Annotated in this window: 49 protein-coding genes (2 of these 49 only partly in view); 23 read left to right on the forward strand and 26 right to left on the reverse strand. The window is 70.3% G+C overall.

Annotated features, from left to right (window positions below):
* Positions 1–222, forward strand: partial view of a DHA2 family efflux MFS transporter permease subunit gene (locus OO69_RS36650; protein WP_051801472.1) — the 3' end only. 1,356 nt of this gene lie to the left of the window's left edge; 222 of the gene's 1,578 nt are visible here — the last part of the coding sequence; its start codon lies beyond the left edge, outside the window; its stop codon occupies positions 220–222.
* The gene (locus tag OO69_RS36655; RefSeq protein WP_033285229.1) at positions 219–851 is read left to right on the forward strand and encodes a TetR/AcrR family transcriptional regulator; all 633 of its coding nucleotides are present in this window, start codon (positions 219–221) and stop codon (positions 849–851) included. Before OO69_RS36650 ends, OO69_RS36655 begins: the two co-directional genes overlap by 4 nt.
* Positions 852–1,086: 235 nt before the next feature.
* Here OO69_RS36655 and OO69_RS36660 read toward each other — a convergent pair whose 3' ends face one another.
* The 5 genes from OO69_RS36660 to OO69_RS36680 all read right to left on the reverse strand — a co-directional run bounded on the left by OO69_RS36660 (position 1,087) and on the right by OO69_RS36680 (position 9,826).
* Positions 1,087–3,504 carry a galactose oxidase early set domain-containing protein gene (locus OO69_RS36660; RefSeq protein WP_033285230.1) on the reverse strand — a complete coding sequence of 806 codons (2,418 nt, stop codon included), beginning with the start codon at positions 3,502–3,504 and terminating at the stop codon, positions 1,087–1,089.
* Positions 3,501–4,691: a glycosyltransferase gene (locus OO69_RS36665; RefSeq protein WP_033285231.1), complete on the reverse strand. Its 1,191-nt coding sequence runs from the start codon at positions 4,689–4,691 to the stop codon at positions 3,501–3,503. Before OO69_RS36665 ends, OO69_RS36660 begins: the two co-directional genes overlap by 4 nt.
* Entirely contained in the window at positions 4,691–6,337 is a 1,647-nt protein-coding gene (locus OO69_RS36670; RefSeq protein ID WP_033285232.1) for an ArnT family glycosyltransferase, read from the reverse strand. Before OO69_RS36670 ends, OO69_RS36665 begins: the two co-directional genes overlap by 1 nt.
* Positions 6,334–7,602 (reverse strand): glycosyltransferase, encoded by a 1,269-nt coding sequence (locus OO69_RS36675; protein ID WP_033285233.1) that lies wholly within the window; start codon positions 7,600–7,602, stop codon positions 6,334–6,336. Before OO69_RS36675 ends, OO69_RS36670 begins: the two co-directional genes overlap by 4 nt.
* 193 nt (positions 7,603–7,795) lie before the next feature.
* Complete coding sequence (locus tag OO69_RS36680; protein ID WP_033285234.1) at positions 7,796–9,826, reverse strand: thioredoxin domain-containing protein; 2,031 nt, start codon at positions 9,824–9,826, stop codon at positions 7,796–7,798.
* 159 nt (positions 9,827–9,985) lie between these two features.
* Here OO69_RS36680 and OO69_RS36685 point away from each other — a divergent pair, with 159 nt between their 5' ends.
* On the forward strand, positions 9,986–13,189 hold the full coding sequence (locus OO69_RS36685; protein ID WP_033285235.1) for a tetratricopeptide repeat protein: 3,204 nt from the start codon (positions 9,986–9,988) through the stop codon (positions 13,187–13,189).
* A gap of 24 nt (positions 13,190–13,213) precedes the next feature.
* Here OO69_RS36685 and OO69_RS36690 read toward each other — a convergent pair whose 3' ends face one another.
* Positions 13,214–13,483 carry a hypothetical protein gene (locus tag OO69_RS36690; RefSeq protein ID WP_078652730.1) on the reverse strand — a complete coding sequence of 90 codons (270 nt, stop codon included), beginning with the start codon at positions 13,481–13,483 and terminating at the stop codon, positions 13,214–13,216.
* Positions 13,476–14,336 (reverse strand): mycothiol conjugate amidase Mca, encoded by an 861-nt coding sequence (gene mca / locus OO69_RS36695; protein ID WP_033285237.1) that lies wholly within the window; start codon positions 14,334–14,336, stop codon positions 13,476–13,478. The genes OO69_RS36690 and mca overlap by 8 nt, the downstream gene beginning before the upstream one ends.
* Positions 14,337–14,540: 204 nt before the next feature.
* Here mca and OO69_RS36700 point away from each other — a divergent pair, with 204 nt between their 5' ends.
* Positions 14,541–14,939 (forward strand): DUF4307 domain-containing protein, encoded by a 399-nt coding sequence (locus tag OO69_RS36700; protein ID WP_033285238.1) that lies wholly within the window; start codon positions 14,541–14,543, stop codon positions 14,937–14,939.
* Between the two features lie 168 nt (positions 14,940–15,107).
* Entirely contained in the window at positions 15,108–15,608 is a 501-nt protein-coding gene (gene greA, locus OO69_RS36705) for a transcription elongation factor GreA (RefSeq protein WP_033285239.1), read from the forward strand.
* Between the two features lie 68 nt (positions 15,609–15,676).
* Here the strand turns inward: greA and OO69_RS36710 are convergent, their stop codons facing one another.
* The 3 genes from OO69_RS36710 to ilvA all read right to left on the reverse strand — a co-directional run bounded on the left by OO69_RS36710 (position 15,677) and on the right by ilvA (position 18,970).
* Positions 15,677–16,534, reverse strand: a complete 858-nt coding sequence (locus tag OO69_RS36710) for an ABC transporter permease (RefSeq protein ID WP_033285240.1) — start codon at positions 16,532–16,534, stop codon at positions 15,677–15,679.
* A complete protein-coding gene (locus OO69_RS36715) occupies positions 16,531–17,547 on the reverse strand; it encodes a daunorubicin resistance protein DrrA family ABC transporter ATP-binding protein (protein WP_033285241.1) in 1,017 nt (338 codons plus the stop codon). Before OO69_RS36715 ends, OO69_RS36710 begins: the two co-directional genes overlap by 4 nt.
* 193 nt (positions 17,548–17,740) lie before the next feature.
* On the reverse strand, positions 17,741–18,970 hold the full coding sequence (ilvA, locus tag OO69_RS36720) for a threonine ammonia-lyase (RefSeq protein ID WP_033285242.1): 1,230 nt from the start codon (positions 18,968–18,970) through the stop codon (positions 17,741–17,743).
* 163 nt (positions 18,971–19,133) lie between these two features.
* Between ilvA and OO69_RS36725 the strand changes: the two genes are divergently transcribed.
* The 3 genes from OO69_RS36725 to OO69_RS36735 all read left to right on the forward strand — a co-directional run bounded on the left by OO69_RS36725 (position 19,134) and on the right by OO69_RS36735 (position 20,560).
* Complete coding sequence (locus OO69_RS36725) at positions 19,134–19,631, forward strand: MarR family winged helix-turn-helix transcriptional regulator (protein WP_033285243.1); 498 nt, start codon at positions 19,134–19,136, stop codon at positions 19,629–19,631.
* Positions 19,632–19,773: 142 nt separating this feature from the next.
* Positions 19,774–20,277 carry a sigma factor-like helix-turn-helix DNA-binding protein gene (locus OO69_RS36730; RefSeq protein ID WP_033285244.1) on the forward strand — a complete coding sequence of 168 codons (504 nt, stop codon included), beginning with the start codon at positions 19,774–19,776 and terminating at the stop codon, positions 20,275–20,277.
* Positions 20,278–20,311: 34 nt separating this feature from the next.
* The gene (locus OO69_RS36735; RefSeq protein WP_033285276.1) at positions 20,312–20,560 is read left to right on the forward strand and encodes a membrane protein; all 249 of its coding nucleotides are present in this window, start codon (positions 20,312–20,314) and stop codon (positions 20,558–20,560) included.
* A gap of 13 nt (positions 20,561–20,573) precedes the next feature.
* Here OO69_RS36735 and OO69_RS36740 read toward each other — a convergent pair whose 3' ends face one another.
* The gene (locus OO69_RS36740; RefSeq protein ID WP_033285245.1) at positions 20,574–21,728 is read right to left on the reverse strand and encodes a cystathionine gamma-synthase; all 1,155 of its coding nucleotides are present in this window, start codon (positions 21,726–21,728) and stop codon (positions 20,574–20,576) included.
* A gap of 176 nt (positions 21,729–21,904) precedes the next feature.
* Here OO69_RS36740 and OO69_RS36745 point away from each other — a divergent pair, with 176 nt between their 5' ends.
* Positions 21,905–23,023 carry a hypothetical protein gene (locus tag OO69_RS36745; protein WP_033285246.1) on the forward strand — a complete coding sequence of 373 codons (1,119 nt, stop codon included), beginning with the start codon at positions 21,905–21,907 and terminating at the stop codon, positions 23,021–23,023.
* A 154-nt stretch (positions 23,024–23,177) separates the two neighbouring features.
* A complete protein-coding gene (gene msrA, locus OO69_RS36750; RefSeq protein WP_033285247.1) occupies positions 23,178–23,888 on the forward strand; it encodes a peptide-methionine (S)-S-oxide reductase MsrA in 711 nt (236 codons plus the stop codon).
* Positions 23,889–23,954: 66 nt separating this feature from the next.
* On the opposite strand, the gene OO69_RS36755 is transcribed toward msrA (OO69_RS36750), so the two are convergent.
* The 3 genes from OO69_RS36755 to OO69_RS49600 all read right to left on the reverse strand — a co-directional run bounded on the left by OO69_RS36755 (position 23,955) and on the right by OO69_RS49600 (position 28,526).
* Positions 23,955–25,049, reverse strand: a complete 1,095-nt coding sequence (locus OO69_RS36755; RefSeq protein WP_033285248.1) for a hypothetical protein — start codon at positions 25,047–25,049, stop codon at positions 23,955–23,957.
* Positions 25,050–25,180: 131 nt separating this feature from the next.
* Positions 25,181–25,864, reverse strand: coding sequence for a hypothetical protein (locus OO69_RS36760; protein WP_234444624.1), 684 nt, complete (start codon positions 25,862–25,864; stop codon positions 25,181–25,183).
* 199 nt (positions 25,865–26,063) lie between these two features.
* Positions 26,064–28,526 carry a PA14 domain-containing protein gene (locus OO69_RS49600; protein WP_051801473.1) on the reverse strand — a complete coding sequence of 821 codons (2,463 nt, stop codon included), beginning with the start codon at positions 28,524–28,526 and terminating at the stop codon, positions 26,064–26,066.
* A gap of 394 nt (positions 28,527–28,920) precedes the next feature.
* Between OO69_RS49600 and OO69_RS36775 the strand changes: the two genes are divergently transcribed.
* The 6 genes from OO69_RS36775 to OO69_RS36800 all read left to right on the forward strand — a co-directional run bounded on the left by OO69_RS36775 (position 28,921) and on the right by OO69_RS36800 (position 33,276).
* Positions 28,921–29,370 carry a DUF4304 domain-containing protein gene (locus OO69_RS36775; RefSeq protein ID WP_033285249.1) on the forward strand — a complete coding sequence of 150 codons (450 nt, stop codon included), beginning with the start codon at positions 28,921–28,923 and terminating at the stop codon, positions 29,368–29,370.
* Positions 29,371–29,490: 120 nt separating this feature from the next.
* Positions 29,491–30,084, forward strand: a complete 594-nt coding sequence (locus OO69_RS36780; protein WP_033285280.1) for a DUF4291 domain-containing protein — start codon at positions 29,491–29,493, stop codon at positions 30,082–30,084.
* 3 nt (positions 30,085–30,087) lie between these two features.
* On the forward strand, positions 30,088–30,687 hold the full coding sequence (locus OO69_RS36785; RefSeq protein WP_234444625.1) for a DUF3885 domain-containing protein: 600 nt from the start codon (positions 30,088–30,090) through the stop codon (positions 30,685–30,687).
* A 44-nt stretch (positions 30,688–30,731) separates the two neighbouring features.
* Entirely contained in the window at positions 30,732–31,823 is a 1,092-nt protein-coding gene (locus tag OO69_RS36790) for a threonine ammonia-lyase (RefSeq protein WP_033285250.1), read from the forward strand.
* Between the two features lie 99 nt (positions 31,824–31,922).
* Positions 31,923–32,168 carry a hypothetical protein gene (locus OO69_RS36795; protein WP_234444626.1) on the forward strand — a complete coding sequence of 82 codons (246 nt, stop codon included), beginning with the start codon at positions 31,923–31,925 and terminating at the stop codon, positions 32,166–32,168.
* A 175-nt stretch (positions 32,169–32,343) separates the two neighbouring features.
* Positions 32,344–33,276: a DUF5829 family protein gene (locus OO69_RS36800; protein ID WP_033285252.1), complete on the forward strand. Its 933-nt coding sequence runs from the start codon at positions 32,344–32,346 to the stop codon at positions 33,274–33,276.
* Between the two features lie 53 nt (positions 33,277–33,329).
* Here the strand turns inward: OO69_RS36800 and msrA (OO69_RS36805) are convergent, their stop codons facing one another.
* The 4 genes from msrA (OO69_RS36805) to OO69_RS36820 form a co-directional block, all read right to left on the reverse strand.
* The gene (gene msrA / locus OO69_RS36805) at positions 33,330–33,842 is read right to left on the reverse strand and encodes a peptide-methionine (S)-S-oxide reductase MsrA (protein ID WP_033285253.1); all 513 of its coding nucleotides are present in this window, start codon (positions 33,840–33,842) and stop codon (positions 33,330–33,332) included.
* 74 nt (positions 33,843–33,916) lie between these two features.
* Positions 33,917–35,440 carry an amidase gene (locus OO69_RS36810; RefSeq protein ID WP_078652731.1) on the reverse strand — a complete coding sequence of 508 codons (1,524 nt, stop codon included), beginning with the start codon at positions 35,438–35,440 and terminating at the stop codon, positions 33,917–33,919.
* Between the two features lie 79 nt (positions 35,441–35,519).
* Positions 35,520–36,743, reverse strand: a complete 1,224-nt coding sequence (locus OO69_RS36815; RefSeq protein ID WP_234444627.1) for a glycosyltransferase family 4 protein — start codon at positions 36,741–36,743, stop codon at positions 35,520–35,522.
* Positions 36,744–36,774: 31 nt separating this feature from the next.
* Positions 36,775–38,952 carry a glycogen debranching N-terminal domain-containing protein gene (locus OO69_RS36820; protein ID WP_033285254.1) on the reverse strand — a complete coding sequence of 726 codons (2,178 nt, stop codon included), beginning with the start codon at positions 38,950–38,952 and terminating at the stop codon, positions 36,775–36,777.
* Between the two features lie 284 nt (positions 38,953–39,236).
* Here OO69_RS36820 and fxsT point away from each other — a divergent pair, with 284 nt between their 5' ends.
* On the forward strand, positions 39,237–42,221 hold the full coding sequence (gene fxsT, locus OO69_RS36825; protein ID WP_234444628.1) for an FxSxx-COOH system tetratricopeptide repeat protein: 2,985 nt from the start codon (positions 39,237–39,239) through the stop codon (positions 42,219–42,221).
* 37 nt (positions 42,222–42,258) lie between these two features.
* Here fxsT and OO69_RS36830 read toward each other — a convergent pair whose 3' ends face one another.
* A complete protein-coding gene (locus OO69_RS36830) occupies positions 42,259–43,077 on the reverse strand; it encodes a helix-turn-helix transcriptional regulator (RefSeq protein WP_033285256.1) in 819 nt (272 codons plus the stop codon).
* A gap of 128 nt (positions 43,078–43,205) precedes the next feature.
* Between OO69_RS36830 and OO69_RS36835 the strand changes: the two genes are divergently transcribed.
* A complete protein-coding gene (locus OO69_RS36835; protein ID WP_033285284.1) occupies positions 43,206–43,943 on the forward strand; it encodes an SDR family oxidoreductase in 738 nt (245 codons plus the stop codon).
* Positions 43,944–43,969: 26 nt separating this feature from the next.
* On the opposite strand, the gene OO69_RS36840 is transcribed toward OO69_RS36835, so the two are convergent.
* Positions 43,970–45,052: an aldo/keto reductase gene (locus OO69_RS36840; RefSeq protein ID WP_033285257.1), complete on the reverse strand. Its 1,083-nt coding sequence runs from the start codon at positions 45,050–45,052 to the stop codon at positions 43,970–43,972.
* Positions 45,053–45,215: 163 nt separating this feature from the next.
* Here OO69_RS36840 and OO69_RS36845 point away from each other — a divergent pair, with 163 nt between their 5' ends.
* Positions 45,216–46,130, forward strand: a complete 915-nt coding sequence (locus OO69_RS36845) for an AraC family transcriptional regulator (protein WP_051801475.1) — start codon at positions 45,216–45,218, stop codon at positions 46,128–46,130.
* A gap of 15 nt (positions 46,131–46,145) precedes the next feature.
* On the opposite strand, the gene OO69_RS36850 is transcribed toward OO69_RS36845, so the two are convergent.
* Positions 46,146–46,541, reverse strand: a complete 396-nt coding sequence (locus OO69_RS36850; RefSeq protein WP_033285258.1) for a VOC family protein — start codon at positions 46,539–46,541, stop codon at positions 46,146–46,148.
* Positions 46,542–46,661: 120 nt separating this feature from the next.
* Here OO69_RS36850 and OO69_RS36855 point away from each other — a divergent pair, with 120 nt between their 5' ends.
* From OO69_RS36855 to OO69_RS36865, 3 genes are read left to right on the forward strand one after another with little or no spacing between them, the layout of a single operon-like run.
* Entirely contained in the window at positions 46,662–47,684 is a 1,023-nt protein-coding gene (locus OO69_RS36855; RefSeq protein WP_051801478.1) for an iron-siderophore ABC transporter substrate-binding protein, read from the forward strand.
* A 32-nt stretch (positions 47,685–47,716) separates the two neighbouring features.
* A complete protein-coding gene (locus OO69_RS36860; RefSeq protein WP_033285259.1) occupies positions 47,717–48,706 on the forward strand; it encodes a FecCD family ABC transporter permease in 990 nt (329 codons plus the stop codon).
* The gene (locus tag OO69_RS36865) at positions 48,703–49,740 is read left to right on the forward strand and encodes a FecCD family ABC transporter permease (protein WP_033285260.1); all 1,038 of its coding nucleotides are present in this window, start codon (positions 48,703–48,705) and stop codon (positions 49,738–49,740) included. The genes OO69_RS36860 and OO69_RS36865 overlap by 4 nt, the downstream gene beginning before the upstream one ends.
* A gap of 440 nt (positions 49,741–50,180) precedes the next feature.
* Here OO69_RS36865 and OO69_RS36870 read toward each other — a convergent pair whose 3' ends face one another.
* On the reverse strand, positions 50,181–51,221 hold the full coding sequence (locus OO69_RS36870; protein WP_033285261.1) for an NAD(P)-dependent alcohol dehydrogenase: 1,041 nt from the start codon (positions 51,219–51,221) through the stop codon (positions 50,181–50,183).
* Between the two features lie 170 nt (positions 51,222–51,391).
* On the opposite strand from OO69_RS36870, the gene OO69_RS36875 reads away from it, so the two are divergent.
* Positions 51,392–52,324, forward strand: coding sequence for a helix-turn-helix domain-containing protein (locus OO69_RS36875; protein WP_033285262.1), 933 nt, complete (start codon positions 51,392–51,394; stop codon positions 52,322–52,324).
* Here OO69_RS36875 and OO69_RS36880 read toward each other — a convergent pair.
* The 4 genes from OO69_RS36880 to OO69_RS36895 form a co-directional block, all read right to left on the reverse strand.
* Positions 52,314–52,826 carry a hypothetical protein gene (locus OO69_RS36880; RefSeq protein ID WP_033285263.1) on the reverse strand — a complete coding sequence of 171 codons (513 nt, stop codon included), beginning with the start codon at positions 52,824–52,826 and terminating at the stop codon, positions 52,314–52,316. The genes OO69_RS36875 and OO69_RS36880 overlap by 11 nt on opposite strands.
* Positions 52,827–52,908: 82 nt before the next feature.
* Entirely contained in the window at positions 52,909–56,271 is a 3,363-nt protein-coding gene (locus tag OO69_RS36885) for a S8 family peptidase (RefSeq protein ID WP_033285264.1), read from the reverse strand.
* Between the two features lie 278 nt (positions 56,272–56,549).
* The gene (locus tag OO69_RS36890; protein WP_033285265.1) at positions 56,550–57,236 is read right to left on the reverse strand and encodes an ABC transporter ATP-binding protein; all 687 of its coding nucleotides are present in this window, start codon (positions 57,234–57,236) and stop codon (positions 56,550–56,552) included.
* A 156-nt stretch (positions 57,237–57,392) separates the two neighbouring features.
* Positions 57,393–57,671 carry the final stretch of an ABC transporter permease gene (locus OO69_RS36895; protein WP_033285266.1) on the reverse strand. The gene runs 1,188 nt beyond the window's last position, so 279 of the gene's 1,467 nt are visible here — the last part of the coding sequence; its start codon lies beyond the right edge, outside the window; it ends in the stop codon at positions 57,393–57,395.

Genomic DNA, 57,671 nt, shown 5'->3' on the forward strand with positions numbered 1-57,671 from the left:
GTGGCGCAGAAGGCGGGCTCTACGGACCTCATCTCCTCCGCGAACAGCGCCTACGTCCACGGCATGGGCCTGGTCCTGATCGTGTGCGGCGTCGCGGCCCTGGTCACCGCGCTGCTGTCGGCGGCGTTCCTGCCGAACACGCCGGCCGCGCCCTCCAAGGAGGAGGCTGAGGAAGACCCGGCCACAGCCGTGGCCATCGCTCTGGCGGATGCCGGACAATGAACACCATGACGGCGACACCCTCCCCCTTCAGCCCCGCCGACCGCCCTCAACTGGGCCTCCGCGAGCGCAAGAAGATCAAGACCCGCGAGGCGATCCGCACCGCGACGTACGCACTGGTGAAGGAGCAGGGCTACGACGCGACCACGATCGAGCAGATCGCCGAGCGCGCCGAGGTGTCGCCGTCGACCGTCTTCCGCTACTTCCCCACCAAGGAAGACATCGTCATCACGGACGAGTTCGACCCGATCATCATGGAGGAGCTGCGGGCCCGCCCCGCCGACGAGCCGTGGATGGTCACGCTGCGGTATGTGATGCAGAAGGCCATCAAGTACGGCATGAAAGAGGACGAGGAGACCTCCCGGCTCCGCACCCACCTGATGGTCCAGGTCCCGGCGGTGCGCTCACGCATGATGGAGAGCATGTCGGTCACCGGCACCATGCTCTGCGAGGCCATCGCCACCCGCACCGGCCGCGACCCGGAGAGCCTGGAGGTCCGCGTCTACGCCATGTCTCTCGTCGGCGGCCTCATGGAGACGTCCCTGTACTGGGCGGAGAACGGCCACCGGGAGGACTTCGCGGGGCTGGTGGACCGCACGATGGATGTACTGGAGCACGGGCTCACCGACTGAACCCCGGTGCGTGTCCGGCACGTTCGTGACCCGAGCGGGCCGGTGATCGAAAAGGAGGTCGTCGACATCGCTGAAGATTCCCCGGCCCGACGCTCTGCGCATCCTCCACGGCTCACCGAGTCGCAGAGGGCCCTCGACACGAACGACACCTCGGCCCTCGACATCAAAACCTGTGAACCCGGCGCGGGCGCACACCCGAACAGGGTGGCGCCCACGCCCAGTTCGCAGGCGATTGCTACCCCTTCTTCTTCACGGTCTTGACGTCACCCTTCCCGCAAGCCACCCCGTCCCCGTTCGGGTCGAGCCGGAGCGGGTCGTCCTTGCCGTTGACCTTCAGGCGGCCGTAGTCGTTCTGCTGGAGCCATGAACAGCGGGCCGCAGTGGTCGACTTGACCTCCGACGGGAAGACCGTCGGGACGCAGACGTTGATCGTGCCGTAGTGGCGGTCGCAGCCGGAGATGGTCGGGCTGACCTTCTGCGAGGTGCGCTTCTTGCCGGGCTCGGTGACCTTGCCCTGCAGGGAGTCCGCGAAGGAGTGGACATGGGCCGAGGCGGTGTCCGTGGTCAGGGCCGAAGGGCCTTGCAGATGGACCCACTTGGCCACCGACGGGACCCCGTTGGCGTCGACCGCGAAGAGCATGTACCAGCCGGGCGGGGCCAGGTTGGGGTTGCTCGTCACGTTCAGGTCGACCGTGTTGCCGTCCACCGAGAGCGGCAGATCCACGAACCGCTGGTTCGGGTCCGAGGAGTGCGTGACCGCGGCCGGGCGGATCAACTCGGCCTTGGCGATGGGCCGGTCGACGGTGATCGTCTGGGTGTCGCCGTACTCCCACTCGTTGTCGATGACCGAAGTGATCGTCGGCCGCGTGCCCTTGAGGAGATACGGCGGGGTGTAGATCGACACGTTGTGGTTCCAGGTGCCGTTGCCCGGGTTGTCACCGGTCGACATCACCCGGCCGTCCGGCAGCAGGAACGAGGAGGAGTGGTAGCCCCGGGCCTCCGGGTCGGCGGCCACCGGATCGAACGTCGTGGTCGCCGGGTCGAAGATCGACGCCTCGTACACCGGGTTCGCGCGGTTGTGCAGCGCACCGCCCGTCTCCAGCACCGTGCCGTCCGGCAGCACTACGGCCGACACGTACATCTTGCCCTGAGCACCCGTCTCGGCCACCGGACCGTTCCCCAAGTCGACCGTTCCCTGCGGGATCTGGGGACCGACCGTGTACGTCGGGTTCGCGGCCTTGAGGTCGATGATGTCGGTCAGCCGGTTCGCGTCCGGGTTGGAGTCGATGTTGCCGCCGCCGATGGTGAGGACCTTCTGGTCCTGCGCCGGAGGCAGCAACACGCTTGCGGACTGGTCGCGTTCGTCCTTGTTCTGCAGCCCGGACACCGACGTGATCGTGTTGGCGGAGTAGTCGTAGATCGCGCTGCCCGTCCCCGGGATGTTGTTCCCGAAGACATGGCTGCCCGTGTAGAACAGCCGCCCGTCCTGCATCAGGACCATCGACGGGTACAGCCCCCAGTACGACCACGTCTGGTTGACCTGCGACAACGGCAGCCACTTCTGCTGGGCGTCCGACCAGTACTCGGCGGTCACCGAACCCGTCGAGTCCTCGCGCAGCCCGCCGAACGAGATGACGTCACCGTTGCCCAGCTCGGTCGCCGACGGGTACCAGTGACCGTCGTTGAGGTCGTTCGTCTTGCTGTACGTCTCGGTCACCGGGTCGAAGATGTACGAGTCCTTGTACCCCTCGTACCCGTGCGAACCGTCCGCCGCCGGGAACGCCTTGTTGCCGCTGAGCACCAGCACCCGGCCGTCCTGCAACTGGATGTGCCCCGAGCAGAACATGTCCTTCGGCGTCGGGATCACCTTGTACGTCCCGGCCACCGGGTCGTACACCGCGCTCGTGAACGTCCCCGCGTCGAACTGCTCCTCGCTGTTCCCGGACCCCGCGATCAGCAGCACCTTGCCGTTGTTGAGGACGACGGAGTGCATCGAGCGCACCGGGTTCTGCGTCGGCAGCACGTCCCAACGCCCGTTCGCACACTCCTCGGCGGTCGCCTGGCAGGTCGCCGGCGGAAGCGTGTCGGGCACCTGGTCCATCGTGTAGTCGTCGGTGGTCGCGGACCCGGTGCCGTAGACCGAGACACCCCAGGTGATCCGGTCGGTACCGGCGGGCACCTCGGGTGTGCGGACCGTGGCCTGGGTCCAACTCCCCTGCATGTCCAGGGTCTTGAGGTCGGTCCAGTACTGCCACCCGGCCGTCGCGTCGTGCCGGAACAGCGTGATGTTCGCGTCCGGCGTCGTCGTCTTGTACCAGAGCCCGAGGTCGTACTGCTTGCCCGCCGTCACCACCGGCGCGCAGGTCGTCGACTCGGTGATCAGCGCCTTGCGGTCACCGTCCACCCGCCGCGTGACGGTGACCTTCATGGCCTTCGAACCGGAGTGCGCGTCCGAAGTCGTGGAGAAATCAAAGTCGTTGTCGCCCCACCCGGACTTCTCCCAGCAGTACGGCATCCCGTCACTGCCCGCCGTCTCGAAGCCCGGGTTGAGGACGAGGTTCGCGGCCTCGGCGGACTGCGGCGAGGCGAGCAGCAGTCCGGCGGTCAGGGCGCCCACCCCGACGAAGGCGGTTCTTCTGCGGTACTTGTTCACACGGCTCTCCTAGCTTGCTTGCAACTCCCTTTGCGGCGCGGGAGGTAGACCAGTGCCTCGGTTCCGACGAAGCGCAGGACGAACGTCATGACCAGCGCGAGCGCGGTCGCCGACACGGCGCCCATTCCGAACTTGTGGATGAACAGGGCGATCAGCGGGATCCGCAGCACCAGGTCGGCGTTGGCGAGCAGTGCGAACCGGCCTGCCCGGTCCCACCAGTTGCGGTGCCGGCGCCGGTCGCGGAACAGGAGATGTTCGATGAGGTAGAAGTTCCAGGCCACGCCGAGCTGGTTGGCGAGGATCTCAGCGGGAACGTAGTGCATGCCCGTCTTGGTAAGCGCCCAGAGGCCGACCAGGTTCGGGACGAAGCCGGTGGCGCCGATCAGGCCGAAGACCACCATGCGCGCGACCGGCGAGGCGGTGCGCAGGCCGAGGAGGTGGCGGAGGAAGCGGAAGCCTTCCTGCGCCGTCGACTTGGACTCCCCGGCGAACCGGTCCTGGAAGACGAACGGCACCTCGGTGACCTGGCGCGGACGGCTGCGTACGGCGAGTTCGAGCAGGATCTTGTAGCCGAGCGGCTTGAGCGCCTCCGCCGTCACCGCGCTGCGCCGGATCGCGAAGAAGCCGCTCATCGGGTCGCTGATGCCCCGCAGTTTGCGCGGGAAGAGCGTCTTGGTCAGCCAAGTCGCCCCGCGGGAAACGGCGATGCGGTATCCGCCCGCCAGTCCCTCGCGGCTGCCGCCCTTGATGTACCGGGAGGCGACGACGAGCCCGGCGTTCGCGCGCTCGCCGGTGCCGACCAACTCCGGTACCAGGGACGGCGGATGCTGCAAGTCGCCGTCCATGACGACGATCCAGTCGGACGTCGCCGCCTTGATCCCCTCGACAACGGCGCCGCCGAGCCCGCCGACCGCCTCCTCCCGGTGCAGCACGGTGACCGGGAACGGGCAGTCCTGCGCCGCCTGGGAGATCACCTCGGGGGTGTCGTCGGTGGAGTCGTCGACGAAGACGACCTCACAAGGGAGCCTGGTCGGCACGGATTCGGTGATGCGGTGGAGCAACTCCCGTACGTTCGCGGACTCGTTGAAGGTCGGGACGACGATGGTGACGGCACCGGGCTCGGCCAGCTCCGCACCGCGTACGGCCGGATCGCCCAACTCCCCGGGGACTGTGGACTCTTGGCTCATCACTGGGCTCCCACGGTCTCGGACTGGATCTGCCGGATCTCGATGCGGTCGTCGCCGGTGCCGAAGGTGGCGACCGGGGTGGAGTGCTCGATCGCCGCCTTGACGTTGGGCAGGTCGACCGCGTCGCGCCGTACCGTCGGGGAGGCCACGACGTAGTCGATGTCCTTCCAGCCGTCGGGCAGGGTCTTGGTGACGGCCGGGTCGAGGTCGGCCTTGTAGAACCAGATGACCCCGAGCCCGGGCCGGTACCCGGCGTGCACCAGGTCCAGCCAGAGCGCGTCGTCGACGAGGACACGGGTGTCCTTCGGGTCGGCGACCTCGGTGGACAGCCACTTCGAGGCGGCGCGGTAGGGGGCGTTGGCGTCGGTGGTCATGGCGGTGCGGTCGCCGTCGTACCACTTCGGTACGACATAGGCGCCGGCCGCGATCGCGAGAACCACGGCGAGGGTGTACCTGCCTCCCGTGACGTATCGTTTCTCCCCTTCCCCACGCCATCTGCGCAGCACCGCGTGGGCGACGGAGGCGGTGCCCCCGGCCAGTACGAGGGCGAGGAAGGGCAGCGCGCCGATGATGTACATCGCGGGCAGGTAGCCGTTGGGGCGCATGGAGACCAGGGCGAGGATCGCCACGGTCATGGCCGGTCCGGCGAGGGAGCGGGCGGTGACCGACCAGCGCCAGGTGAGCAGCAGGAGCAGCGCCCCGGCGAGTCCGCCCAGCGGCAGGACGCGGTCGTAGTACAGCCAGGAGTGGAGGACGCCGTAGGAGCCCGTGCCCTGGTCGAGGATGAAGCCCGAACCCGGTCTCGTCATCTGGTACTTGAGGCCGTCCCAGAGCGAGACGTGGCCGCTGCCCGGCAGCAACTCGCCCTTGAGCAGGGCGAAGAGGGGGTACGCGAGGCCGATGAGGGCGCAGGCGGTGATGGCTCCGGTGAGCGCGAACTTGCGGGTGTCGCGGTGTCCGTGGCGCCACATCGTGAGCAGCAGCGCCGGGAGGATGACGAGCATCGTCTCCTTGGTGAGGACCGAGGCCGCTCCGGCGAGGCCCGCTCCAAAGTGGTGCCAGAGATGGCGACTTGGGGACGCGGCCAGGCAGAACGCGAGCAGCATCCACATCACGGCGATGTTGTCGAGGAAGATCTCCCGCTGGAGGATCACGGACAGCGGGGAGAGGCCGAAGAGCACCATGGCCAGGCCTGCCGCCCAGCGCGGGAGCGAGAGCCTGCGGGCGAGGACGTAGACGAGGACCGCGCTGATCGCGCTGATGACCAGCATCGCGAGGCGCATGGTGCCGACGGTCATCGAGTCGGGGCTGAAGTGCGCGGGGATCCAGGTGAGCAGGGCGATCTGGATCCAGCCGAGGGGCGGGTGGTCGTACCAGTAGGTGTAGTGGGCGAGCCCGGTGCCCTGTTGGACGGCCCAGGCCTGGGCGAGGTAGGTGCCCTCGTCGTCGCTGAGCGTCGGGTAGTCGGCGATGTTCCAGCCCTGCACGACGAGGATCGCCGTGAGGAGCAGGCCGCAGAGGAGGAGGTCGGGGCGGGAGGAACGGAGCCGTGAAGGTGGCGCTGTTCGACTGGCCGAACCGGTTTCAGGCGCAGGCTGCCGCTGCGCGGGGACCGTGGTGGTCACCGCGGGAAGTGTGGAAGTCACGCAGGAACGTCCTCTCGGATCACTGCGGTTTCGGTGAGGTGCGCGCCGACGTGGGAGGTCAACTCCCAGTCGTTCCGGCCGCGTTGCTCACGCCACACTGCGCGGATCGCGGCTCCGGCGAGGAGCACCTGGTAGAACGGGCCGCCCACGACGAGCTTCAGATAGTGGACGGCGCGGACGCGGAGTCCGTACTGCTTGCCGAAGTCGTGCAGGCCGACGACCTCGAACACGAAGGTGACGGCGGCGGTGACCAGCGGCAGGAAGGTGAGGAACGCGATGCCCACCGGCACGTCCAGGAAGAGCGCGACCGCCGCGTTCAGCGGGATGATCACCCCGGAGAAGGCCTGCAGGAACGGCGTCATCAGCGTGTAGCGGGCGAGCAACCGCTGCCCGAATCCCGGGAGTTGCTTCCAGTCCTGCTTGCGGTAGACCTGAAGGAAGCCCTGGTTCCAGCGAGTTCGCTGCTTCAGCAACGACATCAGGGAGCCCGGGGTCTCCTCCCGGGTCACCATGTCGGAGTCGTAGGCGACGACGACCTTCTTGCCGACGCTGGACAGCCGGACGCCCAAGTCGCAGTCCTCGGCAAGGCAGTCGGGGTCCCAGCCGTCGGCCTCGCGCAGGACGTCGGTCCGTACGAAGACGGTGTTGCCGCCCAGCGGGATGAACCCCTTCTGCGCGTGCAGATGCAGCCGGGAGCGGAACCAGAAGAAGTACTCCAGGCAGTTGCGCAGGCTGTACCAGCTGGAGTGGAAGTTGATGAGCTGGACGCCCCCCTGGACGACGTCCGCCCCCGTCGTGCGGAACGCGTGGTCGACGTGGGCGAGCAGCGCCGGATGGACCTGGTCCTCGGCGTCGAAGACCCCGACGACATCGCCGCGGCAGTGCGGCAGCGCCGTGTTCATGGCCTTCGGTTTGTTCTTCTTCTCGTGCGTGTCGACGACGACGCGGACGCGCGGGTCGCGCTCGGCGGCGCTGTCGGCCACCGCCGCGGTCTCGGGGTCGTCGTGCCCCACGATCACGATGATCTCGAAGTCGGTGTGCGTGGACTCCAGCAGCCGCTGGATGGTGTGGTCGAGCACGGCCTGTTCGTGCCGGGCCGGCAGCAGCAACGAGAACGAGACGTGCTCGTCCCCGTCCGGGCTGCTGAATCGGGTGGAGGCGAGCACTTCGGGCGTACGCCACGCGTGCATCTGCCACCACAGGGTGAAGGCGGCCATCCAGAACAAGGCCAGCGAAACGACGGCGATGAAGACAGACGTCAGCAAGACAGATCCCCCCAGATCCCAATACCCCCTGGCGCGACGGTGAGTTACATCCGTCGCGTCACGAGGCAGAGACTATGGGCGGTCTGTGAAGCGAGCAGGTGATTTCAGTGAAGAGCGTGTTTCCTCACAATGAGGCTCCCAGATGAGCATTTCTCGCACTGGTCTCGTTTGGGACGGTTACGCCTATGACATTTCACCTGTTCAACGCGGTGCTCAGCCGCTCCGGGTCGGTCGTCGGCGCGTCACAGGTGAAGTTACGGCAGACATACGCGGCCGGCCCACCGTCGACCAGGGGCCGGTCGGCGAGCAACGGCAGCTCGTCACTCCCCGCTACCCCGAAGGCCACCACGGCCCCGGGCGCGGTCCCCAGAAGTGCCGTACGGTGCAAGGCTTTTGTGCCTTCGTCAGTGAGCGACGGCCCTACGACGGCCACCTCGCGCGGCCCGTCGAGATACGCCTCGGCGACGGCGAGCCCCCACCCGATGAACCGCGGCACACGCGGCCCGAGCGCCTTCACGACCCCCAACGCCCGTTCCGCGGCGGTGCGATGGGGCTCGGCGCCGGTCTGCGCGGCATAGCTCAGCAGCGCACCGGCGGCGGCGGTCCACCCGGACGGGGTGGCGTTGTCGGTCGGATCCTGCGGCCGCCGGATCAGCTGCTCGGCGTCGGAGGCGGTGTCGTAGAGCGCCCCGGACTCGTCGACGAACCCGGCGAGGACGTGGTCGAGCAGGAACCCGGCGAACTCCAGCCAGACCCCCTCCCCCGTGACCGACGCCAGCGCGAGGAAGCCCTCGGCGACATCGGCGTAGTCCTCCAACACCCCGGCGTTCGCGCCGACTTGGCCGTCCTTGCTGGTGCGGGCGAGCTTGGCGTGCTCGTCGAGATGCAGCCGTACGAGGAGATCGGCCGCGGAGACGGCGGCCTCGATCAGGTCGGGGCGGTCGAAGTAGGCGCCGGTCTCGGCGAGCGCGGCGATCGCGAGGCCGTTCCAGGCGGCGACCACCTTGTCGTCGCGGCCGGGGGCGGGACGCTGTGAACGGGCGTCCAGGAGACGGCTCTTGACGGACTCGATCTTCGCGGCGTCGAAGACACCTTCGTGCTGCGGGAGTTGGAGGACGGACTGCCCTTCTTCGAAAGTCCCGTCCTCGGTCACACCGAAGTACTGCGCGGCGAGTCCACCGTCCTCTTCCCCCAGGACCTCGGTGAGCTGGGCGGGCGTCCAGACGTAGTAGGCGCCCTCGACGTGCTTACCGCTCCCGTCGTCGCTGTCGGCGTCGAGGGCGGAGGCGAACCCGCCCTCGTCGGTGCGGAGTTCACGCACGATGAAGTCGGCGGTCTCGACGGCGACGCGCCGGGCCAGCTCGGAACCGGTGCTGCGCCACAGGTGGGCGTAGACCCGGCAGAGCAGGGCGTTGTCGTAGAGCATCTTCTCGAAGTGCGGGACGGTCCACTCGCGGTCGACGGAGTAGCGCGCGAAGCCGCCGGCGAGCTGGTCGTAGATCCCGCCGCGGGCCATGCGCTCGCAGGTGTCCCGGGCCATCTCCAGGGCGCCCTCGGCGCCGGTGCGGGCGTGGTGGCGGAGCAGGAACTCCAGGGCCATGGACGGCGGGAACTTGGGCGCCCCGCCGAATCCGCCGCGCTGGGGGTCGTACTCGCGGGTGAGCCCGAGGAGTGCGCGGGACAGCTCCTCCTCGCCGGGAGCCTCGGTGCTGCCGTAGTCGATCTCGCGCTGGGACAGGTCCCGGGTGATCTTCCCGGCGACCTCGGCGACCTCGTCCCGCCGGTCGGTCCACGCGCTGCGCACACCCTCCAGCACCTGCCGGAAGGAGGGCATGCCGTGGCGGGGCGCGGGCGGGAAGTACGTCCCGAAGTAGAAGGGCTCGGCGTCCGGCGTGAGAAACACGGTCATGGGCCAGCCGCCCTGACCGGTGGCCGCCTGCACGGCCTCCATGTAGACGGCGTCGACGTCCGGGCGTTCCTCGCGGTCGACCTTGATGCTGACGAAGTGTTCGTTGAGGTAGTCGGCGGTGGGGTGGTCCTCGAAGGACTCGTGGGCCATGACGTGGCACCAGTGACAGCTGCTGTACCCGACGCTGAGCAGCACCGGTTTGTTCGTCCGCCGCGCCTCGTCGAAGGCCTCGGCCGACCAGGGCCACCAGGCGACGGGGTTGTCGGCGTGCTGGAGGAGGTAGGGGGACGTCTCGTGGGCCAGTCGGTTCGGCATGCCCCCATCGTGCCTGACCGGAGTGGGAGGCCGTGGGACCGGCCGCGCCTTCCGGTTCCGGTTCCGCTCCGCAAACAGATGATCGTCGCCCTCTCGCGCTCGAGCCTCCCCCGAAGGACACTCATAGGCCAAGCAGTTGCCGCCGGAGGGGGACGTGACATGCGGGACGGCCATCGGACCGATGCCGAGCGGCTGTTGGCTCGGGCCGTGGAGGAGGAGGTGCGGCGCTCCGGCGGGCGCACGGACGGGCAGGTGCTGCTGGCGCGGTCCCGGGCCGCTCTGGACGCCATGGCGGAGACGGCGGCCGAGGAGTACGCGGCCTATACGGGGGCGCTGGACGAGGCGTCGGCGGGGCAGCTCACCTTCGGGCAGCGGTATGCGCGGGAGGGTGGGACAACTCCCTTGTTGGTGGCTGGTGTTGGCGCGGTCGCCGCTGTGGTGGCCGACCTCGCCCTCGGCACCGGGACCGGTACGGCCTTCGGCGCCGGCGTGACCGTCGGTGTCGTGGGCGCCGCGGCGACCGTCGTGAAGGTGACCGCGTCCCATCTGCCCGCCGCGCATCACCGTGCCGGTGCCGTGAGTCAGCCCGGGGGGCCTGAGCAGTTGCGGTTGCAGTGGCTGACGGCGTTGGAGGTGCGGGGCATCCGGCCGTTCCTGGATCAGCAGCGGGTGCTGGCCGCGTCGACCGGGCCGACGCGGAAGCCGGGGCCGCAGTTGCGCGGTGCGGACAAGAGCGCGGCGGCGCGGCGGCGGAGTGTGCTGGAGCAGTCGTTCGGTCAACTCCCGGATGCCGTGGGGGTGTTCGCCGGGCGGCGGGCCGAGCTGGCCCGGATCCGGCAACTGGTGCAGGCGGGGCGGGCCAGTACGGAGACCCGGCCTACGGTGGTCGTCCTGCACGGCGCTCCCGGTTCGGGGCGTACCACCCTGGCGGTGCGGGCCGCGCACGATCTGCGGGACCAGTTCCGCGGGGCCTGCGTGGTGGATCTGCGCGGCGACAGCCCGGGCGAGCCGCCGCTGCCCACGCGTGACGCCCTGCTGCATCTGCTGAACCGGCTCGGCGCACCGCGCGAGCAGTTGCTGTTCCGTGAGCGCTCCTCGCCCGACCAACAGGTCAAGCGGCTGGGCGAGTTGTACCACCAGCACCTCACCGGACTGCCGGTGACGATCGTGCTGGACGACGCCTCCGATGTCGCGCAGGTGGCCACGCTGGTGCCCGAGCGCTCGGACAGCCTGGTCGTGGTCACCGCCCGCAAACCCCTCGACCTGCCCGCCGAACTCGCCGCCTGGGTGCACCAGTTGCCGGTGGAGTCGCTGGACGCGGCGGGCGCGGAGGAGCTGCTGGGGGCGGCGGCGCAGGACGGTTCGGAGCCGTACGACGCCGAATCCGCCGACCGGATCCGGGAGTTGTGCGGCGGGCTGCCGCTCGCGCTGCGGATCGCGGGCTCGTCCCTCGGTGCGCGCTCACCGGGTCAACTGGCCACGGATCTGGGCGCGTACGGCCCGGTGGAGCCGGTCGAGCGGGCGCTGTGGCTGCGTTACACCGACCAGTCCGACCCGGCCCGCACGCTGCTGCGCAGGCTGGCGCTGGCGGGCCGGGCCTCGCTGGGCGCGGCAGCAGCGGCGGCCCTGTTGGGCGCCGACGAGACCGAGGCCACCCGCCAGCTGACGGCCCTGTCCCGGGCGGGCCTCATCGACCACGTCCGCGGCACCCGCTACCGCCTGCACGACCTGGTCCGCGCCTTCGCCCAGGCCCGCCTCCTCGACGAGGAGGAGTCGGCCGAACGTACCGCCGCGCAGGAGCGGTTGATCGTGAACTACGGCGAACTCGCCGACTCCGTGCTGCGGTTGGTCGACGGCAACATGTCGACGCGCTCGGACCGCTTCGGCCCGCACGGCTTCACCTCCCTGGACGAGGCGCTGCGCTGGCTGGACGACGAGTCGAGCTTCATCACCTCGACGCTCCGGCACGCGGAGGGCGTCGACCAGGGCGCCGTACTGAATCTGCTGGGCGCGCTGTGCGACTACTGCCTGCTGCGCGGCGACCTCTACCGGCTCGGTGAGATCAGCGAGTTGGCGCAGGCCGTCGACCAAGGACTGCTCGTCCGCTCGGTGCAGTGGCGCACCGGCATCGCGGCCCGGCAGCTCGGCGAACTCGACAAGGCGCGCACCACCCTCACCTCCGTCGTCGACCTCTACATGGAGGCCCATCACGACGCCGGCGCCGCCCGCGCCCTCTGCTCGCTGGGCATCACCCTCCACCACCAGGGCAACCTCACCGAGGCGGCGGCGAAACTCCGCGAGGCCCTCGACCTGCAAGCCCCGCCCCAACTCGCCACGGACCGCGCCTGGACGATGCACGCCCTGGCCGCCGTGGAACGGGATCGCGGCCGACTCCCGGAAGCCATGCGGCTGTTGACCGAGTCCCTGGTCCTGCACCGCGCCGGCGAGTCCGTCCACGGCGAGGCCTGGGCCCACTTCCAACTCGGCCAACTCGGCCTGCGCATGGGCGACATCCCCCGCGCCGAGTCCGAACTCACCACCGCCCTCGGCCTCTACGGCCGCACCCGCGACGCCCGCGGCGAGGCCTGGGCGCTGACCCAGCTGGCCCGCGCCCGCCTCGTCGCCGGCGACCCGTCCCCCGCGATCGACGGCCTGCGCCAGGCGGCCGCCCGGCACCGCGACAACGAGGACGCGCGCGGCGAGGCCTGGACCGTCTACTACCTCGGCCAGGCCCTGGAGGAGACCGGCAACCTGGACCTCGCGGTGCGCGAGCTGGAACGCTCCCGCACAATGTTCTCCCGCATGCGCGACGTCTACGGCCTCGCCTGCGCCCGGCACCACTCGGCACGCGTGACCCGCGACCAGCGCGCGGCCCAGACGGGTTCGCTGCGCAACTCCGGGTTCGCCCGCCAGCTCCTCGTCGACGCCCGCGCCGACTTCCAGCGCATCGGCGTCGCCCACGGCGAGGCCTGGACCTGCCTGGAGCTCGCGGTCGTCGACGCGGGCAACGCCCGTACCCAACAGGCGCTGACGCTGTGCGACGAGGCCGTAGGCCTGTTCACCTCGTACGGCGACCACCGCGGCGAGGACTGGGCGCACTTCCTGCGCGCCACGCTGCTGCCGTACGCGGCCCCCGGCGGGGTCGAGGTCGGCACGGCGGTCGCCCAGGAGGAACTGGCCCAGCTGTCCCGCACCCGGCATCCGTACCGCGACGAGAAACTCGGCGACTACGTCGAGGCGTACCAGCTGCTGCTGGAGCGGGGCGTGAACCTGGAGGCGGGCTGGCAGGCGTGGCGGCTGGGCATGGTGCCGAGCCGGCATGCGCGGGAGGTGATGGGGGTGGCGGTGTCCGGCACCCCCTGAGCACCGCTCGCGCAGGCGGCCGCGTCAGCCCTGCTTGGCCTTGGGTTCCGCCGGGGCGGCCCCGGATTCGGCCTTCGACTCGGCGGTCGGCTCGGCCTTCGGGTCCGCGCCTTCCTTGAAGTCGACCTTGTTCATCTGCTTGCTCATGGACTTCATCAGGCCCCAGACGGCCAGGGCCATCACCGCGAACACGATGAAGCCGAGGACGCCGGGGGTGACCTTGTTCTCGTCGACCTCGGCGAGGGGGACCAGGTGCGTCATTGCCAGGGCTGCGCTTGAGCTCATGTCAGGCATTGTCGCGGATGCCCGCAAACAGATCGTCCTCGGGGAGGGAGGTATCGACGAGGGACTTCGCGAGCTCATACTCCTCGGTCGGCCAGACCTCCTTCTGGATCTCCATCGGGACCCGGAACCAGCCGCCGTCGGGGTCGATCTGCGTGGCGTGCGCGAGCAGCGCCTTGTCGCGGATCTCGAAGAACTCGGCGCAGGGGATGTGCGTGGTGAGCGTGCGCTCGGTGTGCCCCGACTCGTTCCAGCGCTTGAGCCACTCCTCGTACGGCGACTCCAGGCCGCGTGCCAGCAGCGCGTGGTGCAGGGCCTCGGTGCGCTGCCGGTTGAAGCCCTGGTTGTAGTACAGCTTCCGCGGCTGGTACGCCGGGCCGTACTCGGACTCCGGGTACTTCTCGGTGTCCGTCGCGCCCTCGAACGCCACCATCGAGATCTTGTGGGTCATGATGTGGTCGGGGTGCGGGTAACCGCCGTTCTCGTCATAGGTGGTGATCACCTGCGGCCGGAACGAACGGATCTGCTTCACCAGCTCGCCGGCCGCCTTGTCGACGTCCTCCAGCGCGAAGCAGCCCTCGGGCAGCGGCGGCAGCGGGTCGCCCTCGGGCAGCCCCGAGTCGACGAAGCCGAGCCACTCCTGCTTGATGCCGAGGATCTCGCGGGCCTCGTCCATCTCCTTCTTGCGCACCTCGTGGATGTGCTCCTCGATGTACGTGTCGCCCTGGAGCTTCGGGTTGAGGACGGAGCCGCGCTCCCCGCCCGTGCAGGTCACGACCAGCACGTCCACCCCCTCGGACACGTACTTCGCCATGGTGGCCGCGCCCTTGCTCGACTCGTCGTCGGGGTGCGCGTGGACGGCCATCAGTCGCAGCTGGTCAGTCAAGACTCAATCCTCAGTAAGTCGGCGCCCCGGTGTCCTGGGGTGCAATTCAACAGGTGGCGTCCCGCAGGGACGTCGTTGAGGGGCGGTGGTCGGGCGGCGGGTGGGAGGCTTCTATAGTGACCGAATCCGGGGGCGAATAATTCCGGGGGCCCGCTTCTACGGCCCCTTGCCGAAAGGACGATCATGAGTACGGCGAGTGCGCGACTGCCCGAGGGCCGTTACGGCCGCTCGTCGGACGAGCGCGCCGACCACAAGCTCAAGATCGCCGGCACCGTCCTCGCGGCACTGCTGCTCGCCCTCGTCGGGTACTTCGCCTACCACTACGTCGTCGAGGCGAAGATCAGCGCCGAGGTGATCACCTTCCAGGCCTCGGGCAACGAGGTCAAGGTGCATCTCGAGGTCCACAAGGACTCCGGGACCACCGGCTACTGCACCCTGCGCTCCCAGGCCGCCGACCAGTCCGAGGTGGGCCGCGCCGACTTCCACTTCGGCGGCTCCGCGACCCGCATCGACCGGGTCGTCACCCTGCGCACCACGGCCAGGGGCACCACGGCCGAGCTGCTGGGCTGCCACTCCGACTGACGTCACCCTTGTTACGTAGGCGCTGACCAGCGTTGACGTATGTCTGACGGCTTATGTCCTCCCCCTGACGCCGTTGAATTGTTAGGCTCGTGGTTTCGCCCTTCCATGAAGGAACATTCTTCTGGGTAGGGCGATGCTTTGTATTCCCAGTACCTACGAGGAGCACCTGTGACCCAGACCAGCGAAGACGTCACCTGGCTCACGCAGGAGGCGTACACCAAGCTCAAGGACGAGCTGGAGTACCTGTCTGGTCCCGCGCGCGCCGAGATCACCGTGAAGATCGCGGCCGCTCGCGAGGAGGGCGACCTGCGCGAGAACGGCGGGTACCACGCGGCCAAGGAGGAGCAGGGCAAGCAGGAGCTCCGCATCCGCCAGCTGACCCAGCTTCTGGAGAAGGCCAAGGTCGGCGAGGCTCCGGCGTCGTCGGACGGCGCGGTCGCGCCCGGCATGGTCGTCACGATCGCCTTCGACGGCGACGAGAGCGACACCACGACCTTCCTGCTCGCCTCGCGCGAGTACGCGAGCGCCGACATCGAGACCTACTCGCCGCAGTCCCCGCTGGGCTCCGGCGTGCTCGGCCACAAGGTCGGCGAGGAAGCGCAGTACGAGCTGCCCAACGGCAAGAAGGCCTCGGTGACGATCCTCAAGGCCGAGCCGTACAACGGCTGACCCCTCAGGACCCGCCCTTCGGCGAGCCCCCGGCGACCTTGCGGCGCCGGGGGCTTCGTCGTGCGTCCTCAGGCCGTCGCCGAGCGGTACTTCCGCACCGCCAGGGTCCGGAATATGAGGATGATCAGCAGCGAGTAGATCAGCGAGGCCCACACCGGGTGCACCATGGGCCAGGCGTCCGAGGGCGACTGTCCCGGGTTGGCGAAGAGCACCCGGCAGGCCTGCACGGTGGCGCTGAACGGGTTCCACTCGGCGATGTGGCGCAGCCAGGGGGTCATGTTGCTGGTGTCCACGAACGCGTTCGAGATGAATGTCACCGGGAAGAGCCAGATCAGCCCGCCGGAGGTGGCCGCCTCGGGCGTACGGACGCTGAGCCCGATCAGGGCGCCGATCCAGGTGAACGCGTACCCGAGCAGAAGCAGCAGCCCGAAGGCACCGAGCACCTTGCCGGCGTTGGTGCCCCCGTCCGACCCGACCCGCCAGCCGACCAACAGGGCGACTATCGCGAGGACCAGCAGGGTCAGCGCGGTCTGCACGAGGTCCGCGAGGGTCCGCCCGGTCAGCACGGCACCGCGCGCCATGGGCAGCGAACGGAACCGGTCGATGAGGCCCTTGTGCATGTCGTCGGCGATGCCCGCGCCGGAACTGGCGGTGGCGAAGGTGACGGTCTGCGCGAAGATGCCGGCCATCAGGAAGTTCTTGTAGTCGGTGGCGCTGGTGCTGCCGCCGATCTGCATGGAGCCGCCGAAGACGTAGGTGAACAGCACCACGAACATGATCGGCTGGATGAGCCCGAAAATAACCATCTCTGGAATCCGGCTCATGCGAATCAGATTGCGCTTGGCGACGACCAGTGAGTCGTGCACGGACTGGCCCAGCGCGCTGCTCGGCGCCGCGACCGGCGCGGCATCGGTGACGGCACTCACTTCGCGGCCTCCGTCTTGTGCTTGCGGTCCTTGGGGTTCTGGTTCGCTTCCGTGCCGTTCTCCTCGGCCTTCTCCTCGGCCAGGTGGCCCGTCAGGGACAGGAACACGTCGTCGAGGGTGGGGCGGCGGAGGCCGATGTCGTCTATCTCGATGCCGCGGGAGTCGAGCTCGCGGATCACCTCGGCGAGGAGCTTCGCGCCGCCGGTGACGGGCACGGTGAGCTTGCGGGTGTGCTCCTCGACGGTGGTGTCGCCCTTGCCGAAGCCGAGGAGGACCTCGGAGGCGATCTGGATGTGGTCGCGCTCGTGCACGACGACCTCGACGCGCTCGCCGCCGGTGCGGGCCTTGAGCTGGTCGGAGGTGCCGCGGGCGATGACACGGCCGTGGTCGACCACCGCGATGTCGTGCGCGAGGTGGTCGGCCTCCTCCAGATACTGGGTGGTCAGCAGGAGGGTCGTACCGCCGGAGACGAGCTGTTTGATGACCTCCCACAGCATCTGGCGGTTGCGGGGGTCGAGGCCGGTGGTCGGCTCGTCCATGAACATCACGGGCGGGGAGACGACGAGCGCCGCCGCCAGGTCGAGCCGGCGGCGCATGCCTCCGGAGTAGGTCTTGGCCGTGCGGTCGGCCGCGTCCATGAGGTTGAACTGGTCGAGCAGTTGGTCGGCCCGGGCCTTCGCGGTCTTGGCCTTCATCTGGTAAAGCTGGCCGACCATCTGCAGGTTCTCCCGGCCGGTCAGGTATTCGTCGACCGCGGCGAACTGGCCGGAGAGGCCGATGGAGCGCCGCACCTCGTTGGGCTGCTTCAGCACGTCGAGGCCGGCCACGGTCAGCTTGCCGCTGTCGGGGCGCAGCAGGGTGGTCAGACAGCGGACGGCGGTCGTCTTGCCCGCGCCGTTGGGCCCGAGCAGGCCCAGCACGGTGCCCTCGGGGACATCGAGGTCGACGCCGTCCAGAGCTTTCACATCGCCGAAGGTTTTCACCAGGCCTTCGGCATAGATGGCGCCTGGCATATCAGTCTCCACGTCGTCGGGGATTCTTTGAAAAGCCTAGGTATGAGTCTTTTGTTCTGCCCAGGGGAGCGGCATGCTGCTGCCTGCGGGCGACACGAGACACACCATAACGCGATGTATCGCGAGTCTCAACGGATTTTCTCGAACGAGTGACGGGACAGGTGAGGGGACGGGTGGGGAACGGGCTCCGACCTCAGTCGATGACCGTGTAGCCCGCCTCGCGCAGGGCGTGGCCGACCTCGGCGCAGTGCACCGGGCCCTTCGTCTCCAGATGCAGCTCGACCTCCGCCTCCGTGAGCCCGAGCCTCGGATCGGTCCGGACGTGGCTCACATCGAGGACGTTAGCGTCGACCACTGACAACACCCCGAGAAGCGTCGCGAGGGCGCCCGGCCGGTCCGTCAGCCGCAGCGTCACGGCCAGGTAGCGGCCCTGCGCGGACATGCCGTGGCGCAGGATGCGGTTGAGCAGCAGCGGGTCGACGTTCCCGCCGGACAGCAGCGCGACGACCGGTCCCTCGAAGCCCTTCGGATCGCTCAGCAGCGCCGCGACCGGGCTGGCACCGGCCGGTTCGACGACCAGCTTGGCCCGCTCCAGGCACAGCAGCAGCGCGGCGGACAGCTCGTCCTCGCTGACCGTGCGGACCTCGTCCACCAGGTCGGCGACGATCCCGAACGGCACCTCGCCGGGGCACCCGACCTTGATGCCGTCGGCCATCGTCGCCGGGTTCTGGATCGCCACCGGTCGTCCGGCCGCCAGTGAGGGCGGGAACGCGGCCGCGCCCGCCGCCTGGACGCCCACGATCCGCACGTCGGGCCGCAGCGCCTTCACGGCTACCGCGACACCGGCCGCGAGTCCTCCGCCGCCGATCCCGACGACGATCGTGCGCACCTCGGGGCACTGGTCCAGGATCTCCAGGCCGACCGTGCCCTGGCCCGCGATGATGTCCGGGTGGTCGAAGGGGTGGATGAACACCGCGCCCGTCTCATGGGCGTACTCCTGCGCGGCGGCCAGCGTCTCGTCGACCACGTGGCCGTGCAGGCGCACCTCGGCGCCGTACTCCTTGGTGGCGCTGATCTTCGGCAGGGGCGCGCCCTTGGGCATGAACACCGTGGAGCGCACGCCCAGGAGTGCGGAGGCGAGGGCGACGCCCTGGGCGTGGTTGCCGGCGCTCGCGGCGACGACACCGGCGGCGCGCTCCTCGGGGAGCAGTCCGGCGATACGGACGTAGGCGCCGCGGAGTTTGAAGGAACCGGTCCGCTGGAGGTTCTCGCACTTGAAGTGCACCGGCGAGCCGACGAGCTGGGTGAGGTGCCTGCTGCCTTCCATCGCGGTCACCCGCGCCACGCCCGTGAGCATCTTCTGGGCGCCGCGCACATCGTCGAGGGTGACGGGTCGCAAGGAGTCAGCCGTGCTGTAGCTCATGACTCAAGCATCGCAGTTCACAGGCGCACGCCACGGCTGTGACCAACCTCCGAGACTGGTTTGCGCAGCGCCGGTACGGCCTGCCTTCCGGCCGCGTACCCTGTCCCCCAACCCAGCACCCCCTTCATGAAGCGAGCCCCCGGCCATGCCCACAACACCTGAAATGTCGATGGACATGACGACCGTCGGTGAACCCGGTCTCCTCGACACGCTGCAGCACGAGGTGGCGGTGTTCGCGCGCCGTGCCGAACAGACCCGGCTCGGCGGAGTCGGACAGGTGCGCAACTCCATGGACCGCGCCGCGTATCTGCTGCTCAACCGCCTGGACAAGGAAGGCCCGATGGGCGTCAAGGCGCTCGCCGCGAGCATGGGGATCGACTCCTCGACGGTCACCCGGCAGGTGGCGCCGCTCGTCGACACCGGGCTCGTCAAGCGCACCTCGCACCCCGAGGACGGCCGCGCGGTGGTGCTGCAACTGTCCCCGCGCGGGCAGTCGCGGCTGGAGGAAGTGCGGTCGTCCAGGCGTCAGTTGATGGACGAGCTGACACACGACTGGGCGCCGGAGGAGCGCGAGGTGTTCTGCGCGCTCCTCACACGCTTCAACAGCGCCCTCTCCGCGCGGATGGCGGTCCCGGGCACGGAGACGCCTTCGGCTTCCTGAAGGACGCGGATTCCTGAGGACTCCTGCAAGGGCGCGGGCACGCACGCGTGATGCCCGACTCCCGCCTTTCGTACCGAACTCTTGACCTCACGACGGCCCTGGCCTCAGATGAGACCGGGTCCTTCAAGCGGGAGGCTGCGCGGTGCGAGAACGGCAGGCGTTCCAAGGCGCCCGCCGGGCCCGGGAGTTCGAGGCGTTCGTCGCGGGCGCGGCAGGGCGGCTGCTGCATGCCGCCACGCTGCTGACCGCGGAGGCGCCGGACGACAACCCGCGCGCGCGGCGCCTGTTGACGCTGTCCCTGGCACACACGTACGCGAGCTGGGACCGGCTGCGCGGTGAGGACCCGTACGACCGCGCCCGCCAGTACCTGGCCACCCGCTTCGCCCGCGCGGCCTGGCACCAGTACGGCGGTCTCGGCCGGGGCCGCCCCCACCCCGACAGCCCGCTGGGCGCGCTCGTGCCCCAGGAGCGGCTGATCCTCGTCCTCAGGTTGTACGAGGGGGTCGCCGAGGAACAGGCCGCCGCGCTGCTCGGGCTGCCCACGGAGCGGGTCCGGACGATCTGCGAGCGGGCGACGGCGACGCTGCTGCATCCGCCGCGCGGTCCGGCCCCGAAGGTGGCCGGGGCCAAGGTGGTGCCGTCATGAGGCCCGGAAGGTCGTGGAGCGGGGGTACGCGCGCGTGAACAGGCCCGAGCGGGAGGCGGCCGTACGGCGGATCATGGAGCGGACTCCGCCGCAGGTGCCGCCGGAGCTGTACGCGGAGATCGTGCGGCGCGGCGGCCGGATGCTGCGCCACAGACGGGCCGCCCGGCGGCTGATGTGGGTGCTGCTGTGGTCGGCGGTCGTGGCGTTCACCGTGTGGGCGCTGATGGTGCATCCCTGGGTGGAGCCGCCGTCGGAGACGACTCCACCGCTGACGGGTTGGTGAGAGCGGCCGGGGACTAACCCAGGGCCTGCTGCAGGTCCTCCAGGAGGTCCTGCACGTTCTCGATGCCCACGGAGAGGCGTACGAGGTCGCCGGGGACCTCCAGGGCCGAGCCGACCACGGACGCGTGCGTCATGCGGCCCGGGTGCTCGATCAGGGACTCGACGCCGCCCAGGGACTCGCCGAGCGTGAACACCTTGGCGCGGTTGCAGACCTCGACGGCCGCCTCCTCGCCGCCCTCGACCTGGAAGGAGACCATGCCTCCGAAGGCCCGCATCTGCTTGGCGGCGACCTCGTGACCGGGGTGGTCCGGGAGGCCCGGGTAGAGAACGCGCGTCACGCGTGCGTGCCGGGTGAGCATGTCGGCGATCTTGGTGGCGTTCTCGCTGTGCCGGTCCATGCGCACCGACAGCGTCTTGGCGCCGCGCAGCACCAGCCAGGAGTCGAAGGGCCCGGCGACCGCGCCCATCGCGTTCTGGTGGTACGCCAGCTCGTCGCCGAGCGCCTCGTCCGCCGCGATCAGCGCGCCGCCGACCACGTCCGAGTGACCGCCCATGTACTTCGTCAGGGAGTGCACGACGACGTCCGCGCCGAGGGCCAGCGGCTGCTGGAGGTACGGCGTCGCGAAGGTGTTGTCGACGACGAGCTTCGCGCCCGCGTCCCGGGCGACCTGTGCGACGACCGCGATGTCGGTGATGCCGAGCAGCGGGTTCGAGGGGGTCTCGACCCAGACGACCTTCGTCTTCGGGGTGATGGCGGCCCGTACCGCCGCCGGGTCGCTGGTGTCTGCCACCGACCACTCGACGCCCCACCGGGAGACGACCTTCGCGAAGAGGCGGAACGTGCCGCCGTACGCGTCGTTCGGGATGACGACGTGGTCGCCGGGGCTCAGCAGCGTACGCAACAGGCAGTCCTCGGCCGCCAGTCCGGACGCGAACGCGAGGCCGCGGCGGCCGCCCTCCAGGGCGGCGAGGTTCTCTTCCAGGGCGGTCCTGGTGGGGTTGGCGCTACGGCTGTACTCGTAGCCGCCGCGCAGACCGCCGACGCCGTCCTGCTTGTAGGTCGAGACCTGGTAGATCGGCGGGACGACCGCGCCGGTCAGGGGATCGGCGGTGTTGCCCGCGTGGATCGCGAGGGTCTCGAAGTGCTGACTGATGTGCCTGTCGCTCATGAGCCCCGAGCGTAGTGCGCCTGCGGGGTGGACGACGATCCGGAGATTTTTCACAGGGCCGCGGGGGCCGGGCGGCGGAGGTTTTCCACAGGACTGGGAGGCGGGCCGACGGTGGTTTTCCACAGGGCGGTGGACCGGGTTCGCCAATTGTCGGACGCGTCTGGTTCGCTTGTGGCATGGAGATTCTCTGGGTCCTGATGGCGCTGGTCATGCTGGGCTTCGTGCTGGTCCCGTTCCTGCGGCGCAGGCGCGGGGCGATCGAGCAGGTCTCGCCGGGCCACCCGGACGCCGCGGACCCGGCGACCTACGGCTTCGTGCGCGAGGAGGAGCTGGACATCCGCATGCCCGGCCCCGACCAGGACCTGCTGGACGTCCTCGACCTGGTGCAGCGCACGCAGGACTACCGCGCGGCGATGCAGTTGCTGGCCGGCACGGACATCGCGGGTGAGCTGCGCTGGCAGCGTGTGCAGGCCTTCGCGGGTGCCGCGTCGCTGGAGCTGCAGCAGCGGCCCGGCGGGGTCAGCGAGACGCCGGGCGGGCAGTGGCTGCGGGTGTGGCGGCTCGAGCACCCGAAGGACGCGGGCGGCGCGGCCGTGCACGCGGAGTTCCTGGTGCAGCAGGCGTGGCGTACGTCGACGCGGGGGAGCGACGAGTTCCGGATCATCATGGAGGAGGCGCGGGACGCCTGTGGACAGGCCGCGCTCCTCTCCCCCGGTGACCCGGTCCCGTACATCGTCGAGCTGTCGGTGGCCCGCGGACTGACGTATCCGCAGCCGGAGTTCGAGCAGCTGTGGCTGAAGATCCTGGACCGCGCGCCGGCGCACATGGGGGCACATCTGGCTGCGCTGCACTACTGGTGCGAGAAGTGGCACGGGTCGCGCGAGCTGGCGAACTCGTTCGCGGAGGCGGCCGCCGCGCGTGCCCCGCAGGGCTCCCTGCTCGCCGCGATGCCGCTCTTCGCGGTCTTCGAGCACCTGCCCGAGGTGAACCTGGTCAACAGCTTCTACCAGAGCGAGGTCGTGGAGAAGGCGATCCACGGCGCGCTCTTCGCCGTCCACGCGGCCCGCCCCGACGACCCGATGCTGGCGCACGTCCGCCATCTCCTGGTCTTCTTCCTGGTCCGCGCGGAACGCTGGTCCGAGGCGATGAACCAGCTCATACACATCGACGGCCATGTCGGGGCGCTTCCCTGGACCCTGTCCCCGGACCCGGCGGCGGAGTTCGCGGTGTACCGGGCGCTGGCCGTGGCCGGGTACGAGGCGAACGGCGGAAGTCCGGCGAGCCTGCCGCACTGAGCGCCGGGTGCGGGGCCGAGTGCCGGGTGCCGGGTGCCGGGTGCCGGGGTGGTCGTACACGAAGCGGGTCGTGCTCGGCAGGACGGCGGAATTCCCGGCGGGGCTCGCCCGTTCAGCAGGTGCGGACCCTCGTTGTGGCCCGATTGGAGATCGTATGTTCCTGCACAGCCGTACGCCCCAACTGCCCACTCCCGAACAGGCTTTGCAGGGCCGGCCGGAGCCGGTGTACACGGTCCCCGATCGCCACACGGTGCTCGGCGGCCCGTTGCTCGGTCCGTACCCGGAGCACTTGCAGGTCGCCGACTTCGCTATGGGGTGCTTCTGGGGTGCGGAGCGCACGTTCTGGCGGTTGCCGGTGGGTGTGTGGACGACGTTGGTCGGTTACCAGGGCGGGTACACGGTGAACCCCACGTACGAGGAGGTCTGTTCGGGCCTGACCGGGCACACGGAGGTGGTCCGTGTCGTCCACGACCCGAAGCTGATCTCGTACGAGACGCTGCTGAAGACGTTCTGGGAGTCGCACAACCCGACCCAGGGCTTCCGCCAGGGCAACGACGTGGGCACGCAGTACCGTTCGGCGATCTACACCCACACCCCCGAGCAGGCAGCCGCGGCGGAAGCCTCCCGCGTGGCCTACCAGCGGGTCCTCACGGGGGCGCGCTACGGCACGATCAGCACGGAGATACTCCCGGCCGAGGGGCGGGTGTTCTATCCGGCCGAGGGGTACCACCAGCAGTACCTCGACAAGAATCCGGCGGGCTACTGCGGGATCGGCGGGACGGGGGTCAAGCTGGGTGACTCGTTCGAGACGAACTGGGGGGCGTCTTGCCCGACGGGTCTCACGCCGGCTCCCACGGATGATTGATCGCTTGCCTGGACACACTGTTCGGTCGCAGGTCCGTCGGGTAACGCGGTGCGCGGAGCCGGCCGCCTAGAAGGCGCCAGCGCGCAGGTGCTGCGTGAGGTTCTCAAGGATCTCGCGCAGCCACGGGCTGCCGCTGGCCGGCAGCCGGACCAGCGTGTGCTGGAAGGCTCCCGAATCGGCCCGGAACAGATAACCGGGGCGCGGCGTGGGCGGGTTGTCGCGGAGGACGCCGTGGGGCATGCCGCCCGACGCGGGGTTGGGCAGGCCCGGCTCGGGAGAGGCCAGCCACAGCCAGACCCCGTACGGCAGCGGTACCGCGTATGCCGGGCCGGTGTGGGTCCAGGTCTCCCCCGTCTGCGGGTGGTCCGGCACGAGGAGTATGTCGGCGTCCGCGTCAGGGACGGGCAGCCCCGGTCCGGCGAGGACGGCGCGCCGCGCGGGCAGGCCCCCGGGCAACAAGGCGTCGAGGGCTCGTTGGAACACCTCGCTGATCAGGCCGTCCGGGACGGTCACGGACCGGCCTTCCGAGGCCACCAGCAGGTGGGCAAGCGCCCGTCCGGCCGCCGCCTCCCACCGCGGGCTCCACGACCACCAGTGGTTCGAACCCGCCCGGGATCCCCACCTGGTGATCGGCTCGAACGGGGGTGTGCCCTTCCCCTCCACCGCCAACTCCCCCCATGGGAGCGGTGCGTCGTCGGCGTCGACGAGGAGGCGGCGCACGGCGTTCGGGGCAAGCCACACCGCCTGCCAGAGCGAGCAGTCGTCGATCCGGCTCGCCACGGCCAGGCCACACGACTCGCAGGCCATGTTGGGGCCGTCCGCCCCGTCGAGGCCGCAGCAGTAGCCGCCGCCCCGCTCAGGGACCAACAGGGTGCCTCGGGCGTCCCCGGGTGAGATGACTGTCGCGCCGGGGGCGCCGTCGGACAGGGCGTGGACCGGCGCGTAGACGCCGCGGGCTGCCGCCTCGTCCGGATCGATGTCCTTCCACGCCCGCCACGGCGGTCCCCAGGGCTCAGGATCCACGGCGAACGTGCCCGACTCCATGAGCACCGGGAGCTGAATCCCGTTCCCGTACTTCTGATGGGCATGAGGCGGCAGGGCGACCTGGGACAAGGGGGCGGTGAGTCTGGCGTCACACCCGGCACACACGAAGACGAACAAATGCCCTCCGCTTGAGAAACAGGTGCATCCTCACAGCTCGACGGCGACCGGCCAACCCGTTTTTCATCTCTCTCGGGGCGTGACTACTGGCTCCGCTTCGCAGAGCGTCCAGGACGAACGGGCTACGCGCCTCAGGCTTCGTCGGCTCCGGTAACCGATGGACCGACGAACACCGCCAAGTAGCGAAACTCTCCGCCTGCTCCGCCCTGCTCGGAGTACGTCTCCCATTCGAGAGGGTATGCACCTCGCAGACTGCATGTGTTCGGCTCGTAGGTTCCCTCGGCCCAGAGCAGGGTCCCGGTGAGTTCCCGCCCGTGATGAATGCGGAAGTCGTGATCCCGAGTACGGCGGCGGCCGGGGTCCGGTGGAGTCCACAGGGACGCCTCGTTGGTCAGCATGAGGGCGAGACCGTTCTGGTCGCGCCGCCGGCAGAAGCGCTCCAGCCTCGCTATGTCCCGGACGAAGTGAAGGCGAGCGAGGTCAGTGGCGCCATGCGCCTTCAGCGCGTAGTCCTCGGCCGGAGTACCGGTCGTGCCCGTCCAGCTTCGGGTGAAGTACTTGAATTCGATCGCGGTACGGCTCTCAGGACCGAGGCACAGAAGGTCCAGGTATTCGGTCCTGCCCGCCACGCGCTGCGGCACCTCAAGCCTGGAGTGCACGTCCGACGCCAACTCCCAGAGCACCCGGGCAAAACTGTGCTGAAGGTCGGCTTCCGAGTGGAAGACCGGCCTCTGCTGACAGAGCTTCGCCATGACGTCGTCGAGCAAGGCGCGTTCAGCGATGACGGCCGTGCGGTCCGTCGGAGCCGTGGTCACGGCTCCATTGAAGTCCTTCCACACCTCAACTCTCAAGCTCCGCAGTGCCCTTCGGTCTCCCCCGACCAGGCGGAGAAGGCAACTCCGCCGAAGGGACGCTGTTGGTGCTTCCGAGCGGCGAAGCGCAATCGGAAACACGGCACGGCGGTTGACGGACGTGACAACGTGCAGCGCTCAGCCGTGGGCACGCCCCCGAACCTCACAGTGAGAAGCCGTAGGCCCCGGCGCCGTACGTCACCGCGGCGGTCGTGCCGTCGGCGAGGACTCCGGTGATCCGGAAGTACGTCGTGTCGCCGTGGACCAACGGCACGTAGGTCTTGAAGAGGGGGCCCTTGGAGCTCGCGATCTTGCTCACTCGTTCGTAGGTGTGGGTGGTCGGGTTCCACTTGTCCAGGTGGTACTCGGTGATCGTGCCGCAGAGGGTCTCGTCGTCGCAGGTCCACTGGACGTAGCCGAGGGTGCCCACGGTGGCGGGGTTGGTGATGGTGAGCGGGCCGGTGTTCTCGCCGCGGGCTTCGTCGGGCCTGTTGTCGGGTTCGGTGATCGTGACCGTGGTGGCGTCGGCCCAGGGAATGTGGTTGTCCCAGCGGTCGAGCGCCGCGACGAAGAAGGTCACCGTCTCGCCGTCCAGGGGGCCCGCGCACAGCAGCGCGTTCGGTACGTCCCGGTCCGGGAACGTCGACCCGGCGTCGCTGCACCCGGTGCTGTCGTAGTGGATGCTGCCGTCGGGCCGCTGGACGACGCGGGCGGCGACGTAGCGCAGGCCGCTCTCGGCGGGGGCGTCCCAGCTCAGCACGATGCCGTCCGCACGCGGGGTCGCGGTCAGGCCGGTGAGCGCGGGCGGGGGGACGCTGTCGGGGGTCACCGTGACCGGGTCCGACATCGGGGAGACGTTGCCGGCGGCGTCGGTGACCACGGCGGCGTAGGTGTAGGTGGTGCCGTCGAACGCCGGCAGTGCGTCCGTGTAGGTGTCGATCGACGGTGAGGCCGCCGTCACCGTGGCGAGGAGTTCGGGGTCGTCGCCGAGGGTGTCGCCGGTGGAGCGGTAGAGCTTGAGGGTGCCGCCGGTGCGCAGCTCGTTCAGGGTGCCTTCGCTGGGCTGGTACCAGCTGACGTTGAGGGAGCTGACCGTCCCCGACTTGTGGGACACGGCGAGGACGGGGGCCGTCGGAACGATCGTGTCGGGCGGGGTGACCGTCAGGACGGGGGTCCGCTCGGACCCGTTCCCCACGCGGTCGGTGGCCTGGACGACGTACTGGCGGGGCCTGCCGTCGGTTGCCACGTCGGGGTCGGTCCAGGTGGTCTTGTTGGTCGGCCCCATGGAGATCCAGCCGCCGTCCGCGACCTGTCGGTAGACCTGGTACGGGTAAGCGGCGAGGTCCATCTCCTTGTTGGGCGCCCAGGTGACGGTGGCGGAGCCGGCGGCCTCGTCGTACGCCACCTTCGTCCCGGTGGGTGCGAGCGGGGCGACGTCGTCCGGGCCCGAACCGCCGGGCGTGTAGGCGAACTTGACGGCGGCGGAGCCGGTCCAGTTGACGTAGTCGACGCGCAGGGTGTGCGTGCCCTGGGGGACGGTCAGGGTGACGGTCTTGGAGACGGTGGCGGTGCCGTTCTTCCACAGGTCGATCTCGCGTACGCCGTCCAGGTAGACGCGGATGCCGTCCTGGCCGGAGGCGGTGAACGTGAAGGGGCCGCCGGAGCCGAAGTCGCGGGTGATCTGCCAGCGGACGCCGAAGTTGTCCTTGCCGACGCCGGAGACACCGGGCGAGTTGGCGCCCCAGTTCTCGCTGATCGTGGTGTCGGTGTCGGTGCGCTTGGGGGTGCCGGTGAGGGTGGTGTTGGCGAAGTACTGGCGCAGGTAGGTCGGGTTGCCTGTGACCGAGACGTCGGCCGTTCCGGCGGAGGTGTTGCCCGACCTGTCGACCGCGCGGACCTCGTAGAGGTGGGTGGTCGTGCCGGCGGTGGTGTCGGTGAAGGTGGTGCCGGTGACCGTGGCGAGGGGGCTGCCGAAGGAGGCCTGGTCGGGGGTGCGGCGGTAGACGCGGTAACCGGCCACGTCCATCTCCTTGTTGGCCGACCAGCGCAGGAGGTTCCGCTTGGCGCCGGCGTCGCGCGCGATCGCCAGGCCGGTCGGTGTGAGAGGCGCGACCCGGTCCACGGTGGCTCCGGTGCGCGGGGTGTAGCCGAACTTGACGGCCGCGGAACCGGTCCAGTTGACGTAGTCGACGCGCAGGGTGTGCGTGCCCTGCGGGACGGTCAGGTTGACGGTCTTGGAGACGGTGCTGGAGCCGTTCTTCCACAGGTCGATCTCGCGTACGCCGTCGAGGTAGACGCGGATGCCGTCCTGCCCGGACGCGGCGAACGCGAAAGGCCCCCCGGAGCCGAAGTCGCGGGTCACGGTCCAGCGGACGCCGAAGTTGTCCTTGCCGACGCCGGTCACGCCTGGCGCGTTGGCGCCCCAGTTCTCGCTGATCGCCGTATCGCAGTCCGTGCGCTTCGCCGCACCCGAGAAGGCGGTGTTCGCGAAGACCTGCCGAGTGTAGGTGTTCGTCGTGCAGGCCGCCGCCGACGCCGGCGAGGTGGCCACCGCGGCGAGACCGCCCGTCAGCACGGTCACCACCGCGGTCGCGGCGGCCAGACGGGATCTTCCGACACTGCTCACTGAGTCCCCTTTTGGACACGTGGCTGCCCCGCAGGCAGTCCTACCGGGAAGAGGGATTCATGAGAGCAGCCTGTGGTTGTACGGCAAAACGGTTTCTTGTCGCTTTCGATGACAGGGCGTCGGCCGACCGCGTCGATTTGCGCCGCTTCGCCTCGACTGCGGCCGACGGACCCGCCGGTTCGCGACAGCCGAGGCCGCGTCGGCTGCGACAGCCAGGGCTCCTCGCCCGGCTGTTGCCACAGGAACCCCCATATCCTGTCGGAGACGAACTTATTGCCCACCTACGGGGATGACGGTTTGCTTCACTCACCAGCCGGCCGCGACCGATGGGTCATACGGCAGCGCAGGCCCGCCGGGACCGGAGTGTCCCGCCCGACCGTCGTAGCGCCGTCCGATGGCTGACGGCTCCGCGCCCACCGCGCAGCAGGCGTTCACCGCGCTGATGCGCGCACGGATCGCTCCCGGGCTGCGCGCGCTCGGCTTCAAGGGTTCGGGGCAGACGTACGAACTCCCCCATCTCGAGACCTGGGCCCTCATCGGCTTCCAGAAGTCCGCGCACAACACCGCGGGGCAGGTCGAGTTCACCCTCAACATCACCGTGGCCGACAAACTCGGGTGGGCCCAGGCCCGCAGACGCGAGCCGCACCTCCCCGCCCGCCCCAGCCCCAACACCGTCTACGGCCCCGACGCCTGGCACAGCCGCATAGGCCGCCTCCTCCCCGCGAACCGCGACACCTGGTGGACCATCTCACCCACGACCGACCCCGAGCCGGTTGCCCGCGGGGTCATCAGCGCGGTGACGGAGTACGCGCTGCCGGCGATCCGGGAGCGGCGGCGTTCGTGAAGTACCGGGCTGGGCGGCCGAGTTGCTGAGCCGGCAGGCGAGTGGTGCTGGGGCCGGGCAACTGAACGGCCGTCGAAAACCGGTGGCTTCATGAACCGCCCGGCCCCCACCCTGTACGCCATGGAAGAACCGCAGCGCGGAATCCGTGCGGTCCACTCGGAGTCCACGGTCACCGTCTACCAGGCGTACGCCCCGGAGATCGGCCTGCCCGCCGCCCGCGAGGGCCGCTTCCCGGCTGCGTGGAAGCGGGACCGGATGACATGGATCAAGCCGTCGTTCCTGTGGATGATGTACCGCTGCGGCTGGGGTACGAAGGCAGGCCAGGAGACAGTCCTCGCTGTCGAGATCACGCGGGACGGCTTCGAGTGGGCGCTGCGGCACGCGTGTCTGTCGAGTTACGTCAGGGGGGTGCACCCCGACCGAGCCGCCTGGCAGCGTCAGTTGAAGCGTGCGCCCGCTCGGGTGCAGTGGGATCCCGAGCGGGATCTGCGCCTACGGCCGCTGCCCCACCGTGCGCTGCAGCTCGGGCTGTCCGGTGAGGCCGTGCGCCGCTACGCCGACGAGTGGACGGTCGCCATCCGCGACGTGACACCGCTCGCCCACGAGATCCGGGCCCTCGTCAGCGGCGGCGACCCGGACTCCGCCGCCCAACTCCTGCCCCGGGAACGCCCCTACCCACTGGGCGACGAACTCCTCGCCCACCTGCGGGGATGACGGATGGGCACCGGCGACGACGTACCGACACCGCTCGCGGCGCTGTGGCGGGAGCGGCGGCCTGCGGGTCCGCCCGTCGCCCACACGTTCCGCGGTACGTATGCGGACCGCTGGGTGCGGTTTCACAGTCTTCCCGGCTCGAAGCGGTACCCGGAGGGGGAGGACGAGTACGCGATCGTGCTGCACCGGTACAACACCGTCCTCGACGAGTTGTTCGCCGGCACAGAGGTGTTCGTGGTGACCGTGGACTGGTCGGACACCCCGACCGGGCCCGCCCCCCACCCGGAACCGCGCCGGACGCTGCACCCCGGCGGCGTCCCCTGGTGGACCGAGTCGGACGAGGACGACCCCGACCCGGAGTTCCACACCCACACCCGCTTCTACGCCGACCGGCGCCCCTGGCGACACGGCCGCGTCGACGAACTGCTGCGCGCCGTGGCGGACGACGCGCTCGCCGGAGTGTTCGTCACCGACACCGGCCTTCAGCGCGTCCACCACCCCTACGACGGTGGCGCCGACGTCATCCTCACCACGTCCGCGGAACGGGACCGCCTGCGCGCGAAGCACGCCGACTGGCTGTCCGTCTGGCCGTCGGGCCTCTGACGGAACAACCGGTGACTGCGCCGGTGCCGCTACGCTCCCCTGTCGTGCAGCAGACGCGTCTCGACACCGGTCGGATCCGGGCCGCCCGCCGGGTGATCGACCCGGTGTTTCTCGGCACTCCGTTGTATCGCTGCGAGGCGTTGGAGCCCGGTCTCGGGTGTGCGGTGAGCATCAAGCTCGAGACGGCGAACCCGGTGCGCAGTTTCAAGGGGCGTGGCACCGAGGTGGTCGCGAGTCTGCTCGCCGAGCACGGTCCGCGGGCCGTGGTGTGCGCGAGCGCGGGCAACCTCGGCCAGGCCCTCGCCTGGTCCGGCCGTGGCCGGGGGCTCGACGTGACCGTCGTGGCGTCACGGTTCGCGACGACGGCCAAGCTGGATCGCATCCGTGCGTTGGGCGCCGGGCTGGAACTGGTGGACGGCGACCACGAGTTGGCGCGCGAGCGGGCGGCCGCCATCGCGCGGTACGACGGCATCCGGCTGGTCGAGGACAGCCTCGACCTCGAGACCTGCGAGGGCGCGGCGACCATCGGCCTGGAACTGGTGGAAGCGCGGGAAGGAGCGAACCCGGGAGCACAGGCGAAACGGGCCGACCTCACCGACCAGGCCGACCAGGCCGACCAGGCCCAACTAGCCGAACAGGCCCAACTGCCAGTCCCCGCCCCGCCGTTCGACGCCGTCCTGATCGCTCTCGGTGGCGGAGCCCTGGCCACCGGCGTCGGTCATGTGCTGAAGGCCCTCGCGCCCGGTGTCGAGGTGATCTGCGTCCAGCCGCTGGGCGCACCGGCGTTGACCCGCTCGTGGCACGAGCGGCGCGTCGTCACCACCGACTCGACCGACACCATCGCCGACGGCGTCGCCGGGCGGTGTCCCATCCCAGCCGTCCTGGACGATCTCCTCCTGGTCGCCGACGACGCCGTACTCGTCCAGGAGGCGTCGATCATCGCCGGGATGCGCATGCTCCTCGACCACGCCGGCCTCGTCGTCGAACCGTCGGCCGCGCTCGGCATCGCGGCGATTTTGGAAGACCGCGACCGTTTCGCGGGCCGACATGTGGTCACAGTCGTGTGCGGCAGCAACGTCGACGGGGACGCCTATCGCCGCTGGGTCGGCGCGGTGGCCCTCCCCCACAGCGTCTGACCCCGTTACTCAGAGGGCGTCGTGAAAGGGTGCGGCGTGATCCATTCCCTGCGCTTTTTCTTCGAGGCCGGCGTAGACGTTCCGTTGTGGCCTGACGACATGGACAGCCCTTACGGCTATCCCTGCGAGCTGGAGCGCCTGCCGATCACCCCGGCCCTCCAGGCCGAGCTGGCGCGGCTGAGCGAGTGGTACCAGTCGTCGATCGACTGGGACTGTCCGCCGGACCCGTCCCCGTGGTCGGACGAGGAACTGCAGCTGTTCACCCAGCAGTCGGACACCGCGCTGGAGGCGCTCCGCAGCGAACTGGGCGCGGGCTGGACCGTCCGGGACCAACGCCTCGTGTGACAGGCCGCGCGTCCATCCTCCGTATCCCCCGGAGTTCAGGACCTGACTCGTCCACACAGGCCCCGACCCCGCCAAAACGCCATGTGTCAAGCATTTCGGCCTCGTTCAGAATGACCGGCGGCCGCGCCCTCCCCGCCCTACGATCCCGCACATGCTGATTCGTCGCGCACTACGGATGATCATCGTGCTCGCCGTGGCTCTCGCCGGAGCGATCGGGGGTGGGGTGGGAACGGCACAGGCCGAGGGGAACCGGGGCTCGGGTGGCTCGTACGATCGGCAGCTGCTGTTCTACAACCACTCCTTCGGCGTCTTCGACCGGGTCACCGCCGACGCCATCGAACACTCCGACTACCTGCGGGAGTTCGCCAACTTCCAGGTCCGCACCACGACGGGCTCCGGCGGGCAGGTCTGGACCGGCCGCTATCTGATGGGCCGCGAGACCTACCTGGAACTGCTCGGGATCGGTGACGTCCCCGGCCAGGACGGCACCCTCGGCGCCGCCGGACTGGGCCTCTCGGTCGAGCACGCGGGAGACCTGGCGACGGTCAAGGAGCGGCTGAAGGACGAGGGGGTCACACCCGTCGACTTCCTCCAGACCAAGGACTTCGGTGACGGTGTGCCCGTGCCGTGGTTCGACGCCGTCCTCACGACCGAGGAGTACGACGCCTTCGACGCCTGGGGGATGGAGTACCGGCCGGAGTACTTCGCCGACCCGCGCAGTAACACCGAACCGGCGAGTTTCCCCGGTGACGTCGGCCGGGAGCGCTACCTCTCCGACGACTACCGCACCCACCTCATGCGGGACGTGACCGCCGTCCGGATCGCGGTCACCCCGGGCGACCTCGCCGACACCGTGCCGCTGCTGCGGGCCGGCGGGTTCAGCGTCCGGACCGTGACGGGCGGCGGGGTCGTCGCGGAGGGCGGCGGCACCGCGATCCGGTTCGACGTCGTACCGCGCGAGCAAGCGGGGTACGAGCAGGTCGACATGTCACTCAACCGGCCCGTGAAGGACCGGCACGTGGAGCGGATCGGCAACTCCACCCTCACCGTCGGCCCCGGCAGCCACGCGGTGTGGACGTTCGCCAAGAACGGCACGGCCACCCGCTAGACAGCAGTGTGCGCCCCCTTCCGTCGCAGGAAGCGGGCGCACACTGTCGTACGTCAGCCCTCCGTGCGGGCCGGCAGCTTCCACCCCGGCCGCGGGAAGTGGCAGGTGTAGCCGTCCGGGTACCGCTGGAGGTAGTCCTGGTGCTCGGGCTCGGCCTCCCAGAAGGGGCCGACCGGCTCCACCTCGGTGACGACCTTGCCGGGCCACAGGCCCGACGCGTCCACGTCCGCGATCGTGTCCTCGGCGACGCGCTTCTGCTCGTCGTCGACGTAGTAGATCGCCGAGCGGTAGCTGAGGCCGATGTCGTTGCCCTGGCGGTTCTTGGTGCTCGGGTCGTGGATCTGGAAGAAGAACTCCAGGAGCGCGCGGTAGTCGGTCCGCTCCGGGTCGTAGAGGATCTCGATGGCCTCCGCGTGCGTGCCGTGGTTACGGTACGTCGCGTTCGGCACGTCCCCGCCGGTGTAGCCGACCCGGGTCGCCGTCACGCCCGGAAGCCGGCGGACCAGCTCCTCCATCCCCCAGAAGCATCCGCCCGCCAGTACGGCCCTCTGCGTCTGCGCAGCCATTGCGACCCTCCAATTTCCGTCAGCTCGATCACTGGGTCAGTTCGGTCACTCGGCTCGTCGGTCACCGGCATCCTTCACCCAGTGTGCTCAACGCACGAGGGGTCCGCGCGATTCCTCGACCGACCTGCTCGTACGCGCTGCTCCGGCGCCCGGAAGCCGCCGATCCGCTCCTCCAGCAGTTCGGCCAGCCGCAGCGGGGTCCGGTCCTCGAACATCGGGCCGACGATCTGCACCCCGACCGGCAGCCCCTCGGGCGACCGCCCCGCCGGTACGGCCGTGGCGGGCAGCCCGGGCATGGTGGCCAGCCCGGCCCAGACCAGCTGGTCGAAGTACGGGTGCGCCACGCCGTCGATGTCGAGCCGGCGGGCCAGCGGATCGGGGTCGTGGTCGTGCGGGAACGTGGGCGTGGGAGTCACGGGACACACCACGGCGTCGAACGCGCCGAAGAGCCGCCGCCAGCCGTGCCGGTGCAGCTCGCGCCGGTTGTTCACCTCCGTCCAGTCCCGGTGACTGAGCACCATGCCGCGCAGCCGTGCCGCGTCGAGGCTCCGGTCGTCCGGGCTCAGTCCGGCGGCGCGGGTGCGCAGGTGCTCGTACTCCTCGACGGGGAAGCGTGCGACGGAGCCCGAGAACAGCAACTGCGTGTAGAGCAGGGCGGCTTCGGCCAGGTCGGGCAGCAGCGGACTGTGCCGTTCGACGCGGGCACCGGCGTCGGCGAGCGCGTCGGCCACCCGGTGCACGCCCGCCCGCACCGCGGACCCGGTCGGGATGAACGGATGGTCGTCGAGGACCAGGACCCGGAAGTCGCCGAGCCGCTCGTGGCGCGCGGGCGGCAGCGTCACGTCGTAGGCCAGACCGCGGGTCAGCGGGTCCGGGCCGGTCATGACGTCGAGGAGGAGGGTGAGGTCGCGGGCGGTGCGTGCCATCGGGCCGACGACGGCGAGGTCGGGTTCGACCGGGAGCGCCGGCGCGTCCGGCGGGACCATGCCGCGCGTGGCCGCCAGCCCGAGGGTCGGCTTGTGTGCGTAGACACCGCAGAAGTGCGCGGGGGTGCGCAGCGAACCGGCGAGGTCGGACCCGATGGACAGCGCGCCGAACCCGGACGCCAGGGCCGCCGCCGATCCGCCGGAGGATCCGCCCGGCGTACGGCCGTGGTCCCAGGGGTTGTTGGTGGTGCCGTAGATCTCGTTGAAGCTCTGGATGTCCTGCAGGCCGAACGGCACGTTGGTCTTGCCGAGGACCACCGCGCCCGCGGCCCTGAGCCGTGCCACCTGCACCGCGTCCTCGGCGGGGACGTACGTCCGGTGCGCGGGCATGCCCCAGGTCGTGGGCAGTCCGGCGATGTCGTACGACTCCTTGACCGTCACCGGGATGCCGAGCAGCGGGCGGTCCTCGCCGCGGGCGCGGGCCTCGTCGGCGGCGCGGGCGGCGGTCCGGGCGCGGTCGAAGTCCGGTACGCAGACCGCGTTGATCTCTTTGTCGTGCCGCTCGATGCGGGTGATCGCCTCGTCGGTCAGTTCCGCCGAGGACACGTCACCGGCGCGCAGGGCGGTGGCGAGTTCTTCGGCGGTCGGGGGATTCCATGAGTTCCGCTCCATGGATCCGACCGTAACGACCATGGGGAGGAGCCACGAAATACCGTTTCGCGCAACGGAGTTGGCGCCTCGCGTGCCGTCGTCAGCCGCTCTGCGACAGGCCTTCGACGCTGTCCTTCATGAGGGCCGAGTACTGCGCGGACATCTTGTCGACGTAGGTCTGGAGGTTGAACTGGCGCTCGACGTGTCTGCGCCCTTCCTGGCCGAGGCGGCGGGAGAGGTCCGGGTCCAGGAGCAACGTCCGTACGCGGTCGCTCAGTTGGCCGAGGTCTCCGGGTGTCACCACGTATCCGGTCCGGCCGTGGACGACGGTCTCCGGCAGGCCCCCGGTCGCCGTGACGACGACGGGGCGTCCGGCGGACATCGCCTCCAGGGGCGCGAGCCCCAGCGGCTCCGGGTAGTCCGAGGGGTAGACGACGACGTGCGAGCGGGCGTAGAGGCCGGGCATCTTCTCCTTGGGCGCCGGTACCAGGTCCACGTGGGACCGCAGCCGCAGGTCGTCGATCAGCCGGTTGAGCCGGACGAGGAAGCCCTGTTGCTCCTCGTGCCAGTCCACGACCTCGTGCGGGCTGGTCAGGACGAGGCGGACGGGCAGCCCGCTCTGTCTGAGCGCGCCGATCATGCGGACCGCCAGCTCGGCGCCCTTGTCCGGGATGAGGCGGGCCGGCAGGAGGACGGTACGGGGACCGTCGTCCCGGGCCGGCGGCAGATCGCGGAACCGGCTGGTGGCGATGCCCAGATAGACGCGGCGGGCGCGGATGCCGAGGTGCGTCCGGCAGGCGAACGCGAGGTACTCCGAGACCACGAAGTGGCCGTCCCAGGAACCGCAGAACTGGGCGGTCCACGGGTCCTCGGGCCAGATGCTGTGGTACGTGTGCAGCAGCGGGGTACCCGTGCGTTCCCTGAGCCGGCTGAGCGCCAGGGCCGGTACCGGGGAGAAGTGGTGCAGGTTGTGGCCGTGCACGAGCTGGATCCCGTGGCTGTCCACCACCCGCGCGAGCCACGCGTACAGTTCGGCGGCCTGGCGCTCCTCGGCCGGCGTCACCCATCTCCGACCGCCTCGCGTCCCGCCCGGGGTGCCGGCGCGGTACTCGGTCAGCCGTAACAGGCGGTGGCTGAGGATCTCGACCTGGTCGACCGGCTGCGGCCGGGGCTCGCCGGTCAGCAGGGTCACCCGGTGTCCCCGCCGCGCCAACGAGGCGGCGTAGTCGGCCAGATGGGACTCGACGCCGCCGACCGTGGGCGGAAAGGCCCAGTGCACGAGGGCTATGGAACGCCGGATGTCCGCCCGCCCGCCACGTACCACGTGTCTCCCTCTCCTCGGGGACCGCTCTGCCTCAGGTCGTGCAGGAACCTCCGGCGTCGATGCGCCACTCCTCGTCGTCGATGCCCCGTACCTCCGTGCCGCCGTGGAGGTCCACGCTCACGTCGACGGATCGCTCGCCGAGCCTCAACCCCCGCACAGCGTAAGGTGAATGCAGACCCATGCGTGAGGGCGCGATCGGCCGTAGCGTCAGCCGCCGGTCGGGGACGTCGGCGTCCACCCGGAGCATCGCGGAGCAGAGCAGCGCCGCCGAGGCGGCCGCCCAGGCCTGCGGCCGGCAGGAGGGCGGATACGGCGCCGGCCGGCCGAAGCGGGAGTTCGGGTAGACCGCGTAGAGCTCGGGCAACCGGTAGTCGAAGTGCCGGGCCGCGTCGAGCATCCCGCCGAGCAGGGTGGCGGCCTCGTCGACGAATCCCGTGGCGGCGAGCCCGTGCACGGCGATCGCGGAGTCGTGCGCCCAGACCGATCCGCCGTGATAGCTGAACGGATTGAATCCGGCCAGGTCCGCGGAACGGGTGCGGATCCCCCAGGGTGTCCGCAGCCCGTCGGACATCAGCGCCTCGGCCACCGACCGGTGTTCCTCCTCCCCTTGCAGGAGGCCGGAGTTCAACAGGTGCCCCATGTTGGAGGTCCGGCCGGTGACGGGACGTCCGCCGCCGTCGACGGCGATGGCCGGATAGCGCCGTCCGTCCGGCTCCTCGACCCAGAAGGACCGCTGGAAGGCGGTACGCAGACGGGTCGCCCGCTCCGCCCACAGCTCGGCCTGCTCCTTCTCGTCCTCGACCGCGGTGAGGAGTTCGGCGAAGCCTACGGCGGCCCGGTAGGCGTACCCCTGCACCTCGCACAGGGCGATGGGCGGGTCGACGCGGCGTCCCTCGGCGTCGCGGACCGCGTCGGGCGAGTCCTTCCAGCCCTGGTGCAGAAGGCCGTCGGCCCTGCCCCTGCCGTAGCTGATCAGGCCGTCGGGGCCCAGGGTGTCCGCGACCCACCCCATCGCCGCCCGGGCGTGCGGCATGAGGTGCCTCACCTCGTCCTCGGCGAGACCCCACTTCCAGGCCTCGTGCAGCAGGACGACGAAGAGCGGGGTCGCGTCCACCGACGCGTAGTAGCGCGCGGGGAGCACCAGGCCGTCGCCGTGCCGGGTCTCCGTCGGCCGCAGCTCGTGCAGGATCCGGCCGGGGGCCTCGTCCGTGAACGCGTCGCGCCGCGTTCCCTGACGGCCGGCCAGGGCCCGGAGCGTGCCGCGGGCGAGGCCGGTTCCGAACGGCAGCATCATGCGGGCCGCCCAGATGCTGTCCCGGCCGAACAGGCCGAGGAACCACGGGCATCCGGCGGCCACGAACTGGCTCTCGGCCTCGTCGGCGGCACCGCTCGGCTCGGCCAGCCGCAACGCCTCCAGGTCGGCCAGCCCCCGGGTGAGCAGGGCGGCCATGTGCTCGTGCCCGGTCACCTCGACCCGCCCCCACGGCGCGGGCCGCCGGGGCGGTACCGGGTAGCCCGCCACCGTCGTGGTCTTGCCCTGCACGAGCAGTCGTACGGACCACTCCTCGCCCGGCTTCAGCAGCAGCTCCCAGCGGAACTCCGCGCGGCCCGGCCGGTGGTCGTCGAGGGTGATCTTCGGTTCGGGGCCGCCGTCGTGCGGCGGAACGGGCTCGGCCCGCAGGACGACCTCGCTGTTGTCGTGCGGACAGTGCCAGCGCACCGCCGGAACGATGCCCTCCGCCTGTTCGCAGGGGATGTCGGCGGCCGGGAACCCCGCCTTGATCGTGGCCACGTCGGCGAGGTCGGTGGCGGCCAGCACCGAGACCGTGAACCGTGCCGCGTCGGGTCCGACGTTCTGCAGCCGGACGACGTCACCCGACTCCGCGACGTCCGGACGCGTGACCGTGCGGTCCCGGGCGACCAGCAGCCAGGGCGCGGCGGTCGGGTCCTCGGACGACCTGCACATCGCCTGGAAGAACGCCTCCCGGGAGCCCTCGGGGCGATGGGCGACGTGCTCGGGTTCCTGGTCGTCGACGAGCAGCCGCAGCGTGTGCAGGAGCCGGCGGTCCTGGTCGTAGAAGCCGTCGACCCCGCTGCCCCGCAGCTGTCCGTCCCGGGGCGACAGCGCGAACGACGGCGCGGCCAGGCAGACCACCGAGTCGTCCAGGAACGGCTGACGGCCCGGCGGGAGGGAGGCGGAGTCGATCACTGGTGGCACCTTTCCACAACGCTGCGAGGCCGGCTGCGCCGGTGCCGGCTCGGCCCGTCGAGCATGCGTCGCATCCTCCCGAAACGGCGAGGGAGAACGTCCGGAAAAACACCTGAGACAGCCATTTGATGGTGATTCACGATAACGGCTCGCCGACGCGACAGCCATCATGCGGCGCGGCGGCGGGCGTTCGCAGGAGGTTTGCGCAACGGAGGCGTCAAGAGCCGCTTCCCGCCTCATACTTGTTCTTCCAAACGGGGAACGGTGTTGGGCGGGGGGATCCCATGCGCCGTAACAGTCGGGGCGCACGACGTCTGAATCAGGTGCTCGCGGTCGCGGGCGCCGCCATCGCGGCGGGCGCGCTCGCCGGGGTCAAGTTCGTCGAGGGCGGCTGGCAGTTCCTGGTGATCTGCCTGCTGGCCCTGGGGACCGGCCTCGGCGCCTATTCCGGGCGCGCCTTCCAGAAACAGGCCGGAGGGCTGCCGCCGCAGGTGCTGATCAGTCATCCGCACGGTGACGAACCGTGGGCGCACTGGCTGGCCTGGCGGTTACGGCGCAGCGGGTATCTGACCTCCACCCGGCCGTGGGCGACCGCGGAGCACCCGGTGCCGCCGCCTCCCGAGGTGGCTCCCGACCATGAACTGATCATCGTCTCCCGGATGTTGGACGACGTGGGGCACCATCCGGGGCAGAGCCGGATCGCCCGGAGCCGCGGCAGATCGGCCCTCGTTCTGGTGACGGCGCACCACGACCCGCCGTTGACGCGCTGGGCCGGCTGCGAGGTGCTGACGCTGGCCGGGCGGGCCGCCGACGACGCGGCCGCCACCGTGGACGCCCGGCTGCACCAGGCGGGCGCGGTGCCGCTCCCCTCGTACACAGCCCCCCACATCGTCGGCGAGGTCGAACCGCGCTATCCGGCGCTGGGCCCGCTGATCAGCAACTTCGACCGGCGCGGTGCCTCCCACTTCACGGCCCGCCGCAGGGAACTGGCCCTGCTGCGCGAGGTCCTCGGCACGGTCAACGTCTCGCGCGACGCCCGGACCTGCGCGATCCACGGGCTCAGCGGGATCGGCAAGACCCGCCTGGCCCTGGAGTACGCCCGCAGGTACGAGGACCTCTTCGACGTCATCTGGCGGGTCGAGGCCGCGCACGCGCCCACCGCCCGCGCGAGCCTGCTCGATCTGGCGCACCGGCTCCACACGTCCCGTGACCAGCCCGCGGGCAGCGCGGCGCAGCACGACGACCGGGACCCCGAACAGACCCTCCAGGAACTGCTGTCGAACGAACTGCCCAGGACCCGGGCGCTGTTGATCTACGACGGCGCCGAGGACGACTCCGCCATCCGCCAGCTGCTGCCGGACGCCGGGGACGGCGGCCAGGTCCTGATCACCTCGGTCAACCCCGTGTGGCAGCGGAGCGCACCGCGCCACCGCATCGCCCTGGAGGCGTTCACCACCGAGGAGGCCGTGGCCTTCCTCAGCGACGCGAGCGGCATGGACGACGAGGCCGGACTGGCCAGGATCGTCGACCAGTTGGGCCGGCTGCCGCTCGCGCTGGAGTCCGCGGCCGCCTCGCTGCGCGACGATCCCGACATCGAGGGGTATCTGCGGGCCCTGGAGATCCGTTCGCAGCTGGTTCCGTCCGCCCGCCCGGAGACGAGCCGCAGCGGTGCCCCCGCCTGGATCCTCTCCTTCAAGCAGGCCGAGGAGAAGGACGAGGTCGTGGGCCTGCTCCTGCGGCTGTGCGCGTTCCTGGCACCGCAGGGCATCCCCGGCTACTTCTTCGAGGCCGACGGGGGCCGCACCGATCTGCTGCCGGAGCGGCTGCGCGCCGAGGTGGCGCACCCGGCGCGGGGCCGCCGGATCAGGGAGACCGCCAGGAACTCCTCGCTGCTGACCGGCGAGGCGAAGCTGGTGATGCACGCGCAGGTGCAGGCGGTGATCCGCAAGGAGATGTCCGTCGCCGAGCAGACCCAGCACGCGAAGGCCGCGGCGCATCTGCTCAACGGGTGGTTCCCGGAGGACCCGGACCGGGAGGGGACCTGGCCGCAGTGCGTCGAGCTGCTCCCGCACGCCCGGGCCGTGCTGGACCACTGCCGGGAGCTCGGTGTCGTCGACGTGAGCACCTCGACGCTGCTGCAGAGCATGGGCGAGTACTTCCGGGTGCAGAGCGACCGCATGGAGGCGGAGCGGCTCCTGACCGAGGCCCTGGAACAGCGCGTGCAGCTGGGGGGCCGCGACACCTCGCCGGTCGCCAACACCCTGGTGTCGCTCAGCCAGTTGAAGCTGCTCAGTGCCGAACTGCCCGAAGCCCGCACGTTCGCCGAGGAGGCCCTCGCGATCCGCTTCCGCATCGACGGCGAGGGCGACTCGCGCACGCTGGAGAGCCGGATGCAGCTCGGCCGCGTCCTGCGCGAACTCGGCGACTTCGAAGGGGCGTCCGAGGCCGCGGCCGAGACCCTGCTGCGCCTGCGGCGGCTGCACGAGCCGAACCCGCTGAGGATCGCCGCCGGTCTGATCGACCTGGGTCTCGTCCGCTGGCGCCAGGGCCGGCTCAACGCGTCGGTCGACCTGTACCGCGAGGCGCTACGGCTCCTGGAGCAGACCCCCGGAGGAAGCGAACCCGCGCGCCGCAACCCGACGGCGTTCGTCCACCAGTCGCTCGGGCTGGCCCTGCTGGACTCCCACGACCTGGAGGGAGCCGAACAGCACCTGCGGACCGCCCTCGACATCCTGGAACGCGCCGGGTACGCGGCCGGACACCCGGTCGTCCTCTCCTCGTCCGTGCATCTGGGCGAGACGCTCAGGCAGCAGGCGGCGAGGTTCCGCGGCCACCGCGACCGGCGCTCCACCAGCGCGCGTGAGCGCTCGTTCCCGGGGGAACGCGAGGCGGAGCGGCTGCTCGCGGAGGCGAAGCACATCTTCGACGAGGTGCTCTCCGCACCCCACATGAACGGCGACCGCGACCACCCCGACCGCGCCTGCGCCCTGGTCCGCTACTCGCACCTGCTGCACGAACTGGGCAACAGCGAGGCCGCGATGACGGAGGTCACGAACGCGATCGGGATCTACACCGGCAAGTACGGCGCCCAGCATCCCTACGTGGCCGAGGCCCGGTACCGCAGGGCCCTGATCCTCAAGGGCTCCGGCGGCCAGCCCCAGCGCTGGCAGGACGACCTGACGACGGCACGCGAGATCTACGGCCGTATCCACCCCGCGGACCACCCGCTCATCGGGCAGATCGAGGAGGAACTGCGGGACGCGCCCTGAGCGGGCGGGTCCGGCGCTACTTCACACAGCCGAGAGGTCACCCCGCGTCGGCGAAATAGATCACCAGCGTCTGTTCCGGCTGTTCAGCCAGGTGGAAGGCTGTGTAGGTGTAGGTGACCGGGGTGGTGCGGCCGGGCGGTCGCAGGCGTTTGCGGCCGCTGTGGCGGGCCTGCACCTCGTACCGGGGCCACCAGGAACGGGCCTCCGGGCTGTGTTCGTGGAGTTCGTCGACGATGCGGGTGTAGCGCGGGTCGGTGGGGTGCCGGCCGGCCAGCGCGCGGAGGCGGGCCAGCAGACCCCGCGCCTCGGGTTCCCAGTCGGCCAGGACGTCCCGGGCCAGGGGTTCGAGGAACACCCAGCGCAGGAAGTTCGGGGGGCGGTCCGTCGGCGCGGTGAGGTTCGGGAACAGGTCGGCGGCGGGCTGGTTGTGGGTGAGCACGTCGTAGTTGCCGTCGATGATGTACGCCGGGTGCGGCCGCAGCAGGAGGGGGACCGACGCCACCTCGGTGGTGAGCGGCTCGAAGGGGTCGGGGTCGGTCGGCGGGGTGTGGTGACCGGCCAGGTGGAGCAGGTGGTCGCGCTCGTGCCCGTTCAGACGCAGTACCGAGGCCAGGGACTCCAGTACCTGCTCGGAGGCGCGGATCTCCCGGCCCTGTTCCAGGTACGTGTACCAGGTCGCGCTGATCCCGGCGAGCAGGGCGAGTTCCTCCCGCCGCAGACCCGGCGTGCGGCGGCGGCCGGTCTGCGGGAGGCCCACCTCGTCCGGCGTGACTCGTTCCCGGCGGCTGCGCAGGAACGCGCCCAGTTCCTGGCGCCGGTCCAGCTGCTCGACCAACGGTCGTGAATGGTTCGGCATCGTGTGTGGCAGTCCTGATTCCAGAATAAACACGGTCTGGATACCAGGCTAAACGCGTTCCAGACTGAGGCCAAGAGATCGAGCGAGCAACAGAGATCAGGAGGTCCACCATGTCCGGAATCGACCGCATCGACGGCATCGACGGCAAGGTCGTGGCGATCACCGGTGCCGGCAGCGGAATCGGCGAGGCGACCGCGCTGCTGCTGGCCGGCCGGGGTGCGCGGGTGGTGCTGGGCGGCCGCCGGGAGGAGCGGCTGGCGGAGGTGGCGGCCCGGATCGAGAAGGCGGGCGGTGTCGCCGTACCGATCCGTACCGACGTGACCCGGCGGGACGATCTGCACGCCCTGGTCGCGCTGGCCCGTGAGCGGTTCGGGCGGCTCGACGTGCTGTTCGGCAACGCGGGCGTCGGACCGATCTCGCCCCTCGACGATCTGCGGGTCGACGAGTGGGACGAGATGGTCGACGTCAACGTGAAGGGCCTGCTGCACGGGATCGCCGCCGCGCTGCCGGTCTTCCGGGCTCAGGGCTACGGCCACTTCGTCACCACCGCGTCGACGGCCGGGCTCCGCGTCGCACCGAACATGGCCGTCTACGCCGGCACCAAGTTCGCCGTCCGGGCCATCTGCGAGGGGCTGCGCCAGGAAGCGGGCGAGTCCCTGCGGGTGACCACCGTCTCGCCCGGTGTGATCTCCACCGACTTCGCCGAGGCCTCGACGAACACTCAGGTCAGGGAGCAGATCACGGACATGCGGGACCGCCTGGCGATCCCGCCCGACGCGATCGCCCGTGCCGTCGCCTTCGCCATCGAGCAGCCGGCCTCCGTCGACGTGAACGAGATCGTCGTACGGCCCACCGCGCAGGCCTGACCCCCACGCCCGGCAGCGCACGGCCCTCAGTACCGCACAGCACTCTGCGCCAGCGGCGGATACACCGCGCTCGGCACGCCGTCCACCGTCGCCCCCGCGTACTTGAGCATGTCGCCGACCTGCCGGTTGAGGTCGTGGGGGAAGTTGAGGGTGGGCGCGGACACCTCGTCCAGCGTCGCCGTCTGGGCCGGGGTGAGGTCGAGGTCCAGGGCCGCGAGGTTGGCTTCCAAGTGGGCCAGGGTGCGCGGGCCGATGAGGGTCGAGGTGATGCCGGGACGGGACTGGACCCAGGACAGCGCTACGGCGGCGGAGGTCGCCCCCGTCTCCTCCGCGACCTCGGCGACCGCGTCGATCACCGTGAACTGGGCGGGAGTTGGGGCACCGAGGACCGCGGAACGCCTGGTGTCGGCGGGAGTTGACTGCTCGCGCGTGTATTTCCCGGACAGATAGCCGCTCTTGAGGGGGCTCCAGGGCAGCACGCCCATCCCCGCGTCCTGGGCCAGCGGGATCAACTCGCCCTCGATGGTGCGTTCCAGGAGGGAGTACTCCAACTGCAGTGCGGTGACCGGGGTCCAGTCCCGCAACAGGGCGGTGGTGTGCGCCTTGGCCGTGAACCAGGCCGGGGTGTCCGAGAAGCCGACGTACCGGATCTTGCCCGCCGTCACCAGGTCGTCCAGCGTCCGCAGGGTCTCCTCGACCGGGGTCGAACGGTCGTGGTTGTGCAGCCAGTACAGGTCGATGTAGTCGGTGCGGAGGCGGCGCAGCGAGTCCTCCAGCTGGCCGATGACCGCCTTGCGGCTCGCGCCGCCGCCGTTCGGGTCGCCGAGGTGGAGGTTGCCGTAGAACTTGGTGGCCAGGACGAGGCGGTCGCGCAGGGCGGGGCGGGCGGCGAGGAAGTCGCCGAGGATCGCCTCCGAGTGGCCGTTCGTGTAGAAGTTCGCGGTGTCGACGAAGTTGCCGCCGCGGTCGAGGTAGGTCTGGAGGATCTTCTCCGACTCCTCGACGCCGCTGCCGAAGCCGCCGTCCTCGCCGAAGTTCATCGCCCCGAGGCAGAAGGGGCTGACCTTGAGTCCGGAACGGCCGAGACCGACGTACGAGTCGAGTGCCATGGAATGCTCCTGAGGGGAGGTGGGTGGACTACCGACTCCTCAAGGACACCATCGTGACCTGGGGAATCGTTAGGGCGATCCCACCGCTCGCTTGCACGATCCTGTCGATCTGCCGCGCAGGCCGACGGTTGCGGGCGGTCCCTGCCGGTGCTTGGATCGGGGCGTGCACCCACCCGCGCTTCTGACGGAACTGCGCGCCCTGATCGACCGGCACGCGTCCCGCACGCCCCTCGCCGTCGACGGACTAATGCTGACCAGGGCCGAGGAGCCGGAGGCGCCGAGCGCGAGCGTCGCGCGTCCCGTCCTGGCGATCGTGGCGCAGGGCTCGAAGCGGCTCACCCTGGGCGACCGCGTCCACGACTACGGCGCCGGCCAGTACCTCGTCGTCTCGGTCGACCTCCCGGTCGCCGGCCACTACACCCAGGCCGGCCCCGAAGTGCCCTTCCTCGCCTGCGGGTTGGCCCTCGAACCCGCGAAGATCGCCTCCCTGCTGCTCGACACGGGAGCCGCCCCGCTCCCCCGCGGGACGACCACCCCGCACGGTCTCGCCGTGTGCGACGCACCCGCCGAACTCCTCGACGCGGCGGTGCGGTTGCTGCGGCTGTGCGACCGTCCCGACGACGCGCGCGTCCTCGGCCCGCTGATCGAGAAGGAGATCCTTTGGCGGCTGATCACCGGTGAACAGGGCGCCCTCGTACGGCAGATCGGCCTCGCCGACAGTCAACTCACCCATATCGGCAGGGCCATTCACTGGATCCGCGACCACCACACGGAGACCCTGCGCATCGACGACCTGGCCCGCCTCGCCGGCATGAGCGCCTCCCCCTTCCACCGCCACTTCCGCGCGGTGACCGCCCTGACCCCGATCCAGTACCAGAAGCGCATCCGCCTCCAGGAGGCCCGGTTGCTGCTGATGAGCAGCGCGGGGGACGTCTCCGACGTCGGTTTCGCGGTCGGCTACGACAGCGCCTCCCAGTTCAGCCGCGAATACCGCCGCGCGTTCGGGAGACCACCGGGGCAGGACGCGGTACGGCTGCGCGGCGAGGCGGCGAACAGCGTTGCCCGGAAGGGGAGTTGAGCACGGCCGGGTTGGTCAGCCTCCGCTGCCGTACGGTCGTGTCAGGATCTCCAGGACGTGGCCGTTCGGGTCGTCGAAATAGACCCCGCGGCCGCCGTCGTTCGTGTTGATCTCGCCCTCGCGGCGGTGTGCCGGGTCCGCCCAGTACGTGAGACCCGCCTCCCTGATCCGGCCGAAGATCGCGTCGAAGTCGTCCTCCGAGACCAGGAACGCGTAGTGCTGCGGGGTGATCTCGGCGAAGCCCGAACCGGGCTGGTCCATGTAGTCGAGGGTCACCCCGTTCGGGATCGCGACCGGGATGAACGGGCCGTACTGCGGGCTCACTCGGAGCCCGAGCAGGTCGGCGAGGAATCGGGCCGACGTGTGTTTGTCGTGCGCGGCGACGATGGTGTGGTTCAGCTGAACGGTCATCGTGTGGGCCTCCTCATGCCCAAGCTACTCCGACGGCAAGTTAAGGTAAGCCTTACCTGGCCTGATTTGATCGGAGAGACAGTGACAGTGCGTGCGTTCAAGAGGAAGGCTGTCACGGCGATGGTCGCCGTGTCCGCCGTCGGGGGGTTGCTGGCCGGGTGTTCGTCGTCCTCCGCCGACAACGATGCCGAGAAGTCCGGCGAGGGCTCGCAGAACAAGGTGATCGGCGCCTCGGAGGGGCCGGACGCCGCGCCCAGCACCCTCGCGACCGGGATGGGCTCGGACAACGACACCGACGGCACCTTCCCTCGTACCGTCACGCACTTCGAGGGCAGGACGACGATCAAGTCGAAGCCGACGAAGATCGCTGTGCTGAGCACGGGACAGCTCGACGACCTGCTCTCCCTCGGTACGGTCCCGACGGCCACCACCCGCGCGGACAACGCCGGCCTCGTCCCCGACTACCTCGCGGACGCCTTCCCGGCCGACAAGTCGAAGCTCGCCGCGATGACCGACGCGGGCACGCGCCAGGCGCCCAACCTGGAGACCCTCGCCGCCGCCAAGCCCGACCTGATCCTCGCCAACGACTCGCTCGGCGACCTCTACCCGAAGCTGTCGAAGATCGCGCCGACCGTCATCACGGCGGGCAACGGCATCAACTGGAAGCGCGACCTCCTCCTCGTCGGCGACGCGATCGGCAAGGGCCAGCAGGCGCAGAAGCTGCTCGACGGGATCGTCGAGGACGCGGGCGAGAAGGGCGAGGCGCTGTCGAAGACCTCCGTGTCGATGCTGCGCTTCACACCCGGCAGGACCCGGATGTTCGGTGTCTCCTCCTTCACCGGTTCCATCGCCGTCGACATGGGCCTCGACCGGCCCAAGTCCCAGCAGTTCAAGGCGATTTCGGAGGACATCGGCGCCGAGAGCATCGACAAGGCGGACGGTGACTGGATCTTCTACTCCGTGCAGGGCGACGCCTCCAAGACGGATGCCGCGAGCGTGCTCGCCGGGCCCCTGTGGAAGTCGATGTCGGCGGTCAAGGCGGGCCACGCCGTGAAGGTCGACGACGACCCCTGGTACCTCAACGCGGGCCCGACCGCCGCGCGCCTGGTCGTCCTCCAACTCGCCGAGGACATCAGCAAGTAGAGAGACAGAGCGACGAGCAACGGAACAGCACAGTGAGCGTCAAACGTCTCGCCTGGCCGGCGGCCACCCTCGCGGTGGCCGCCGCCGTGCTGCTCAGCCTCGCGGTCGGCACCCGCCCGATCCCTCCGTCCGAAGTGCTCAACGCCCTTTTTCACGGCGGGAGTTCACCGGACGCCTTGGTCGTACGGTCGCTGCGGCTGCCCCGCACCGAGATCGGCCTGACGGCGGGCGCGGCGCTCGGCGTGGCAGGCGCCGCGCTCCAGGCCGTCACCCGCAACCCGCTCGCCGACCCCGGCATCCTCGGCCTCAGCCAGGGCGCGGCGGCGGGCGTCGTCCTCGCCATCGCGACGGGCCTCGCCAGCGGTTTCACCGGCTACGTCTGGTACGCCTTCGCGGGCGCCGTCCTCGCCGCCTGTCTCGTCTACGGCATCGCCGCGCGCGGCCGGGGCGGGGCCTCACCGGTCAAACTCGCCCTCGCCGGTACGGCGTTGTCGGCGATGACGGCGGGCGGTACGACCGTCGTCCTGACCTCCAGCTCGGCCACGCTGGACCAGTTCCGGTTCTGGCAGGTCGGCTCGCTGAGCGGCCGGGACGCCGACACGGTCGTGGAGATGCTGCCGTTCCTGGTGGCCGGGGCGCTGCTGGTGCTCGCCTGTGCGCGCGGGCTGGACGCGCTGGCCCTCGGGGACGAGACGGCGCGGGCGTTGGGGCATCGGGTGGGGGTCGTGCGGGTGTGTGCGGCGCTCGGGGCGACCCTGCTGGTGGCGTCGGCGGTGGCGGCCGCCGGCCCGATCGCGTTCGTCGGACTCGCGGTCCCGCACCTCGCCCGCCGCCTCACCTCCGGCGGCCACCGCACTCTGCTTCCGCTGTCCGCCCTGCTCGGCGCCGCGCTGCTGGTCGGGGCGGATGTGGCGGGGCGGGTCGTGCGCTCCCCCGCCGAGGTGCCGGCCGGGGTGATGACGGCGTTGGTGGGGGTGCCGGTGCTGGTGGTACTGGTACGGCGGAAGGCGACGGCCGTATGAGCGCGACTGGGGTCACCGTCCTCCGCCCCCACCCCTCCATCTCCCTGCTCCTGCACCGCCGTTCGGCCGCCGTGGCCGCAACTCTCGTCCTCGTGCTGGCCGTTGCGATGACCGCCGCCGCCTGCTGCGGGCAGACCTATATCCCGCCCGCCGAGGTATGGCACACGCTCCGTACCGACTCCGGCCAATACGACCTCGTCGTCAACGAGTTGCGGGTCCCCCGGATCGTGCTGGGCGCGCTGGTCGGGGTCGCCCTGGGCCTCTCCGGAGCGCTCGTGCAGACCGTCACCCGGAATCCGCTCGCCAGTCCGGACGTGATCGGGGTCGGGCACGGCGCCGCAGCCGCGACCGTACTCGCCCTCTCCGCCGGAGTCGTGAACTCACCCAGCGCCATGCCGGCCATCTCCGTCCTGGGCGGACTCGCGGCCGCCGCGCTCGTCTACGTACTGGCATGGCGGCACGGGATGCAGCCAAGTCGGTTCGTGCTGACGGGAGTCGGGATCGGCGTCGCGCTGTCGGCCGTAGTCCAGCTGTACCTCTCGGACAGCGAGCTGCAGGCCGCCGAGACGGTCAAGCTGTGGCTGACCGGTTCCCTGAACGGGCGGGGCTGGGAGCAGGCGGCGCCCCTGGCCGTAGTACTGCTCCTGTGTCTGCCCGCGTTGGTGTGGGCGAGCCGGGCCGTGCGGCCGCTCGGGCTCGACGCCGATACCGCCGCCTCGCTGGGCGTACGGGTGGACCGGACGCGGCTCGCGGTGACCGTGCTCGGGGTGGTGCTGGCGGCGACGGCGACGGGGGCGGCGGGGCCGATCGGGTTCGTCGCGCTGACCGCGCCCCAGCTGGCCCGACGGCTCACCCGTACGCCTCAACTGCCGTTGGTGTGCTCGGCGTTGACGGGCGCAGTGATTCTCGTTGCCGCCGACCTCGCTGCCCGCACGGTGCTGCCCCCACTGGAGGTGCCGGTGGGGGCGCTCACCTCGTTGGTCGGGGGGCCGTATCTGCTGTGGCTGCTGGGGCGGAACAGAGTGGCGGGCTGAGGTTCGTCGGCGGCTGCGGGCCGGTGGGGGCTGGTCGCGCAGTTCCCCGCGCCCCTAAAAGCGTGGCGGCTGCCGGTGCGTCGTAGTTGCCCGCGCCCCTGGGTGGGGAGACGCCGGGCGCTTTTTAGGGGCGCGGGGAACTGCGCGAGCAACCACGACGGTGCCGCAGCCACCAAACCAACCGAAGAACCCCGGACCAGCTTCAGGGGCGCGAGGAACTGCGCCACCAACCACGACGCCGCCGCAGCCACCAAACCAACCGAAGAACCCCGAACCAGCTTCAGGGGCGCCGGCGCCGCAGCCAACAAACCAGGCAGAGAACCCCGGAGCAGTTTCAGGGGCGCGGGGAACTGCGCGACCAGCCCCCACCGGGCCGTACTCGGCAGCGCGCCGGGCCCCGGAGCAGTGCGGCTCCGGGGCCCGGTGTGAAACGGCGGACGTCAGATCGTCGCCGTGTCGATCACGAACCGGTACCGGACGTCACTCGCCAACACCCGCTCGTACGCCTCGTTGATCTGCTCCGCGGAGATCAGCTCGATCTCGGCACCGAAACCGTGCTCCGCGCAGAAGTCCAGCATCTCCTGGGTCTCCCGGATACCGCCGATACCGGACCCGGCGAGGGTCTTGCGGCCGCCGATCACGGAGAAGAGGTTGAGGGAGACGGGCTCCTCGGGGGCGCCGACGTTCACCAGCGCACCGTCCGTCTTCAGCAGCGAGAGATACGCGCCGAGGTCCAGCGGCGCCGACACCGTGGAGATGATCAGGTCAAGGCTGCCGCGCAGTTCCTCGAAGGTCTTCGGGTCGCTCGTCGCGTAGTAGTGGTCGGCACCCAGCTTCAGGCCGTCCTCCTGCTTGCGCAGCGACTGCGAGAGGACGGTGACCTCCGCGCCGAGCGCGTGCGCGATCTTGACGCCCATGTGGCCGAGCCCGCCCATGCCGACGATCGCGACCTTCTTGCCGGGACCCGCGTTCCAGTGCTTCAGCGGCGAGTACAGGGTGATGCCGGCGCAGAGCAGCGGCGCGGCCTCGTCGAGGGCGATGCCCTCGGGGATGCCGAGGACGAAGTTCTCGTCGACGACGACCTTCTCGGAGTAGCCGCCGTAAGTGGGCTCGCCGTCCTTGTCGAGGGCGTTGTACGTGCCGACGTTGCCACCGGTGCAGTACTGCTCCAGGCCCGCCTTGCAGTTGTCGCACTCGCGGCAGGAGTCGACCATGCAGCCGACGCCGACGCGGTCGCCGACCTGGAACTTGGTGACGCCGGGTCCTACCTCGGAGACGATGCCGGCGATCTCGTGGCCCGGGACCATCGGGAAGATGGCCTTGCCCCAGCCCTCCTGCGCCTGGTGGATGTCCGAGTGGCAGATACCGGCGAACTTGATGTCGATCAGGACGTCGAACTCACGGACGGCCCGGCGCTCGATGGTGGTGCGCTCCAGGGGAGCCTTGGCGGCGGGGGCGGCGTACGCAGCGACTGTGGTCATGCCGGAACACTCCTAGGGGGGATGCGCGCCCGGCCGCCTTCTGACCGGGCACGATGCCAAGCCTGCCCGAAAGTCCCGGGGCTACCCAGGCCACGCTTCTGCGTACGTCCGCTGTGCGTACCACCAGCGAGGTCAGGCTCCCGGTCGTACGACCGGGAATACTGGACCGTATGGACGAACACCCCGAATCCGCTCCCGGCCCCGCCGACGCCGGTCCGCCGCTGGACCGGCGGGCCGAGCTGAGCGAGTTCCTGCGCACCCGGCGGGCCCGGCTGAAGCCGGAGGACGTCGGGCTGCCGGACTTCGGGCGGCACCGCAGGGTCCCCGGGCTGCGCCGCGAGGAGCTGGCACAGCTGGCCGGGGTGTCGGTGGCGTACTACACCCGCCTGGAGCAGGGCAACGGCCGGAACGTGTCGGCGGAGGTCCTCGAAGCGATCGCCCGCGCCCTGCGCCTGTCGGACGCCGAGTCCTCGCACCTCACCCACCTCGCGAAGCCGAAGCAGCACAAGAAGAAGACGTCGGCCCCCACCCAGCACGTGCGGACGCCGCTACGGCAGCTGCTCGACACGATCGACACGATCCCGGCGTACATCACGGGCCGCCGCACGGACATCCTGGTGTGGAACCGGATGGCCGCGGCCGTCTTCGGCGACTGGTCCGAGCTGCCGCCGCAGGAGCGGAACTGGGCGCGGCTGGTGTTCCTGCGGCCCGAGTACCGGGACCTGTTCGTGGAGTGGGAGCAGAAGGCGACGGACATCGTCAGCATGCTGCGGATGGACGCCGGCTTCTGCCCGGACGACCCGCGGCTGTCCGCGCTGGTCGGCGAACTCTCCGTGAAGAGCGAGGAGTTCAGGCGCCTGTGGGCCACGCACGACGTCAAGGAGAAGACCTACGGCGTCAAGCGCCTCCACCACCCCCTGGTCGGCGACCTCACCCTCCACTTCGAGGGCTTCCACCTCAGCGACGGCTCCGACCAGGCCCTGATCACCTACCACGCGGAGCCCGGCTCACCATCGGCCGACGCCCTGCGCCTGCTGGCGAGTTGGGGCACGGACGCGACCCGCGCGGGCACCTCGGCCCAGCGCCCCGACCTCACTCCGTGACCCCGAGGTCCGCCCGCATCAGCCGCCGCATCGCGGCCAGCCGCGGCTCGGCCTCCTTGAGATCCAGCAGGGCCTCTTCAGCGCTCTCGCCGTCCCGGGCGAGCCCACGGTCCAGCCGCTTCACGACGGCGTCGACCCCGGCGAGCACCTGGTTCACCGAGCGGGACGCGTCCAGGATCCGCTCGGGCACGACCATCTGCGCCTCGGCGTAACGGTCCCGGTAGTCCCGCCGCGCCTCCTCCAGCTGGTCGCGCTCCAGCTCGGTGTAGACCCCGTCACGGATACGGTGCAGGGCGTCCTTGAGCAGCGTGTGGAACTGCCGCGAGGCCCGGTTCATGGCCGTGTAGGCGTCCCGCCGCTCCTCGAACCTCCGCCTGCGCTCGGCGAGTTGGGCCTCCTCGGTGCGCTGCCGGGCGGTGAGGCGCTGGCTGAGGACGGGGGCGAAGAGGGTGCCGAGCACGCCGACGACGGCGGTGATCATGGCGGTGACGGCGGCGGTCATGGGGCCAGGAAAACACGGACGGCCCGCCGGAAGGTGAACTTCCGGCGGGCCGTCCGCCACTCAACTCACCACATTCCGCGGCTCACTTGCCGTAGTACGCGTTGTAGATCGAGATCGTCGACTTGTTCCCCTTCTTGTCGGCGATCTTCGCGTGGAACGAAATGGCCTTGCCCTTGGCCGGGTTGGTGACGGTGATCTTGCCGTGGACGACGTTGACCTTCTTCCAGGTCTGGCCGTAGTCGTACGACACCCACACGCCCAGGGACTTGAGGTTGCGGCCGGCTGCCGCGCCCTCGACGGTGACCGGGAAGGTCGCCTTCTTGCCGGCCGCGACACGGCTGTCCAGGCCGGTGACCGCGTTGAACCGGGCGGTGGAGACCGGGAGTTGGGCGACGGTGTTCCCGGACGGCTTCTTCGAGGAGAACGTCCAGCTCGCGTCGATCCGGGTGGAGGCGGCGGCGACCTTGACGCTGCGGATCACCGAAGTGGTCAGCTTGTACGAGGCGTTGGCGGCCGGGACCTTGAACGTCTCCCCGCCGAGCAGGGGGTCCTTGTTGGAGCCCACCTTGGTGCCGTTGCGGTACAGCGTCGTGTTGACCGAGGTGAACAGCGACGAACCCGCGTTCTTCTGGGCGTCGGCGAACAGCGGCAGCACGCCGGCGATCTCGTTGCCGTAGCGGAACACACCGTAGTCGGCGTCGATGTGCGGGCCGAACACCGCGGTGTTGAAGGTCCGGGTGTAGCTCTGGCCGCCCTTGAAGGTCTGCAGGCCGTTCGAGACGTAGAAGGCCTCCGAGATCGGGAAGCCGTCCGCGTCGACTCCGGCGTCCTGTTCGAAGTCCAGCTCCCACTGCGCCCCGTTGATCGTGGAGACGTGCAGGACGCGGGTGCCGGGCAGCGGCTGCGCGCGGGTGGTGGCGGAGGCGCCGCCACCACTGTCGGGCAGGTAGCCGAAGGCCATGAGCAGGCCGGTCTTGCCGCTCGCCGCGGCGCCCATCCGGGTCTTCACCGTGGCGAGTTCACCCGCCTTGTAGTGCTTGGTGAAGCCGGTGGCGAGCTGCTTGACGTTGCCGCCGGTCGTGGTGTCGTACTGCTCGTCGGTGCCCTTGAGGAAGTGCGCGTCCCACTGCTCGGAGAGCGAACCGTCGGTGATCCGCGGACCGAGGTGCGCGGAGCGGAAGCCGGCGTACGTCTCCAGGAACCAGCCGAAGGAGGCGCCGCCGTCCGCCGTCGTGACCAGGTAACCCGGGAACGCGAAGGCCGACTTGGCGCCGGTGTCCGGCACTGTGATGTCGACCGGCTTGGCCGTGCGGGCGTCGATCGTGACCGAGGTGTTCTTGGCGATGTCCAGCTTGGGCTGGGCGATCCAGTCGGCGCCCTTGGTGGTGTCCTCCGGGTCCACGAAGATCCCGGTGTCGAGGACGTAACCGCCCTTGGGGACACGGACCTTGACGGTGCCCGAGGCGTCGTAGGGAGTGAAGTAGCCGCCGGCGCCGAGGCCGGACAGGCCCGCCACCGTGGCCGTGTAGTACTTCGCGGGAGTGCCGTCACGGTTGATGAACTTCAACGTGAGGTCGTACGACTGCACTTCGCGCACCACGGCCGCGGCCGTCCGCACGCTCTGCCCGCCGCCCGTCGCCGTCACGTACGCGGAGTACGCGCCGTCGAGCGTGCCGCCGAGCTTGGTGTTGACCGTGAGGCCGACCGAGGACGTGCCGCCCGCCGGGACGGTGACCGAGGTCTTGGCCAGCTTGAAGAAGCCCGAAGGAGCCGCCTGGCCCTTGGGGTTGGTGGCTGCCACCGTGAGCTTGAGGGTGACGGCGGTGGTGCCGAGGTTGCGGTAGGTGACCTGCTTGGTGACCGGGGTGTCGTCGGTGTGCGGCCACTGCTGGATGCCGAAGCTCTCCGACACCGGGTCGGCGATGACGTTCTGCTTGATGGCCTTGTCTACGGCGATCCGGCCCGAACCCTGCTCGAACGGCGTGTAGTTGCCGCCCTTCGCGGACCCGGTGAGCGCGCCCTTCAGCTCGGCGTAGCCCCAACTCGGGTGCTCCTGCTTGAGGATGGCGGCCGCACCGGCGACATGCGGGGTCGCCATCGACGTACCCGAGATGGTCAGGTAGCCGGGCGGGTTCTCGCCGACCTCCTGGTCGATGACGCTGCCCGGGGCCGCGGCGGCGGTGATGTCGACACCCGGCGCGGTGACGTCCGGCTTGATGGCGCCGTCGCCGACGCGCGGGCCGGTGGAGGAGAAGTCGGCGAGCTTGTCGTTGCCGTCGACCGCGCCGACCGTGATGGCCGCGTCCGCGCTGCCGGGCGAACCGATCGACTGGGGGCCGTCGTTGCCCGCGGCGATCGCGAACAGGATGCCCTTCTCGGCGGAGAGCTTGTTGACCTCCGCCTCCAACGGGTCGATGCCCGGGGTGTCCTGGCCGCCGAGGCTCAAGTTGACGATGTCGGCGCCCTGTTGGGCCGCCCACTCCATGCCGGCGAGGATGCCGGAGTCGTCACCGGAGCCGTTGTCGTCCAGGACCTTGCCGTTGAGGATCTTCGCGTCGGGCGCGACACCCTTGTACTTGCCGTGCGACTTGGCGCCGGTGCCCGCCGCGATGGACGCGACATGCGTGCCGTGCCCGAAGTGGTCGTTCGCGTCGGCGGCGGTGGAGAAGTTCTTGGACTCGATGACCTGGGTCTTCAGGTCCGGGTGGTCGGCGTCGACTCCCGTGTCCAGTACGGCGATCTTGACGCCCTTGCCGGTGTAGCCGGCCGCCCACGCCTTCGGGGCGCCGATCTGCGGCACGGACTTGTCGAGGCTGGCCCTGCGGACGCCGTCGAGCCAGACGTGCGCGATACCGGCGGCCGACTTGTCGCCGTTGGTGACGGCCTTCCACAGCTCCGGGGCGTCCTGCTGCGGGGTCTGCACGGCGTCGGCGTTCAGCGTCTTCAGGGACTGGCGCAGCCTGCCCGCGTCCCGGACGTCGGCCTTGGTCGCGGTGGCCGCGCCCTGGTAGCCGACGATGACCTTCAGGCCGGCCTTCTGGGAGGCGCGCTCCGCCGACTTGTTGAGCTCGGTGACGTCGAAGAGCCGCTGGTCGAGCTTGCCGGACGCGATCAGCTGGGCCGCGTCGACGGGTATGACGAGCGTGTGCCCGTCGAGCTTGCGGACCTGAACGGGTATGTGTTCACGGCCCTTCGCCGGCTGCAGACCGGCGACCCGGCCCTTCGCGTCGACGGTGACGCGGTCGCCGGTGATCAGGGTGATGCGGTGGTCGCCCTTGAGCCGGGCCTGTGCGGCACCGGTCGGTACGGCACCGGTCTGTGCGGCGGTGAGTTGGGCGGCACCGGTCGCGCGCTGTTCGGGTTTCGCCGACGCCGGGGTGGTCATTCCGGCGGCGAGGGCGACTGCGGCGGACGCGGCGACGGTGGCCGCGCACGCTCTCTTCACGTGTCTGCGCAAGGCTCCCCCTGGAGCTGAGGTACCGGGCGAATTCCCCGTTCACCCGACCGGGGGAAAGCCCGCACACCTGTACGCGACACCCCCCGGAATACGCAGTATGCCGAGGGGTGATCACGCGCTCAAGAGATGAGAGGAGGGTAAGAAAGCGCAGCCGTGAACTGTTACGCCGTCGCCCGCACTCCGTTACGCAGTCGACGGGTGAAGCCCGCGCAAACTCCGCTAAGGGCTCCGCCGGAAACCCTGAACTTCCTTGCGCCGCAACCGAGTTACTTCGACGCGGCGTTCTCCTTCACCGTGATCTTGCCCTTGCGGATGGTGGCGAGACGCGGCGCCTTCTTCGCGATGGCGGAGTCGTGGGTGACCATGATGAAGGTCAGCCCGTGCTCCTTCCACATGCGCTCCAGTACGTCCATGATCTCGTCGCGCATCGACTCGTCGAGGTTGCCGGTCGGTTCGTCCGCGAGGAGCACCTTGGGCTGCTTGACGAGTGCGCGGGCGATGGCTACGCGCTGCTGCTGTCCTCCGGACATCTCGCCGGGGAGGTGGCCCAGGCGCTCGCCGAGGCCGACCGACTTCAGGGCCTCGGCTGCCCGTTCGCGGCGCTCCTTCGCCTTGGTGCCGAGGGGTACGAGGGCGGTCTCTACGTTCTCCTGGGCGGTGAGCGTCGGGATCAGGTTGAAGGACTGGAACACGAAGCCGATGTTCTCGCTGCGGACCTTCGTGAGCTTGGCCTCGGAGAGTTTCGCCAAGTCGGTGCCGTCCAGGATGATTTCGCCTGCGGTGGGGCGGTCGAGGGCGCCGATCATTTGGAGGAGGGTGGACTTGCCGCCGCCGGTGGGGCCCTGGATGACCAGGCGGTCGCCGTCGCCGATCGTGAGGTCGATGCCGTCGAGGGCGTGGACGGTTTCCTTGCCTCGTGAGTAGAGCTTGGTGACGCCTCTTAGTTCGTACATCGTGCAACTCCTGGGGAGGTAAAAGGGGTTGGGCGCCGTCAGTCGTCTGCGGGCGCGTCGTGGCTGGTCGCGCCCACGCGGCGGAGCCGCAAATTGACACAGCCCCGCGCCCCTTAAAAGCGCGCTACGGGGCCGCAGTTGACTTCGCCAGGTCTGCTACTCGACCCTGCGCAGGGCATCCGCGGGACGGAGTCGCGACGCTCGCCAGCCGCCGAAGGCTCCCGCGATCAGGCCGCCCGCCACCGCGAGGCCTACCGCGAGGGCGATGGTGGTGGCGTTGACCGGGGCGGTGAGGGCTACGTCGAGGGTCTTGGCCGCGGCCTGGCGGCCGCCGCCGAAGCCGCCGCCGCCACCGGGGCCGCCGCCAGCGCGGCCGGCACCACCGGTGCTGCCCAGGGAGGCCGACAGGGTCGGGCTGATCGCGGTCACGACGTA

This window comes from Streptomyces sp. NRRL F-525 (assembly GCF_000716605.1).
In the GTDB taxonomy this organism is placed as follows: domain Bacteria; phylum Actinomycetota; class Actinomycetes; order Streptomycetales; family Streptomycetaceae; genus Streptomyces.

Bases quoted from the DNA above. Each gene is read 5' to 3' on its own strand.
- OO69_RS36655 (WP_033285229.1), top strand. From the start codon at position 219: ATGAACACCATGACGGCGACACCCTCCCCCTTCAGCCCCGCCGACCGC.
- OO69_RS36665 (WP_033285231.1), bottom strand. From the start codon at position 4,691: ATGAGCCAAGAGTCCACAGTCCCCGGGGAGTTGGGCGATCCGGCCGTA.
- OO69_RS36680 (WP_033285234.1), bottom strand. From the start codon at position 9,826: ATGCCGAACCGACTGGCCCACGAGACGTCCCCCTACCTCCTCCAGCAC.
- OO69_RS36685 (WP_033285235.1), top strand. From the start codon at position 9,986: ATGCGGGACGGCCATCGGACCGATGCCGAGCGGCTGTTGGCTCGGGCC.
- OO69_RS36690 (WP_078652730.1), bottom strand. From the start codon at position 13,483: ATGCCTGACATGAGCTCAAGCGCAGCCCTGGCAATGACGCACCTGGTC.
- mca (WP_033285237.1), bottom strand. From the start codon at position 14,336: ATGGCCGTCCACGCGCACCCCGACGACGAGTCGAGCAAGGGCGCGGCC.
- OO69_RS36700 (WP_033285238.1), top strand. From the start codon at position 14,541: ATGAGTACGGCGAGTGCGCGACTGCCCGAGGGCCGTTACGGCCGCTCG.
- OO69_RS36715 (WP_033285241.1), bottom strand. From the start codon at position 17,547: ATGCCAGGCGCCATCTATGCCGAAGGCCTGGTGAAAACCTTCGGCGAT.
- ilvA (WP_033285242.1), bottom strand. From the start codon at position 18,970: ATGAGCTACAGCACGGCTGACTCCTTGCGACCCGTCACCCTCGACGAT.
- OO69_RS36725 (WP_033285243.1), top strand. From the start codon at position 19,134: ATGTCGATGGACATGACGACCGTCGGTGAACCCGGTCTCCTCGACACG.
- OO69_RS36740 (WP_033285245.1), bottom strand. From the start codon at position 21,728: ATGAGCGACAGGCACATCAGTCAGCACTTCGAGACCCTCGCGATCCAC.
- OO69_RS36745 (WP_033285246.1), top strand. From the start codon at position 21,905: ATGGAGATTCTCTGGGTCCTGATGGCGCTGGTCATGCTGGGCTTCGTG.
- msrA (WP_033285247.1), top strand. From the start codon at position 23,178: ATGTTCCTGCACAGCCGTACGCCCCAACTGCCCACTCCCGAACAGGCT.
- OO69_RS36775 (WP_033285249.1), top strand. From the start codon at position 28,921: ATGGCTGACGGCTCCGCGCCCACCGCGCAGCAGGCGTTCACCGCGCTG.
- OO69_RS36780 (WP_033285280.1), top strand. From the start codon at position 29,491: ATGGAAGAACCGCAGCGCGGAATCCGTGCGGTCCACTCGGAGTCCACG.
- OO69_RS36785 (WP_234444625.1), top strand. From the start codon at position 30,088: ATGGGCACCGGCGACGACGTACCGACACCGCTCGCGGCGCTGTGGCGG.
- OO69_RS36795 (WP_234444626.1), top strand. From the start codon at position 31,923: ATGGACAGCCCTTACGGCTATCCCTGCGAGCTGGAGCGCCTGCCGATC.
- OO69_RS36800 (WP_033285252.1), top strand. From the start codon at position 32,344: ATGATCATCGTGCTCGCCGTGGCTCTCGCCGGAGCGATCGGGGGTGGG.
- msrA (WP_033285253.1), bottom strand. From the start codon at position 33,842: ATGGCTGCGCAGACGCAGAGGGCCGTACTGGCGGGCGGATGCTTCTGG.
- OO69_RS36810 (WP_078652731.1), bottom strand. From the start codon at position 35,440: ATGGAGCGGAACTCATGGAATCCCCCGACCGCCGAAGAACTCGCCACC.
- fxsT (WP_234444628.1), top strand. From the start codon at position 39,237: ATGCGCCGTAACAGTCGGGGCGCACGACGTCTGAATCAGGTGCTCGCG.
- OO69_RS36830 (WP_033285256.1), bottom strand. From the start codon at position 43,077: ATGCCGAACCATTCACGACCGTTGGTCGAGCAGCTGGACCGGCGCCAG.
- OO69_RS36840 (WP_033285257.1), bottom strand. From the start codon at position 45,052: ATGGCACTCGACTCGTACGTCGGTCTCGGCCGTTCCGGACTCAAGGTC.
- OO69_RS36850 (WP_033285258.1), bottom strand. From the start codon at position 46,541: ATGACCGTTCAGCTGAACCACACCATCGTCGCCGCGCACGACAAACAC.
- OO69_RS36855 (WP_051801478.1), top strand. From the start codon at position 46,662: ATGGTCGCCGTGTCCGCCGTCGGGGGGTTGCTGGCCGGGTGTTCGTCG.
- OO69_RS36865 (WP_033285260.1), top strand. From the start codon at position 48,703: ATGAGCGCGACTGGGGTCACCGTCCTCCGCCCCCACCCCTCCATCTCC.
- OO69_RS36870 (WP_033285261.1), bottom strand. From the start codon at position 51,221: ATGACCACAGTCGCTGCGTACGCCGCCCCCGCCGCCAAGGCTCCCCTG.
- OO69_RS36875 (WP_033285262.1), top strand. From the start codon at position 51,392: ATGGACGAACACCCCGAATCCGCTCCCGGCCCCGCCGACGCCGGTCCG.
- OO69_RS36880 (WP_033285263.1), bottom strand. From the start codon at position 52,826: ATGACCGCCGCCGTCACCGCCATGATCACCGCCGTCGTCGGCGTGCTC.
- OO69_RS36890 (WP_033285265.1), bottom strand. From the start codon at position 57,236: ATGTACGAACTAAGAGGCGTCACCAAGCTCTACTCACGAGGCAAGGAA.